This is a genomic window from Streptomyces herbicida (assembly GCF_032656585.1).
GTDB lineage: Bacteria > Actinomycetota > Actinomycetes > Streptomycetales > Streptomycetaceae > Streptomyces > Streptomyces herbicida.
On record NZ_JAUYWJ010000044.1, the window covers coordinates 1 to 50024 of the forward strand.

Below are 50024 nucleotides of genomic sequence, written 5' to 3' on the forward strand. Positions count from 1 at the left end.
GCGCGGCGACCGGGGCGAGCCTCCTGGTGGTGGGACATCACCTTGCCGAGCGGCGGATCGGCCCGCGCACCGGGCCCACCACCCACGCGGCCATCCAGCACGTCTACTGCCCCGTGGCCGTCGTGCCGCACGCATGACGGACCCCGGAGCCCCGTCCGTAGCGACCGGTCGCCGGTCCCGCACGGCCGACGGCGCCGGGCGGGACCCGCGACGGGACCGAGGGCCGGCTCACGCCTCGACGGGACCGGCCAGCTGGACGATGTCGTCGGCGGCCACGTCGTGCAGCCGGATGGCGAGGTCCTCCAGTGCGCGGCTGGCGGCCAGTTCGTCCCCTATCTCCGGCACCGGCCGGTCGACCGGATTCCGCCGCGCCACGCCCCGCCCGGTGACGGTCGACGTGTCGCGGGTGGTCAGCACGGCACGTGCCTGTGTGTCGTCGCCTTCCTCGGTGATGTAGATCTGCACGGTCCACTGCTTCGCTTCCACCGTGATCACCTCCGTGCGCCGATCCCCCCGTTGTCGCCCCTACTCTCCAGGCTGCGCCCCGCCGGGCCGACGGTCCAGAGCGGACCGGTCCGGGAGTTCCAGCGTCAGCGCCCCGTCGGCCGCCACGGCGATGGACACACCCTTGCTGATCCGCTCCAGCGTCTCGCGCAGCCAGTCGCGGTCCTCGTCGGAAGCCGGCTCCAGCCGCATCCGACGGGCCTGCAGCGGCACCATGCGCAGGCCGGTGAAGCGACCGGTGGCCGCCTCGACCGAGACCAGGAACGCCAGCCGGAGGTCGTCGCGGTACGACTCGTAACCCGTGATGCCTTCGTAGTCGTCGACGAAGTCGCCGCAGCCGTGCAGCACGAGCCGCTCGTGGTACACCTCGACGGGACGGGGATGGTGCGAGGAGTGACCGTGGATCACGTCCGCACCGCCGTCGATCAGGGCGTGCGCGAAGCGGACCTGCCGCTCGGGGACGCGGTAGCCCCAGTTCGAGCCCCAGTGCACGGAGACGACGACGATGTCCCCCGGGCGCCTGACCCGGCGTACCTGCTCCACGACCCCGTCCGCCTCGGCCCGCGTGAGCGCGGGGACGTACGCGACGCCCGACCGGTCCGGCCCCGCTGCCCAGTCGGACGGGATGCCGCTGCACGACGCGCCGAGTGCGAACACCAGCACACGAGCGCCGCGGCCCACGGGGACCGCCACCGGCGCGCGCGCCTCCTGCGCGTCCCGTCCGGCGCCCGCCGTACGCAGTCCCGCGCGGGACAGGGCGTCGAGGGTCTCGGCCAGCCCCGCCCGCCCGAAGTCCAGCACATGGTTGTTGGCCAGGACGCAGACATCGGGCCGGGCCACCAGCAGCGCGGGCAGGTTCGCCGGGCTCATGCGGTAGTGGACCCCCTTGCCCGGAACGAACGCGTCGCTGCGGGTGACGGACGTCTCCAGGTTCACGATCCGGACGTCCGGGGACTCCGCCTCCAGCACCCCGAGCGCCTCACCCCACGGCCAGGCCGGGACGACGGGGGCCGGGATCGGGCCGTTCACGGCCTCCGCGCTCCGGACATAGCCGAGGGCGTCGCCGACATATCCCTCCTGCAGGGCCGGATCGCCCGGGTGCGGGAGGATCTGGTCCACACCGCGCCCCAGCATCACGTCGCCGCACAGGAACAGCGTCACCGTGCCGCCGTTCATGTCTCCACGGTAGGACGACCGTGCCTACCCTGGAGGCGTGGCCCGGTCCAATGACGAGGTCGCCGCGCTGCTCCAGGAGTACGCCGACCTGATCTCGATCACCGGCGGAGACGCGTTCAAGGCACGCGTCTACGAGAAGGCTGCCCGCGCGATCGGCGGCCACCACGCCGACGTCCGCAACCTCGACGTCAAGGGCCTGCGGGAGATACCCGGCGTCGGCAAGTCGATCGCCGAGAAGGTCGTCGAGTACTTCCGCACCGGCAGCATCTCCGCCGTGGACGAGCTGCGTGCGCGGATCCCGGCCGGAGTGCGGCAGTTGACCGCCATTGCCACCCTCGGGCCGAGAAAGGCGCTCCTGCTCTACGAGGAGCTGGGCATCTCGTCGGTCGACGAGCTCACCGAGGCCATTCACGCCGAGCGGCTGCGCGATCTCAAGGGCTTCGGACCGAGAACCGAGGAGAACATCCTCCACGGCATAGAGCTGCTGCACTCCACCGGGGACCGTGTCCTGCTCGATGTCGCCATGGACCTCGCCGAGGAGATCACCGGCGCGCTGTCCGGGGTGACCGGCTGTCGGCGCTGCGCCTACGCCGGCTCACTGCGTCGCGTCCGCGAGACCATCGGTGACATCGACATCCTCGCCACGGCCAAGGACTCGGCGCCGCTCATGCGGGCGTTCACCGAGCTGCCGTACGTCACCGAGGTCATCGCGCACGGCGGGACCAAGACGTCGATCCGCACCACCAAGGGCCTCGCCGTCGATCTGCGCGTCGTCCCGCCGGACTCCTGGGGCGCCGCGCTGCAGTACTTCACCGGCTCCAGGGCGCACAACATCCGTACCCGGGAACTGGCCGTGCACCAGGGCCTGAAGCTCTCCGAGTACGGGCTCTTCGACGCCGAGAGCGGGGAGAAGATCGTCTCCGAGACGGAGGAGGACGTCTACGCCCGGCTCGGCCTGCCCTGGATCCCGCCGACGCTGCGCGAGGACCGTGGGGAGATCGAGGCCGGGCTGCGCGGTGAACTGCCCGACCTGGTGAGCGAGGCGGACATCCGGGGCGACCTCCACACGCACACCGACCTCACCGACGGTCTCGCCCCGCTGGAGGAGATGGTCGAGGCGGCCGCCGAGCGCGGCTACGCCTACTACGCGATCACCGATCACGGACCCAACCTGTACATGCAGCGCATGACCGACGAGCGGATGCTGGCGCAGCGCGAACGCGTACGGGAGCTCGACGGCTACGGCGCGCGGGGGCGGCGGGGCGGGATGCGGCTGCTGCACGGTGTGGAGCTGAACATCGACCCCGACGGCGGGGTGGACTGGCCGGAGGAATTCCTGGCGGGCTTCGATCTGTGCGTGGCCTCGGTGCATTCGCACTTCAACCAGGGACGTGAGGCGATGACCCACCGGATCGTACGGGCCTGCGAGAACCCGTACGTCAACATCATCGGCCACCCCACCACCCGTATCGTCGGCAAACGGCCGGGCGTCGACGCCGACCTCGACGAGGTCTTCGCCGCCTGTGCGCGCACCGGCACCGCCCTGGAGATCAACGCCCACCCCCACCGGCTCGACCTGCGGGACGAGGACATCCTGCGGGCCCGGCGGTACGGGGTGAAGTTCGCCGTGGACAGCGACGCCCACGCCGCCCTCCACCTGGCGAACATGCGCTACGGGGTGGGCACGGCACAGCGCGGCTGGCTCACCACGGACGACGTGATCAACACCTGGCCCCGGACACGGCTCAAGCGCTTCCTGAGCAAGGGGCGGGCCAAGCAGCGGGCGGTGGCCTGACCCGGCCGGGGACGAGCGGGTCAGCGACCGTGCGGTGCCCTGTTCAGCCGAGGCACACCACGAGGAGACACAGCTCGGAGGGCGAGGTCGCCGCCGGTGAGGGGCTCGTCTGCGAAGTGCTGGAACCGGTGCCACTGCCCTTCGCGGGTGTCGGCGTGGACGGCTGCCGAGCCGTCGAGCCGGAACCGCCGGTGGCCGCTGGGCCGGTGGCCGGAGAGACGGCTCGCGTCTTCGGAGCCGATGTCGTCGCCGGCCGAGGCGTGGTGGCCGCCTCCGGACGCGTGATCGTCGGCGAGGTGGGGGCCGGGGCGGAGGCGGACTGCTGCCGCGGGGCGTTGGCGTTGAGCGGCTGTGCGGGCGGTGTGGGGTGCGCGGACCGGTGCCTGCCGGGCGGCGGCGTCGACGCGGGGCGGGTCTGCTCCACGCTCGGTTCCTCGGCGGAATCCGTCCGGGTGTTCTCCGGTGCCGTGGCCGCCTGCGCCCGGTCGGCGGAGTGCCGGTCCAGGGAGGCGACGGTCAGGCCGCCGCCGACGATCGCGACGGCCGTGGCGACGGCGGCGCGGCGCTTGTTCTTCTTCCACCGGGCCAGTTGGCGACGCCGTGCGGCCCGGCCCTGCGGCGCGATGGGTGCCTTCTCGGCCGTGTCGGCCGCGATCTCGTCCGCAGGGGCCGCAGCGGCTGCCGTGTCACCGGGACCGAAGTCCGGCCGGCCGTGGGAGGCGGCCGGGTTCTCCCACGACGGCATGGCGGGCCGCACGGTCGAGGGCGGGGCTATGTCCGGCGCATAGGCGCCGCATCCGGGACACACCAGGGCGCCGTTGAGATGCCGACGACACGAGGAGCAGTAGTCCATCTGGTCTTCCTGGTTTGGCTGCGCCGTCGGCCCGCTCGGCCGCGACCTGGTCGTGTTCGCACGTGGAAATCGAGCGGTCGCAACGCTAGCGAGGCATTCGAGAGGCTGTGTGCAGCCTGTGTGACGCTCCTGCGCAGATGTGACCCGGGGCGCGTGTGTGCCGGGTGGGGCCGGGGCATCCTGTCCCGGCCCCGTCCGGTTTACGGGTAGTTGGTCAGGTTGGCCACGTTGGTCGTGGAGTTTTGCCGGTGATGTCGAGGCACTTGCCCGCGAGACCGTGTGATCGTGCCGGTGGCGGCCTGCGCCGGGGAGGCGGTGAGGAGCCCGGCGGAAAGGGTGAGCGCGGCTACGGCGAGAGACGCGGAGACAGCCGGCAGGGGAAGTGGTCCGGCCATGGCGGGGGCGGCCTTGCGTGGGGGTGGAGGCGCCCGGGGATGCGTTCAGTGGCCATGACAACTGGTTAGGATCTTGAAGGTCGAAGCTTTGAAGAGGGGGTCCGGAGTTGAACGGAATCGTGGCAGCGGTCAGCAGCAACGGTGAGTACTCGTTCACAAAGCCGAACCGCGAGAGCATCACCTTGCTCGCCGGGCTCGGTGTGGAAGGAGATGTGCACGCCGGGGTGACCGTCAAGCACCGCTCGCGCGTGGCGGTCGATCCCACACAGCCGAACCTGCGCCAGGTCCACCTCATTCACGAGGAACTCTTCGACGAGGTCGGTGCGGCGGGTTTCCGGGTGGCGCCCGGTGAGCTGGGGGAGAACGTCACCACCCGTGGCATCGACCTGTTGAGCCTGCCGGTGGGCACGCTGCTGTGCATCGGTGCGGAGGCGGTGGTCGAGTTGACCGGTCTGCGCAACCCGTGCGTGCAGATCGACAACTTCCGGCAGGGGCTGCTGAAGCAGGTCGTCGGCCGCGACGACGCCGGCAACGTCGTGCGCAAGGCCGGAGTCATGAGCATCGTGAAACAGGGCGGCGTGGTGCGCCCGGGCGACATGATCGAGGCGAGGTTGCCGGACGAACCGCATCGGCCGCTGGACCGCGTCTGAACGCCGGGCGGGGTCGTGGTCGAGCGACTCTTCGACGAGGTCGGTGCGGAGGCGGTGGTCGAGTTGACCGGCCTGCGCAACCCGTGCGCGCAGATCGACAACCTCCGGCAGGGGCTGCTGAGACAGGTCGTCGCGCATCGGTCACTGGACCGCGTCCGAGCCACGGGGCGGGGGCCCGGAACCGGGCCCCCGAATCCTTCGCCTACTCGGCAGCCATCGCCTCGCGCATCGCCTTGGCGGTGGTCGCCGGGTCGTAGTTCTCCGGGACGCCCGGGACGAGGACGATGTCGCCCTCGATGTGGCGGGAGCGCAGTGGCGCGATCTCCTGGTACGCGGGTGAGTCCCACCACGCCTGCGCCTCGGCCATACCGGGGAAGGTGATCACCACCACGTGCCCCGGCCAGCTGCCCTCCTTCACCTCGTGCTGCGAGGCGTGCACGAGGAAGCGGCCGCCGTACGGCTCGAAGGTCGCGGTGATCCGCTCGATGTACTCGGCGATCTCCGGGTGCGGGGTGGCTTCCTGCAGGTGGGCTATCGCGTAGGCGGGCATGGTGTCCTTCCGCTCGGTCGGTCGGGCTCCGTACACCGAAGATCGTGTCATGGTGTGGCTCGGGGGGCGATTACATGGCAGGTAATCGCCATCACCCCGGTGCCGAACCGCCTGTCGCCACTCCGTCGGTGGGTGAGAGGTGTCCTTACGGCCGACCGGTTCCCGGGACGTCCACTGGAACGCTGAGCACCTGGCCGCTGCCTGCCGCCACCAGCTCCGTCTCGGTCATGCCCTGCCAGCGGGCCGCCGTGATGAACAGCGTCCGCCCGTCCGGACCGCCCAGCACGCAGGCGAACGCTCCCCGGTCCAGCGGCAGCGTCTGCAGGACCGTGCCGCCCTCCGCGACGCGCACGCACCGCCGGTGGGGGACGTCCGCGTACCAGACCGCGTTCTGCACGTCGACGCAGATGCCGTCCGGAGTGCCTTCGCCGAGGTCGGCCCAGGTCCGTCGCCGCGACAGCGCGCCGCCCTCGCCGACGTCGAAGGCCACCAGGCTGTGGCGGTAGGAGTCCGCGACGATCAGCGTGGAGCCGTCGGCGGTCAGCGCCATCCCGTTGGGGAACGCGAAGTCGTCGGCCACTTGGCGCACCGAGCCGTCCGGTGTGGCCAGGTGGACGGAACCGGGTCGGAACTCCTCTCCGGTCATCGGGTTGAAGCCGGCACGGTTGACGTAGGCGTTGCCGCGGCCGTCCGCCACGATGTCGTTCCAGCCGGGCATGCCGAGATCGGCGTGGGTGACCAGGCTGCCGTCGGGTTCCCGGCGCAGAAGCAGTCCGTCCGGGGACGAGACGATCAACAGTGCGCCGTCCGGGAGCCAGGACGTGCACAGCGGCAGGGAGCCCACCCGTGCGACGACCTCGCTGTGACCGGTGAGATCGACCGCGACCACCTCGCCCGCGGACCAGTCGGAGAAGTACAGCCGCTCGCCGTGCCAGCGTGGCGACTCGACCAGACCCCGGCCGGTGATCAGCGTCGATACCTCGGTCATTCCTCTCACAGCCCTTCGCCCGAGCCGGTCCGGTGCCGGCCTCTCACTGTCCGTACGAACGGCGGGCGGCCGGATCGACAGCGAGAGCGGTCACCGGATCGACCATCAGTCTGCGGCCGTGCAGGGCTGCGCGTCGCGGCGGAACAGGGCCGTCCAGAGGAAGGGTTCACCGAAGCGTGGGGAGTCGGAGGGCTCGTCGCGCATACGGCGCAGCTCGACCGCCATCAGATCGGAGAAGATCCAGCGCAGGGACTCCGGTGTGTAGGCGAGGCCGCCCTGCAGGCTGGAGCGGCGGTACAGCTCGGTGTCGGACAGCTCGGACCCCATGGCACCGGCCGCGAAGCAGGTGAGGGCGAACAGGCCGCCGGGTGCGAGGAGCCGGTCCACAAGGGCGAGATAGCTGATGCGGCGGTGCGGCGGCAGGTGGTGGAAGCAACCCGAGTCGTAGATCAGCTCGTACGGGCCGTCGAGCTCGGCGCCCGTCGATGCGAAGGCGTCGCCGCAGTGGAACCGGACGTCGGCACCCGTCTCGCGGGCACGGTCACGGGCCCAGGCGATGGCCGCCGGGGAGAGGTCGACCGCGTCCACCTCGAAGCCCCGCGAGGCGAGATGCAGCGCGTTACGGCCCGGGCCGCACCCCAGGTCCAGGGCGCGGCCCGTGCTGATCAGGCCGCGGTCCAGGTACGAGACCAGGTTCTCGTCCGGCTTCGTCACGAAGAACGGCACCGGCTTGCTCCGGTCCGCGTAGAAGCCGTCCCACCAGGAGGCCGCCCGGGCGGTCCAGCGGTCGGCCTCCGACGCGAACAGGCCGTCCAGGAGTCTGAGTACGTCCTCCACGGTGCGGATGTCCCGGTTCATTCGATCCCCTTTCCGATGCCGGGATCGTAGGGCCGGACGGCGCAAATGCCCAGATCAGACGGCTTGTTCGGACCGTGTGACCGGCCGCGTGACGCTCAGCGGAGGGCACGGCGGCGGTCACCCCCAGGGCGGCCCGTGAAAGCCGCCCGTGCCCCCGCCGGGGCCCGGCACGGGGCCGTTCCGGGCCGCGGCCGGGCCTCCGTTTCGGAGAGGCGCATCCCGATCCTTGACCGCCGCACGGCGCTCCACGATGCTGTGTTGCGACACGTGAGATGTGTGCCGTAATGAGCAACATCCCGACTCGTAACAGCCGAGGAGTGGCCATGACCCACCAGGTTCGTGCCGTTGTCGCGCGGGGCAAGGGCGCCCCTGTCAGCCTGGAGACGATCGTCGTGCCCGACCCGGGTCCCGGCGAGGCGCTGGTCAAGGTCGAGGCCTGCGGCGTCTGCCACACGGATCTGCACTACCGCGAGGGCGGCATCAACGACGACTTCCCCTTTCTTCTGGGGCACGAGGCGGCCGGTGTCGTGGAGTCCGTGGGCGAAGGGGTCACGGAGGTGGCGCCCGGTGACTTCGTGATCCTGAACTGGCGAGCGGTGTGCGGCCAGTGCCGGGCCTGTCTGCGCGGCCGGCCGTGGTACTGCTTCAACACGCACAACGCCAAGCAGAAGATGACGCTGACCGACGGCACGGAACTCTCGCCCGCCCTGGGTATCGGTGCCTTCGCCGAGAAGACTCTGGTCGCGGCCGGGCAGTGCACCAAGGTGGACCGGGCCGCGTCCGCTGCCGCCGCTGGGCTGCTGGGCTGCGGCGTGATGGCGGGCATCGGCGCCGCGATCAACACCGGCAACGTCGGACGCGGTGACAGCGTGGCCGTCATCGGGTGCGGAGGCGTCGGGGACGCCGCAATCGCCGGGGCGCGGCTCGCCGGGGCGGCGAGGATCATCGCGGTGGACATCGACGACCGCAAGCTGGAAACCGCCAGGAAGCTGGGCGCGACCCACACGGTCAACTCCAAGGAGACCGACCCGGTCGAGGCGGTCCGGGAACTGACCGGCGGCTTCGGCGCGGACGTGGTGATCGAAGCGGTGGGGCGGCCTCAGACGTACCGGCAGGCCTTCTACGCCCGCGACTTGGCCGGCACCGTCGTGCTCGTCGGCGTGCCCACCCCGGAGATGAAGCTGGAACTGCCCTTGCTGGACGTCTTCGGCCGGGGCGGGTCGCTGAAGTCGTCCTGGTACGGCGACTGCCTGCCCTCCCGGGACTTCCCGATGCTCATCGACCTCCATCTGCAGGGCCGCCTCGACCTCGACGCGTTCGTGACGGAGACCATCGCCCTGGACGAGGTCGAGAAGGCCTTCGAGCGCATGCACCACGGCGACGTCCTGCGCTCGGTGGTGGTCTTCTGATGGCCGCCGCGCGCATCGAACGCCTCGTCACCTCGGGGACGTTCGCACTGGACGGCGGCACCTGGGACGTCGACAACAACGTGTGGATCGTGGGCGACGACAGCGAGGCGGTCGTCATCGACGCCGCCCATGACGCGGACGCCATCGTCCAGGCCCTCGGCGGGCGTGCCCTGCGCGCGATCCTGTGCACCCACGCCCACAACGACCACATCGACGCCGCACCCGATCTGGCCGCCCGCACCGGCGCCCCGATCCTGCTGCACGCCGACGATCTGCCGTTGTGGAAGCAGACCCACCCCGACCGGGCGCCGGACGGTGAACTGACCGACGGGCAGACCGTCACGGTCGCGGGGGCACGGCTGACCGTGCTGCACACCCCTGGTCACGCTCCCGGAGCCGTGTGTCTGTACGCGTCGGAGCTCGCGGCGCTCTTCAGCGGAGACACGCTCTTCGCGGGCGGGCCGGGTGCGACGGGGCGGTCGTACAGCGACTTCCCCACCATCATCGACTCGATCAGGGAGCGCCTTCTCGCGCTGCCGCACGAGACCGTCGTGCACACGGGCCACGGGGACACCACCACCATCGGCGCCGAGGCGCCGCATCTCCAGGAGTGGATCGACCGCGGCTTCTGACCGCCCGCCGACGGCCTCGCCCCGATGACGGTGTCCGACGGCACCACGGCCTGCGGCGGGGCCGCCGCACCCCCTGTGCGGTGCCCGTTCCGCCTGCTCAGCCTCGTTGTCCGGGGTGCTTCGGCATGCCCGGAAACAGGCCCTCGCAACCGCCTCAACCCGGGCCTTGGACGCCTTGACAAGGGTTCAGCACGGCCCGCAGACTGGCGTTGCGCTAATCGCAATCCGTTTCGCTATACGCACCGAGGTGTCATGATGATTCCCGCGTGCCGACTCGCGGATCTACCGCGAGGCGAGGCCCACCGGCTCGACATCGACCCGCCGGTCTCGGTGTTCCACACCGATGACGGCGAGCTCTTCGCCATCGACGACACCTGCACCCACCAGGACGCCTCGCTCGCCGACGGCTGGCTGGAGGGCTGTGAGGTGGAATGCCCGCTGCACGCCTCGAAGTTCGACCTGAGGACCGGTGCCGTCGATGCCCCGCCGGCCAAGCTCCCGGTCCGCACCCACGAGGTCGTCGTCGAGGACGGCATGATCTATGTGCGGGTGTCCACGGAGGCTCCCAATCTGCCGCCCTGCGTCGCCTCCCGCCTGGCCGGAGGCCCCGCGTGAGGACCGTCGCCGTGGTGGGCGCCTCGCTGGCCGGTCTGTCGGCCGCGCGCTCGCTGCGGAAGCGAGGGTACGACGGACGGCTCGTCGTCATCGGCGACGAGCCGCACCGCCCGTACGACAGGCCGCCCCTGTCCAAGGAGTTCCTTACCGGCGCCATCGGCGAAGCGGAACTGGCGCTGGAGCGGGACGACGAGGACCTGGCGGCCGAGTGGGTGCTCGGTACCCGCGCCACCGGGCTCGACCGCACCGAGCGGGCGATCCGGCTCACCGACGGCAGGGAGATCCGGGCCGACGGCGTGGTCCTCGCGACCGGTGCCGCCGCGCGCACGCTCCCCGGTTCCGCAGGCCTCGCGGGCGTGCACGTCCTGCGCACCCTGGACGACGCCCGCGCCCTGCGGGACGAACTGGCCCGGGGCGGACGCCTGGTGGTGATCGGCGGCGGCTTCATCGGCGCCGAGGTCGCCTCCACCGCGTACGCGCTCGGACTCGACGTCACGGTCGTCGAGGCGGCGCCGACGCCGCTGGCCGGGCCGCTCGGCGAGCTCATGGGCGGCATCGTCTCCGCCCTCCACGCCGACCACGGCGTACGGCTGCTGTGCGGTGTCGGGGTCAAGGGCCTGAGCGGGGAGAGGCGCGTCGACGCCGTGCTGCTCGAGGACGGCCGCAGCGTGCCCGCCGACACGGTCGTCGTCGGGGTGGGCGCGCGCCCCTGTGTCGACTGGCTGGAGGGCTCCGGCGTCGAGCTCGACAACGGAGTGAAGTGCGGGGCCGACGGCCGCACCAGCCTGGCCGGTGTGGTCGCCGTGGGCGACTGCGCCAACTGGTACGACCCGTACACCGGCGCCCACCGTCGCGTGGAGCACTGGACCGGCGCGCTGGAACGCCCCGATGCCGCCGTGGCCACGCTGCTCGCGTACGGCGCGACCGAACCGGGCGTGCCCCGGCCGCCGTACTTCTGGTCCGACCAGTACGGCGTGAAGATCCAGTTCGTCGGCCACGCCGCCGGTGCCGACAGCGTGACGGTCGAGGACGGCGCCACCGACGACCGCAGTTTCCTGGCCGTCTACCGGCGCGCCGGCCGGCCGGTCGCCGCACTCGGGATGAACCAGCCCCGGCTGTTCACCCGCTGGCGCAAGCAGCTCAGTGCCGCCGCGCCCTGACCACACACAACGCTCGATACCCAACGCCGTCCGAAGTCGCTCTTCCCGGCGGGTGAATGACCGATCCACGACGTTTCCCGAGGAGTGCAGCGTGACCTCGACAAACCTGCCGGACAGCCTGATCGCCACCCTCCCCGGCTCCTCGTACACCGATCCGGGCATCTTCGCCCAGGAGCAGGAGCGCATCTTCGAGACGATGTGGTTCTGCGTCGCGCGTGCCTCCGATCTGCCGAAGCCCGGCGCCTTCCGCACCGTCGACGTGGGCCGCGAGAGCATCCTCGTCACTCGGTCCCGGGACCACTCGATCCGCGCCTACTTCAATGTGTGCCGGCACCGCGGAGCCAAGCTCTGCACGGAGGAGACCGGCGAGGTCAAGCGCGCCTTCCAGTGCCCGTACCACGCCTGGACCTACGACCTCGACGGCAAGCTCGTCGCGGCGCCCAACCTCACCAAGATGCCCGACGTCGGCCGCACCGAGTACGGCCTGGTGGGTGTGGCCGTCCGCGAATGGCTCGGCTACGTCTGGGTCTGTCTGGCGGAGAACCCGCCCTCCTTCGAGGAGGACGTCATCGGCGAGGTCGTCGCCCGCCTCGGCGACGTGGAGCCGATCGAGCACTACGACATCGACAACCTCGCGGTGGGCAAGCGGATCGTCTACGACGTCAGGGCGAACTGGAAGCTCATCATCGAGAACTTCATGGAGTGCTACCACTGCGCCACGATCCACCCCGAACTGACCGAGGTGCTCCCGGAGTTCGCCGACGGCTACGCCGCCCAGTACTACGTGGGCCACGGCGCCGAGTTCGGTGCGGAGATCCAGGGCTTCACGGTCGACGGCTCCGCGGGCCTGGACCGCATCCCCGGCGTGTCCGACGACCAGGACCGCCGCTACTACGCGATCACCATCAAGCCGCAGGTCTTCATCAACCTCGTGCCCGACCATGTGATCTTCCACCGGATGTACCCGGTGGCCGTCGACCGCACGATCGTCGAGTGCGACTGGCTCTATCTGCCCGGAGTGGTGGAGAGCGGCAAGGACGTCAGCCGCTCCGTGGAGCTCTTCGACCGGGTCAACCGCCAGGACTTCGACGCCTGCGAGCGCACCCAGCCCGGTATGAGCTCACGGCTGTACGCCAAGGGCGGTGTCCTCGTGCCCAGCGAGCACCACATCGGTGCCTTCCACGACTGGGTGCACGAGCGCCTCGGCACGCGTCAGCCGGAGTGACGCGAGGGCGTGCGCCCGCGGCCTGCGCTCCGGCCCCCAGGTCCGGAGCAGGTGCGGGCCGCTCAGCCCAGGTAGCCCATCCGGTGGCTGATCTCCTCCGCGCCCTTGAGGAGCACCGGAGCGAGCTCGTGCATGCGCTGCTCGGTGAACCGGTACGAGGGCCCGGAGGCGCTGATCGCGGCGATCACCGCGCCGTCCCGGTCACGCACCGGTGCGGCCATGGCGTGCAGCCCGATCTCCAGCTCCTCGAGCGTCCAGGCGTAGCCCCGCTCCCGCGCCTCGGCGAGGTTCTTCTCGAGCTTCGCCTTGGCCGTCAGGGTGTGGGGGGTCATCTTCTTCAGGCCCGACTCCGACAGCAGCGCGGCGCGCTCCTGGGCCGGCAGGTGGGCGAGCAGGATCTTGCCGCTCGACGTGGCGTGCAGCGGGGTCAGCTCACCGACCCAGTTGTGCGCGGCGACCGCCGCCGGACCGCGTACCTGGTAGAGGTTGATCGCGTAGTGCTCCTGCATCACGGCGATGTTCACCGTCTCGCCGAGCTCCTCGGCGAGCCGCTCGCAGACCGGGCGGCCCTGCTGTGTGATGTCGAGGCGTCCCGTGACGGCACCGGCCAGGCGTACGATGCCGAAGCCGAGCCGGTACTTGCCGCGCTCGCCCGCCTGCTCCACCAGACCGCGCGCCTCCAGGGCGCCGAGCAGCCGGAACGCGGTGGACTTGTGAACCTCGATCTCGGCGGCCACTTCACTGACCCCCGCCTCGCCGCGCTGGGCCAGGATCTCGAGGACGCTGATGGCACGGTCGACGGACTGCACCCCGCCGGCCTGCGAACCGTTCGTTTCGGTATCCGGACTGTAGTTGCTCATAGCGAAACTATACGCGTAGTAAACAACGTTCCTGCAAGTAACTGTGAGGAAACACGGAGCCTGCAAGTTGCGTTGTTCGCAACCTGGTGCGTATAGCGATACCCGTATTAGCATGCCTCGCGTATCGACAGCGCGAGCGAGCGAGACGAGGCACCATGGCTCCCCTGCACTACGACTTCGTCATCGTCGGCGGTGGATCAGCCGGCAGCGCACTGGCCAACCGGCTCTCGGCCGACCCGGCGAACCGGGTGCTGGTCCTGGAGGCGGGGCGGTCGGACTACCCCTGGGACGTGTTCATCCACATGCCCGCGGCGCTGACCTACCCCATCGGCAGCCGCTTCTACGACTGGAAGTACGAGTCCGAGCCCGAACCCCACATGGGCGGTCGGCGCGTCTACCATGCCCGCGGCAAGGTGCTGGGCGGCTCCAGCAGCATCAACGGCATGATCTTCCAGCGCGGCAACCCCATGGACTACGAGCGCTGGGCCGCCGACCCCGGCATGGAGACCTGGGACTACGCCCACTGCCTGCCGTACTTCCGGCGCATGGAGAACTGTCTCGCGGCCGACCCCGACGACGAGTTCCGCGGCCACGACGGCCCGCTCGTCCTGGAGCGCGGCCCCGCCACCAACCCCCTCTTCGGTGCGTTCCTCGAGGCCACCGAGGAGGCGGGCTACGCGCCCACGGACGACGTAAACGGCTATCGGCAGGAAGGTTTTGCGAAGTTCGACCGGAATGTCCACCATGGACGGCGTCTCTCGGCCTCCAAGGCGTACCTCAAGCCGGTCCGCAAACGGCCCAACCTCACCGTCAAGACCCGCGCCTTCGTCAACAGGGTCCTCTTCGAGGGCAAGCGCGCCGTCGGCGTCGAGTACCGGCGCGGACGCGGTGCGCCGCAGCAGGTCCGGGCCCGTGAGGTCATCCTGTGCGGCGGCGCCATCAACTCCCCACAACTGCTCCAGCTCTCCGGCGTCGGCAACGCCGCCGAGCTGTCCGCCCTCGGCATCGAGGTCGTGCACGACCTGCCGGGCGTCGGCGAGAACCTGCAGGACCACCTGGAGGTGTACGTCCAGTACGGCTGCAAGCAGCCCGTCTCCATGCAGCCGTACATGGCGAAGTGGCGCGCCCCCTTCATCGGGCTCCAGTGGCTGTTCCGCAAGGGCCCGGCGGCCACCAACCACTTCGAGGCCGGCGGCTTCGCCCGCAGCAACGAGGACGTGGACTACCCCAACCTGATGTTCCACTTCCTCCCCGTCGCGGTCCGCTACGACGGCTCCTCGCCGGCCGGCGGCCATGGCTATCAGGTGCACGTCGGGCCCATGTACTCCGACGCCATCGGCTCAGTGAAGATCAAGAGCAAGGACCCGCGGGAGCACCCGGCGCTGCGCTTCAACTACCTCTCCACCGAGCAGGACCGCCGCGAGTGGGTCGAGGCGATCCGCGTGGCCCGCCGGATCCTCAACCAGCCCGCACTCGCCCCGTACAACGCCGGAGAGGTCTCGCCCGGGCCCTCCGTCGAGACGGACGAGGAGATCCTCGCCTGGGTCGCCAAGGAGGGCGAGACCGCCCTGCACCCCTCGTGCACCTGCAAGATGGGCACCGACGAGATGTCCGTGGTCGACCCGCTGAGCATGCGGGTGCACGGTCTCGAGGGGCTGCGTGTCGTCGACGCCTCGGTCATGCCCTACGTCACCAACGGCAACATCTACGCGCCGGTGATGATGATCGCGGAGAAGGCGGCCGACCTGATCCTCGGCAAGGAGCCGGCGGCGCCCTCCAAGGCCGCGTACTACCGCCACCGCGACGCCCGGAAGCAGGCCGGGTAGGCCTTGGGCGCCGAGGCCCTGCGGGCGCTGCTGGGCCGCGTCCGCTACGAGGTGCTGCCCGCGAAGGCGACCGAGGAGAAGGTCCTCGCCCATGTCCCGCGCGACGTCGTCGTCACCGTCACGGCGTCGCCGGTCAAGGGCCTGGAGCCGACGCTCGGCCTCACCGAGCGGCTCACCGCGCACGGCTACCGGGTCGTCCCGCACCTGCCCGCGCGGCTGCTGCGGGACGACACACACCTGAAGGACGTCGTCGAACGGCTGCGCGCGTTGGGCGTCGACGACGTCTTCGTCCCCGCGGGCGACGCCGACCCGCCGGCCGGTCCGTACGACGGGGCGCTGCCGGTGCTGCGCAGGCTGAGCGAACTGGGCAGCCCCTTCGCCCGGCTGGGGATCACCGGATACCCGGAGAGTCATCCGCTCATCCACGACGACATCACCATCCAGGCGATGTGGGACAAGCGCGCGCACGCTACGTACATCGTCAGCAACCTGTGCTTCGATCCGCGCGTGCTGGGTGACTGGATCGCACGCATACGGCGCCGTGACGTCACGCTGCCCCTGTATGTGGGCGTCGCCGGGCCCGTACAGCGGGCCAAGCTGCTGTCCATGGCGACGAAGATCGGGGTGGGGGAGTCCACACGCTTCCTGACCAGGCACGCGTCGTGGTTCCTGCGGTTCGCGACGCCCGGGGGATATGTGCCCGAGAGACTGCTCGGCCGCAGCGCGGACGCACTGGCCGCGCCGTCGGCGGGGGTTGCGGGCCTGCACGTCTTCACGTTCAACCAGGTCGCGGAGACAGAGAGGTGGCGCCGGGCCCTGCTCGACCGGCTCGGCTGAGTGCCGGCACCCGTATACGAACGCCCGGGCGGGGCTGGAATCCGGTGACTCCAGCCCCGCCCGGTATGCGCACACCGCCGCTCAGCGGAAGACCACGGTGCGGTTCCCGTCGACCATCACGCGGCTCTCCGTGTGCCACTTGACCGCGTGGGCCAGGACCTGTGCCTCCACGTCGCGGCCGACCGTCACGAGGTCGTCCGGGTCGAGGGAATGGTCCACCCGGACCACGTCCTGCTCGATGATCTGGCCCTCGTCCAGCTCCGGCGTCACATAGTGCGCGGTCGCGCCGACCAGCTTCACCCCTCGCTCGTACGCCTGCTGGTAGGGCTTCGCGCCCTTGAAGCTCGGCAGGAAGGAGTGGTGGATGTTGATGGCGCGGCCCTCCAGTTCCTTGCACAGGTCGTCGGAGAGGACCTGCATGTAGCGGGCCAGCACCACGAGGTCGACGTTCACCTCCCGCACCAGCTCCAGCAGGCGTGCCTCCGCCTCGGGCTTGGTCTCCCGGGTCACCGGGATGTGGTGGAAGGGGATGCCGTAGGTCTCCGCCAGGGACTCGAAGTCACGGTGGTTGGAGACGATCGCCGGGATCTCGATGTTGAGGGCGCCGGTGCGGCAGCGGAAGAGCAGGTCGTTCAGGCAGTGGCCGAACCGGGACACCATGATGAGCGTCCTGGTCGGCGTCGCGGCGTCCCGGAGGGTCCAGGAGATCCCGTGGGCCTCGGCGACGGGGCCGAATCGGTACCGCAGGTGTTCCAGACCGGTGTCCGGATCGGACACGTCGAAGTGGACCCGCATGAAGAAGCGGCCCTGGATCCGGTCGTCGAACTGCTGGCTCTCCAGGATGTTTCCCGAGTTCCTGACGAGGAAGCCGCTCACTGCGTGGACCAGTCCGGCCCGGTCCGGACAGGAGAGGGTGAGGAGGTACTCACGGCCGGATTGCGGTCTAGGGGACATGCGCAGGCCTCCGTTGGTGCGTAATACACAACTTGGTGAGCGATACGCAACATAGTTCAGGCTGGGACTGTCGGCGGTCAAGAGAGGGACATTCGGCCCTTGTGAAAACGCCGGGACCCCTTGACGTATCTCGGCGCGTCGGTCAGGGTTCCTCCACAAGCAATTCGATGCACGATGCGCAACGAATTTCGGTCGAAGGGCTCCGCTCGTGGCAGACCTGTATGTGGACGGAGAATGGCGCGAAGCGGTGGCCGGAGGCCACCGGGAGATCCGCTGTCCGGCGGACGGCACGCTGGTGGCGACAGTGTCCGAGGGGACCCGCGCCGACACCGGCGCCGCGATCGCCGCGGCCCGCCGGGCCTTCGACGAGGGCCCCTGGCCGCACACCCCCGAACGCGAGCGCGGCGCACTGCTGTTGCGCACCGCCGACCTCATCGAGCGCGACGCCAAGGAGTTCGCCCGCGCCGAGTCGCTCGACACCGGCAAGCGTCTGGTGGAGAGCGAGTACGACATCGCCGATGTCGTCTCCTGCTTCCGCTACTACGGCGGCATCGCCGGCACCAGCGCCGGCCGGGTGATCGACACCGGCCGCGACGACGCCCTCAGCCGGGTGACCTACGAGCCCGTCGGCGTCTGCGGACTGATCACCCCGTGGAACTACCCGCTGCTGCAGGCCTCCTGGAAGGTCGCCCCCGCCCTCCTCGCGGGCAACACGGTCGTGCTCAAGCCCAGCGAGCTGACGCCCTCCACCTCGATCCTGCTGATGCGGGCCCTGGACGAGGCCGGGCTCCCGGCCGGCGCCGCCAATCTCGTGCTGGGTGCCGGAGCGGAGGCGGGCGCGCCGCTGTCCGAGGACCCGGCCGTGGACATGGTGTCGTTCACCGGAGGCCTCCAGACCGGCCGGCACATCATGGCCACCGCCGCCGCGACGGTGAAGAAGGTCGCGCTGGAGCTCGGCGGCAAGAACCCGAACGTCGTCTTCGCCGACGCGGACTTCGAGACCGCCGTGGACTTCGCGCTCACCGCGGTCTTCCTGCACTCCGGGCAGGTCTGCTCGGCCGGCGCCCGGCTGATCGTCGAGGACTCCCTGCACGACGCCTTCGTCGACGAACTCGTGCGCCGCGCCCGGCAGATCCGCCTCGGCGGGCCGTTCGACGCCGAGGCCGACACGGGTGCGCTGATCTCCGCGCAGCACCGGGAGAAGGTCGAGGCGTACGTCGCGGCCGGCCTCGCCGAGGGCGCCGTACTGCGCTGCGGCGGCGAGCGCCCCGACGACCCCGCGCTGGCGAACGGCTTCTACTACCCACCCACCGTGCTCGACGAGTGCCGGCAGGACATGCGCGTGGTGCACGAGGAGTCCTTCGGCCCCGTGCTCACCGTCGAGCGGTTCAGCGACGAGGACGACGCCGTCCGTATTGCCAACGACACGGAATACGGACTTGCCGGAGCCGTCTGGACGCAGGACGCGGGCAAGGCCCAGCGGGTCGCGCGCCGGCTGCGTCACGGCACGGTGTGGATCAACGACTACCACCCCTACGTGCCGCAGGCGGAATGGGGTGGGTTCGGGCACTCGGGCGTGGGCCGGGAGCTGGGACCGACCGGTCTGGACGAGTACCGAGAGCCCAAGCACGTCTGGCAGAACATCCAACCCCGGCCGCAGCACTGGTTCCGCGGCTGAACGCCGAAAAGAGGTCGATCGTGACCCCAGCACAGACCGAGGTGTCGCAGCGGCGCGACACGTCCCAGGACCCCCAGGACCGCACCCCGGTCATCTCCGTGCGCCGGCTGTGGAAGGTGTTCGGGCCGAAGGCCGACCAGGTGCCGGACTCCGAGGAGTTGTGCGGTCTCACCCGCCGTGAGCTCATGGACCGCACCGGATGCACCGCCGCCGTGCGCGATGTGCACTTCGAGGTGTCGCCCGGTGAGGTCTTCGTCGTGATGGGCCTGTCCGGCTCCGGCAAGTCCACCCTGGTGCGATGTCTCACCCGGCTGATCGAACCCACCGCGGGCGAGATCGTCTTCGAGGGCGAGGACATCCGCGGCGCCGACCCCAAGCGGCTGCGCGATCTGCGGCGCAACAAGTTCTCCATGGTCTTCCAGCACTTCGGTCTGCTGCCCCACCGCAGGGTCGTCGACAACGTGGCCTTCGGCCTGGAGATCCGCGGCATGGGCAAGGCGGAACGCACCAAGCGGGCCATGGAGGTCGTCGAACTGGTCGGCCTGGCCGGCTACGAGAACTCCTACCCGGACCAGCTCTCCGGCGGTATGCAGCAGCGCGTCGGTCTCGCCCGCGCCCTCGCCGGCGACCCGGACGTCCTCTTCTTCGACGAACCGTTCTCCGCGCTCGACCCGCTGATCCGCCGCGACATGCAGAACGAGGTCATCCGGCTGCACCACGAGGTCGGCAAGACCATGGTGTTCATCACCCATGACCTCTCCGAGGCCCTCAAGCTCGGCGACCGCATCCTCATCATGCGCGACGGCAAGATGGTCCAGTGCGGCACCGGCGACGAACTCGTCGGGGCCCCCGCCGACGACTACGTACGGGACTTCGTGCAGGACGTGCCACGCGGCGACGTCCTCACCCTGCGCTGGATCATGCGCCCCGCCGAGCCCGACGACGCCCTCGACGGACCCGAACTGGGCCCGGACGTCGTGGTGCGCGAGGCCACCCGCGCGGTGCTGGCCGCCGAGAAGCCGGTCAAGGTCGTCGAGAACGGCAAACTGCTCGGCATCGTCGGCGACGAGGAGATCCTCTCCGTGGTCGCCGGACAGCAGGGCGGTGCGTGATGGCCGTCGCCGCCGACGCGACCGCGCCGGTCGCGCCCCTGCGCAGAAAGGTCAGCCGGCCCATGGTGCTGGCGGCGATCCTGATCGTCTGGCTGGTGCTGTTCGCCGCGCTGCGCGGCCGACAGACGCTGACCCTCGCCGCCGCCGACCTCACGGCTCTGCACCGCTGGCTGAACGACGTCAACGACACGATCGGCGCCAACCGCAACTCCAACCCGCTCTTCCTCTACTTCTTCAATGAGATCCGCCTGGTCATCGACAACCTGGTGACCTTCATCCAGTCGCTGATCTCCCAGCCTGCCGACGGCCGTCCACTCCCGCAGATCGGCTGGCTCGGCATCGTCGGACTCACCGGCTACGTCTCCTGGGCCGTGGGCAACTGGCGGGTCGCCCTGCTGGCGGTGGCCGGCTTCACCCTCCTCGGGCTGCAGGGCCTGTGGCAGGAGAGCATGGACACGCTGGCGCTGACCCTGTCGGCGGTCTTCGTGGCCCTGCTCATCGGAATCCCGCTCGGCGTGTGGGCAGGCCTCTCCGACCGGTTCAACCGGATCATGACGCCCTTCCTGGACTTCATGCAGACGATGCCGACCTTCGTCTACCTCGCCCCGCTGACCCTGTTCTTCCTCATCGGCGGCGCCTCCGCCACGATCACCACGGTCATCTACGCGGCACCGCCCGCCATTCGCATCACCGCGCACGCCATCCGCTCCGTACCGGAGACCACCGCGGAGGCGGCCGACTCGCTGGGCACCACGCGAACACAGCAGCTGCTCAAGGTCCTGCTGCCGTTGTCCAAGCGCACCGTGGTCATGGGCATCAACCAGACCATCATGGCCGCCCTGGCCATGGTGACCATCGCCGCCCTGATCGACGCTCCCGGACTCGGCAAGACCGTCGTCCAGGCGCTGCAGTCGCTCGACGTCGGCACGGCCTTCAACGCCGGTCTCGCCATCGTCGTCATGGCCATCGTCCTCGACCGGGTCACCACGGCGGCGGCCGCACGCGACGAGGCGGCCCGGCGCTCGGGCGACCGCTTCCTGAAGTGGCGCCGGCCGCTGCTGGCGGCGGGCGGAGTCGCGGCGGCCGTCCTGGTCTATCTCTCGCACACCTACGTCTGGGCGGCCGAGTTCCCTGGCGAGGGCAGCACCGGAAGCCACATCGCGAGCGCGGCCGACACGGCCACGACCTGGATGCAGGACCATCTGTCGGGCATCACCAACGCCTTCCGGGACGCCATCACCAACGGTCTGCTCAACCCGTTCCAGACCCTGCTCACCGACTCCCCGTGGTGGCTGGTCGCAGCGGCCCTGGTCGGCCTCGGCGTGGTGCTCGGCGGCTGGCGCGCCGGGGTGACCGTGGCCGTGTGCGTGGGCCTGCTGGTCGGCACCGGACTGTGGTCGGACAGCATGACGACGCTGGCCTCGACCGTCGTGGCGACCGTGCTGGTCATGGTGCTCGGCGTCGCCTTCGGCGTGTGGATGGGCCGCAGCGCGCTGGTCGACCGGGTCGTCCGGCCCACCCTGGACGCGGCACAGGTCATGCCGCCGTTCGTCTATCTCGTGCCGTTCCTCGCGCTCTTCGGCGCCACCCGGTTCACCGCCATCGTCGCGGCCGTCGTCTACGCCGCGCCCGTCGCGATCAAGATCATCGCCGATGGGGTGCGGAACGTGCCGGAGACCACCGTGGAGGCGGCCTCCTCCGCCGGGTGCAACACCTGGCAGATCATCACCAAGGTTCAACTGCCGATGGCACGCAGCGCCCTGACTCTCGCGACCAACCAGGGTTTGATCTACGTGCTGTCGATGGTTGTTGTGGGCGGCCTGGTAGGGGCCGGCGCCCTCGGCTACGACGTCGTGGCCGGATTCTCGCAGGGCGAGCTGTACGGGAAGGGACTGGCGGCGGGACTCGCCATCGTACTGCTCGGAGTCATGTTCGACCGGATCACTCAGGCTGCGGCGCGACGCACCAGGGCATAAGGAGCAGGACACCATGGCAAGACACTGGCGAGCCGGCGCGGCCGGCCTGGCCGTCCTCGGCCTCACCCTCACGGCCTGCGGAGGGGCGAAGGTCGGCGACAGCTCGTCCGCGGGCGGATCGAAGAGCTCGGGCGGCAAATGCGGCACCTTCAACCTCGCCGTCAACCCGTGGGTGGGCTACGAGGCGGACGCGGCGGTTGTCGCGTACGTCGCGCAGCACGACCTCGGCTGTACGGTCAACAAGAAGGACCTGAAGGAAGAGATCGCCTGGCAGGGCTTCGGGACCGGTGAGGTCGACGCCGTCCTGGAGAACTGGGGCCACGACGATCTGAAGAAGAAGTACATCACCCAGCAGAAGACCGCCGTGGAGGCCGGGCAGACCGGCAACAAGGGCATCATCGGCTGGTACGTGCCGCCGTGGCTGGCCAAGGCCCACCCGGACATCACCGACTGGAAGAACCTCGACAAGTACGCGTCCAACTTCAAGACCTCCGAGTCGGGCGGCAAGGGTCAGCTGCTCGACGGCGACCCGTCGTACGTCACCAACGACGCGGCGCTGGTGAAGAACCTGAAGCTGGACTACAAGGTGGTGTACGCGGGCAGCGAGACCGCGCTCATCCAGGCCTTCCGCACGGCCGAGAAGAACAAGCAGTGGGTGATCGGCTACTTCTACGAGCCGCAGTGGTTCCTGTCCGAAGTGCCGCTGGTGAAAGTCAACCTGCCCGCGTACAAGACGGGCTGCGACGCCGATGCGGCCAAGGTCGCCTGCGACTATCCCGTGTACAAGCTGGACAAGATCGTCAGCACGAAGTTCGCCAACTCCGGCAGCCCGGCGTACGACCTGGTGAAGAAGTTCAACTGGACGAACGACGACCAGAACACCGTGGCCAAGTACATCGCGGTGGACAAGCTGTCCGACGAGGCGGCGGCGAAGAAGTGGGTCGAGGCGAACCGCGACAAGGTGGACGCCTGGCTGAAGTAGGGCCGGGACTTCGGCCGGTGGACGTAGGGGGGCGACCGGGTTTCCCGGCCCCGCCGCCCCTACCCACCCCCTCCTCCGGGGCTCCGCCCCTTCACCCCCGCACCCTCCGGGGACTTGGTCCCCTGCATCCCCGGAGGGGCTCGGCCTGCGGCCGCTGGTGGGGGCTGGTCGTGTACGTCTGACGGGATTTCGCCCGCGTACTACGCCGGGTGTCCGCCTGCGGCTCCCGGCGGGCAGCACGTCTCGTGCACTCTTCGCGGGGATTCGCCTCCGTACCCTGCTGGGCTCGGCCTGCGGCCGCTGGTGGAGGTCGGCTTCCCCTGTACCTCGTGGCGGGTTCCGCCGTTGCACCCTGCTGGGTGTCCGCGTGCGGATCCTGGCGAGGACTGTGCCCGCTGCACTCCTGGCGGGGCTTGGCCTGCGTGCCTTGGCGGGGCTCGGCCTGCGGCCGTTGGTGGAGGTCGGCTTCCCCTGTACCTCGTGGCGGGTTCCGCCGTTGCACCCTGCTGGGTGTCCGCGTGCGGATCCTGGCGAGGACTGTGCCCGCTGCACTCCTGGCGGGGCTTGGCCTGCGTGCCTTGGCGGGGCTTGGCCTGCGGCCGTTGGTGAGGACTGGGCCGCCTGTACCTGTGGCGGGGTTTCGCCTGCGTCCTGTGCCGGGGTGCAGCCTGTGGTCCCCGGTGGGGCTGCGCCGTCTGTATCCCTGGCGGGGCTCCGCCTCCGGGCCGTGCCGGGTCTGCGCCTGCGGCTTCCGGCGGGGATTACGTCTCGTGCACCCTTCGCGGGGCTTCGCCCCCGTACCCTTCCGGGGCTCGGCCCGCGGCCTTCGGCGGGAGTTGTGTCCGCTTGGCCCTGCGCGGGGTTTCGCCTGCGCACCTTGCCGGGGCTCGGCCCGCGGTCCCCGGCTCGGGGGTGCGCCGCCTGCAACCCTGGCGGGGATTGCGCCCCCTGCACCCTTCGCGAGGCTGAAACCTCGCACCCTGCCGGGCTGGGCCCGCGGCTCCCGGTGGGGATTGCGTCCGCTGGAACGGTCTTTGCGGGGCTTCGCCCTAGTAACCCGCCGAGGCGCTGCCTGGGGACCAAGGCGGGGCTGGCTTCCCCTGTGTGCCCCACGCCCTGCCAGGGCTTCCCGGCGGCCCCCTGAACCCGCGCGTTCGAGGACAAGGCCGTTCAGGCCCAGGCGGGGGTCTGGGGGCGGCAGCCCCCAGGGACGGGACGGGCAGGGGCAGCGCGGGCGAAGACCACGCCCGCGGCAACCACGCACGTTCCGACGAGGCCCGGCACGCTGTCGACACAGCCTGCCGGGCCCCGTCGCGTCCGGCCCCGCTCCCGCCCCCGTTTCCGGGCTGTTCACCGACGTACTGCACCCCCTTGACACCCCTCCTCGGGGACAGGCACATTGAGTTGCGCAACCTGAATCAAGTTGCGCAGACAGCAACTGGACTGTTTCAAGTTCGGAGGTTGGGCGATGGCGGGACCCCGAGTGGTCATCATCGGAGCGGGCGTCGTGGGAGCGGCCCTCGCCGACGAGATCTCCGCACGAGGCTGGACCGAAGTGACCGTGGTCGACCAGGGCCCCCTTCCGGCAACCGGGGGTTCCACCTCGCACGCGCCGGGCCTGGTCTTCCAGACGAACCCCTCCAAGACCATGACGGAGCTGGCCCGCTACACCGTTGAGAAGTTCTGCTCCCTCGACGTCGACGGCAAGCCCTGCTTCCTGCAGGTCGGCGGCCTGGAGGTGGCGACCACCCCCGAGCGCCTCGCCGAGCTGCACCGCCGCCACGGCTGGATCACCGCCTGGGGCATCGAGGCCCGCCTGCTCACCACCGAGGAGTGCGTGGAGCAGCACCCGCTCGTCAACCGCGACAGGGTCCTCGGCGGCCTCCTGGTCCCCACCGACGGCCTCGCCAAGGCGGTCCTCGCGGTAGAGGCGCAGATCCGCCGCGCCACCGAGCGAGGCGTCCGCTTCCTCGCCCGTCACGAGGTCCTCGACGTGCGGCAGAGCGAGGGCCGCGTCACCGGCGTACTGACCGACCAGGGCGAGATCCCCGCCGACATCGTCGTGTGCTGCGCCGGCATCTGGGGACCGAAGATCGCCCGCATGGTCGGGATGAACCTCCCGCTCACCCCGCTCGCCCACCAACTCGCCTGGACCGGCCCGGTTCCGGCCCTCGCCGGCCAGACCGAGGAGGCGGTGCGCCCGATCCTGCGCCACCAGGACGCCGACCTCTACTACCGCGACCGCTTCGACGGCATCGGCATCGGCTACTACGGCCACCGCCCGATGCCCGTCTCCGCGGACGACATCCTCTCCGTGGACGAGGCCGACCAGATGCCCTCGGTCCTGAAGTTCACCGAGGAGGACTTCGAGGACGCCTGGACCGAGACCCAGTCCCTCCTGCCCTCGACGAAGGAGGCCAAGGTGGAGGAGGGCATCAACGGCCTGTTCTCCTTCACCACCGACGGCTACCCGCTGCTCGGCGAGTCACCGGAGGTCAAGGGCTTCTGGGTCGCGGAGGCCGTGTGGGTCACCCACTCCGCCGGCGTCGGACGTGCCGTCGCCGAGTGGCTGGTCGACGGCTACTGCTCGTCCTTCGACCTGCACGAGTGCGACGTCAACCGCTTCGAGCCGCACCAGCTCTCCCCGGAGTACGTACTGGCCCGCGACTGCCAGAACTTCGTCGAGGTCTACGACATCCTGCACCCGCTCCAGCCCTCCGGAAAGCCGCGCCCGATCCGCACCAGTCCCTTCCACGCCCGTCAGCAGGAACACGGCGCGTTCTTCCTGGAGGCGAACGGCTGGGAGCGCCCGCAGTGGTACGAGGCCAACGCGGGGCTGGTCGAAGGCCGCTCCATCCCCACCCCGAACGACTGGGCCGCACGGTACTGGTCGCCCATCGTCGGCGCCGAGGCCCAGACCACCCGTGAGACCGTGGCGATGTACGACATGACGGCCCTCAAGCGCCTCGAAGTGAGCGGCCCCGGCGCCGCCGCCTTCCTGGAGCGGCTGGCCACCGGCAAGGTCGACAAGTCCGTCGGCTCCGTGACGTACACCCTGCTCCTGGACCACGACGGCGGGATCCGCAGCGACGTCACCGTCGCCCGGCTGGCCCGCGACCTCTTCCAGGTCGGCGCCAACGGCAATCTCGACCTCGACTGGTTCACCCGCCACCTCCCTGCCGACGGATCCGTCGCGGTCCGCGACATCACCCCCGGCACCTGCTGCATCGGCCTGTGGGGCCCGCTCGCCCGCAAGGTCCTGCAGCCGCTCGCCGACTCCGATTTCTCGGGCGACGGCCTGAAGTACTTCCGCGCCAAGCGCGCTCACATCGGCAGCGTCCCCGTCACCGCGATGCGGCTGTCGTACGTCGGTGAACTCGGGTGGGAGCTGTACACCACCGCCGACCTGGGCCAGAAGCTCTGGGACACCCTCTGGGCCGCGGCCGAGCCGCTCGGCGGCGTCATCGCGGGCCGCGGTGCCTTCAACAGCCTTCGCCTGGAGAAGGGTTACCGCTCCTTCGGCACCGACATGACCTACGAGCACGACCCCTACGAGGCCGGCGTCGGCTTCGCCGTCAAGCTCGACAAGGACGACTTCATCGGCAAGGCCGCACTCGAACGCCGCAAGGCCGACGTCCGCCGCAAGCTGACCTGCCTCACCATCGACGACCCCCGGTCCGTCGTCATGGGCAAGGAGCCGGTGTACGACGGCGACCGCGCCGTCGGCTACGTCACCAGCGCCGCCTACGGCTACACGATCGGCAAGGGCATCGCCTACGCCTGGCTCCCGGCCGAACTCGGCACACCCGGCACCACGGTGCACATCGGTTACTTCGACCGGCGCTTCGAGGCGGTCGTCGCCGAGGAGCCCCTGTTCGACCCGACCATGTCCCGCCTGCGCGGCTGATACACCGCGAGAGCTTCGAGGGAAGGAACACCGCCGGTGACCGCACAGAAGCTCGACGGCAAGGCCACCGCCGCCGAGATCCGCCGTGAACTCGCCGAGCGCGTCGCCAAGCTGACCGCCACCGACGGACGGCCGCCGGGCCTCGGCACCGTCCTGGTCGGCGACGACCCCGGCAGCCGCGCCTACGTCGCAGGAAAGCACCGCGACTGCGCGCAGGTCGGCATCGCCTCCATCCGCCGCGAACTGCCCGCCGACGCGACGCAGCGACAGGTCGAGGACGTCATCGAGGAACTCAACGCCGACCCGGCCTGCACCGGCTACATCGTCCAACTGCCCCTCCCGCGCCATCTGGACGCGGGCGCCGTCCTGGAACGCATGGACCCCGCCAAGGACGCCGACGGCCTGCACCCCGTCAGCCTCGGCCGGCTCACCCTGGGCGTCGAGGCCCCGCTGCCCTGCACCCCGCGCGGCATCGTGGAACTGCTGCGCCGCCACGAGGTGCCGATCGCCGGGGCCCGTGTGTGCGTGATAGGCCGGGGCATCACGGTCGGCCGTCCCCTCGGTCTCCTGCTGACCCGCCGCTCCGAGAACGCCACCGTCACCCTCTGCCACACCGGAACCAAGGGCCTGGCCTGGCACGTCCGCGAGGCGGACATCGTCGTCGCGGCCGCCGGCTCGCCCGGACTGATCACCAAGGACATGCTGCGCCCCGGCGCTGCGGTCCTGGACGTCGGCATCACCCGCACCGACCAGGGGCTGGTCGGCGATGTGCACCCGGACGCCGTCCAGGTCGCCGGATGGCTCGCGCCGATGCCCGGGGGCGTGGGCCCCATGACCCGGGCGATGCTGCTCGCCAACGTCGTCGAGGCCGCCGAGAGGAACGCGAACCCCGTATGAACGCGCTGAACACCCCGCTGGCGGAGCTGGACCCCGAGGTCCACGCCGCGCTCCGCGCCGAGCTGCACCGCCAGCAGTCCACCCTCGAGATGATCGCCTCCGAGAACTTCGCGCCCTCCGCGGTGATGGAGGCCCAGGGCTCGGTCCTGACCAACAAGTACGCCGAGGGCTACCCCGGCCGTCGCTACTACGGCGGCTGCGAACACGTCGACGTCACCGAGCGCCTGGCCATCCAGCGCATCAAGGACCTGTTCGGCGCGGGATACGCCAATGTGCAGCCGCACTCGGGCGCCCAGGCCAATACCGCCGTATTCTTCGCGCTGCTCAGCCCCGGCGACACGATCCTTGGCCTCGATCTCGCCCACGGTGGACATCTCACCCACGGCATGCGCATCAACTACAGCGGCAAGATGCTCAACGTCGTGCCGTACCACGTCACCGAGACGGACCACCTGGTCGACCTGGACGAGGTGGAGCGCCTCGCCAAGGAACACCGCCCCAAGATGATCATTGCGGGCTGGTCGGCGTATCCGAGGCAGCTCGACTTCGCGGCGTTCCGGCGCATCGCCGACGAGGTCGGCGCCCTGCTCATGGTCGACATGGCGCACTTCGCGGGCCTGGTCGCCGCCGGACTCCACCCCAGCCCGGTCCCGCACGCGCACGTGGTCACCACCACCACGCACAAGACCCTCGGCGGCCCGCGCGGCGGAGTCGTCCTCACCAATGACGCCGACCTCGCCAAGAAGATCAACTCGGCCGTGTTCCCCGGCATGCAGGGCGGCCCGCTGGAGCACGTCATCGCCGCGAAGGCGGTCTCCTTCAAGGTTGCCGCGTCCGCCGAGTTCGCCGAACGCCAGGCCCGTACGCTGGCGGGCGCCCGTATCCTCGCCGACCGCCTCACCCGCCCGGACACCGCCGCCGCCGGAGTGCAGGTGCTCACCGGCGGTACGGACGTCCATCTGGTCCTGGTCGACCTGCGCCACTCCGAACTCGACGGCCGGCAGGCCGAAGACCTGCTCCACGAGATCGGCATCACCGTCAACCGCAACGCCGTCCCGTTCGACCCGCGCCCGCCCATGGTCACCTCGGGCCTGCGCATCGGCACCCCCGCCCTGGCCACCCGCGGCTTCACCGAGGAGGACTTCGCCGAGGTCGCCGACGTCATCGCACTCGCCCTCCAGCCCGGACCCGACGTGCCCGCGCTGCGCGCCCGCACCGAGGCACTGGCGGCCAAGCACCCGCTCTACCCGCACCTTTCGGAAGACGGAGACGTCCGATGAGCCCCAGCACCCCCGGCGCCGACCTTCCCGACCACCCGGACTGGCTCTGGCGCACACCCGAGCCGAAGCGGTCGTACGACGTGGTGATCGTGGGCGGCGGCGGACACGGCCTCGCCACCGCCCACTACCTGGCGAAGAACCACGGCATCACCAATGTCGCCGTGCTGGAGAAGGGCTGGCTCGCGGGCGGCAACATGGCCCGCAACACCACCATCATCCGCTCCAACTACCTGTGGGACGAGAGCGCCGGCATCTACGAGCACGCCCTCAAACTGTGGGAGGGACTGGAGGAGGAGCTCGACTACCCGATCCTCTTCTCCCAGCGCGGTGTGCTGAACCTCGCCCACAGCCTGCAGGACGTCCGCGACAGCGTGCGCCGCGTCGAGGCCAACCGGCTCAACGGTGTGGACGCCGAATGGCTCGACGCCGAGCAGGTCAAAGAGGTCTGCCCGATCGTCAACGTCTCACCCGACGTGCGCTACCCGGTCCTCGGCGGCACCTACCAGCCGCGCGCCGGCATCGCCAAGCACGACTACGTGGCCTGGGGCTTCGCCCGCTCCGCCGACGCCGCCGGGATCGACATCATCCAGAACTGCGAGGTCACCGGCCTGGACGTGGTCGACGGCCGGGTGGTCGGGGTCCGGACCACGCTCGGCCCGATCGCGGCCGGCAAGGTGGCCCTCTGCTCGGCCGGCCACACCTCGGTCCTTGCCGCCATGGCGGGCATCGAACTCCCGCTGCAGAGCCATCCCTTGCAGGCACTGGTCTCCGAACTCCTGGAGCCGGTGCACCCGACGGTCGTCATGTCCAACGCGGTCCATGTCTACGTCAGCCAGGCCCACAAGGGTGAACTGGTCATGGGCGCGGGCATCGACGCGTACAACTCCTACACCCAGCGCGGCGCGTTCCACATCATCGAACACCAGATGTCCGCCGCACTGGAACTCTTCCCGGTCTTCGCCCGCGCCCATGTACTGCGCACCTGGGGCGGCATCGTCGACGTCAGCCCGGACGCCTCGCCGATCGTCGGCCTCACCCCGGTCGACAACCTCTATCTCAACTGCGGCTGGGGAACGGGCGGCTTCAAGGCCACCCCGGGCGTCGGCTGGGTCTACGCCCACACCATCGCCCACGACACCCCGCACGCCCTCAACGCCCCCTTCTCGCTCGACCGTTTCACCACCGGCGCGCTCGTCGACGAGCACGGCGCGGCCGCGGTGGCCCACTAGGGATCCTCAAGGGAGCCGAACGACATGCTGCTCATCCCCTGCCCGTGGTGCGGGCCCCGCGACGAGGTCGAGTTCCACTACGGCGGCCAGGCACATGTGCCCTATCCCGAGGACCCCTCGGCCCTCAGCGACGAGGAGTGGGCGCGGTACCTGTTCTTCCGCGACAACCCGAAGGGCCCCTTCGCCGAGCGGTGGAGCCACGCTGCGGGCTGCCGCCGCTGGTTCAACGCGGTGCGGGACACGGCGACGAACGAGCTCCTGGCGGTGTACCGGGCGGGGGAGGAACGTCCGGACACGGTCCAGTCGTCATCGGCCGAGCCGCGACCGATCACTCTTGAGCCACGTCCGGCATCTGCGTCCCGTCCGGCGATCGAGGAGGAGCCCGTTCACGGCGATGTGGCGCCGGAGGAGCAGCCCCCGGCCGGCACCCAGCCCTTCCGTCTGGCCACCGGCGGCCGGATCGACCGGAACCGCACGCTGACCTTCACCTTCGACGGCACCGAATACCAGGGCCACCGAGGCGACACCCTAGCCTCCGCGCTGCTCGCCAACGGCGTCATCGCGGCGGCGACCAGCATCAGACTCGGCCGCCCCCGCGGCATCTTCTCCGCGGGCGTCGAGGAACCCAACGCGGTCGTCCAGATCGAGGAACCCTTCCCGGAGCCGATGCTCCCGGCAACGACCGTCGAGCTCCACGACGGCCTCGTCGCGACCAGCCTCCCCGGCCAGGGCCGTCTCGCCACGACCGCCGACCCCGCCCGCTACGACGCCGTGCACGCCCACTGCGACCTGCTGATCGTCGGCGCGGGCCCGGCCGGCCTCGCGGCGGCGGCCGCGGCGGCGCACAGCGGCGCGCGCGTCATCCTCGCCGACGATCAGCCGGAGCCCGGCGGCAGCCTGCTCGGCACGGGCGAACACCTCGACTGGGTGACGGCGACCACCGCCCGCCTGGACGCCGCCCCCGAGGTGCGCGTCCTGCGTCGTACCACCGTGTTCGGCCACTACGACGACAACCACCTCCTCGCCGTCGAGCGGCGCACCAACCACCTGGGCGACCAGGCCCGGGACAACGTCTCCCGCGAGCGCGTCTGGCGCATCCGCGCACGCCGCGTGGTCCTGGCCACCGGCGCCCACGAGCGCTCGCTGGCCTTCGCGGACAACGACCGCCCCGGAGTGATGCTGGCCGCCTCGGCCCGCACCTACGTCAACCGGTACGGCGTCCTGCCCGGCCGCCGCGCGGTCGTCCTCACCACGAACGACAGCGCGTACGCCGCCGCGCTGGACGCGGCCGCGGCAGGCATCCAGGTCGCCGCCGTCGTGGACACCCGGTCCGAGCCGGGGGAGTGGGCGAACCGCGCCCGAGAGGCCGGGATCGAGGTGCTGGCCGGCCATGCCGTGACCGGTACGGACGGCGGGGCACGGCTCACCGCCGTACGGGTCGCGCCGTACGGCGAGTCCGCGGGACGGCGGGAGTTCGCCGTCGACCTTCTCCTGGTCTCGGGCGGCTGGAACCCCGTGGCACACCTGTTCAGCCAGGCGGGCGGCAAGCTCCGCCACGACGAGGCGCTCGGCAGTTTCGTCCCCGACACCTGCCGCCAGGCGGTCGAGGTCGCGGGGAGCGCGAACGGTGAGCCGGAACTGGCCGCCGTGCTCGCCCAGGGCGCGGCCGCGGGCGCCCGCGCGATCGAGGCCGAGGGCTACACCGCCGAGGCGCCCGCCCTGCCCGCCGTCGCCGAGCGGCCGCACACCCCGCCCATGCAGGTGTTCACCCTGCCCGCCCCCGCCGGCGCCCCCCGCTTCGTCGACCTCCAGCGCGACGTGACCGTCGACGACCTGGCCCGCGCGACCGGAGCCGGTCTGCGCTCGGTGGAGCACACCAAGCGCTACACCACGGCCGGCACCGCCAACGACCAGGGCAAGACCGCGGGAGTCCTGGCCAGCGGGGTCGTCGCGGAACTCCTCGGCGTGGACATCTCCGCGCTGGGCCTGCCGACGTTCCGCCCGCCCTACACCCCCGTCTCCTTCGCCACCCTGGCCGGCCGCGACCGCGGCGCGCTGCACGACCCGGTCCGGGTGACCGCCCTGCACGAGTGGCATGCCGCGCACGGCGCGCTGTTCGAGAACGTCGGTCAGTGGAAGCGTCCGTGGTACTACCCGCAGGACGGCGAGGACATGGAGGCCGCGGTGCTGCGCGAATGCCGCGCCGCCCGGGAGGGCGTGGCGTTCATGGACGCCTCCACCCTCGGCAAGATCGACGTGCAGGGCCCCGACGCCGCGGCCTTCCTCGACCTGCTCTACACCAACATGATGAGCACCCTGAAGGTCGGCATGATCCGCTACGGCGTGATGTGCCGCCCGGACGGCATGGTCTTCGATGACGGCACCGTCATCCGACTCGCCCAGGACCGCTTCCTGGTCACCACCACGACCGGCAACGCGGCCACCGTCCTGGACTGGATGGAGGAGTGGCTGCAGACCGAGTGGCCCGGGCTGCGCGTCCACTGCACCTCGGTCACCGAGCAGTGGGCCACCGTCGCCCTGGTCGGCCCCCGCTCCCGCGAGGTCCTCGGCGCACTCGCGCCCCGACTGGCCGTGTCCAACGAGGACTTCCCGTTCATGGCGTGGCGGGAGACAACCGTGGCGGAAATCGAGGCCAGGGTGTGCCGGATCAGCTTCTCCGGCGAACTCGCCTACGAGATCAATGTGTCGCCGTGGCACGCCCTCGCCCTGTGGGAGGCGCTGTACGAGGCCGGTGCCCCGTACGGCATCACCCCGTACGGCACCGAGACCATGCACGTCCTGCGCGCCGAGAAGGGCTACCCGATCATCGGCCAGGACACCGACGGCACGGTCACCCCGCAGGACCTGGGCATGAGCTGGGCGGTGTCGAAGAAGAAGCCCGACTTCATCGGCAAGCGCTCCTACTCCCGCCCCGACACCGTCCGCCCCGACCGCAAGCACCTGGTCGGCCTGCTCCCCGAGGACCCGGCCGAGTTCCTCCCCGAGGGCACCCAGCTGGTCGCCGACAGCGAACTGCCCGCCCCGCCCGTCCCGATGCTCGGCCATGTCACCTCCAGCTACCGCAGCGCGGCACTGGGCCGGACCTTCGCCCTCGCCCTGATCAAGGGCGGCCGGGAGCGCATCGGCGAACGTCTCTACGCACCCGTGGGCGACCGGCTGCTCCCGGTGACCGTCGCCAGCCCCGTCCTCTACGACCCCGAGGGAGCCCGCCGCGATGGCTGACACCGCCCCGACCGCACAGCAGCGCAGCCCCCTGGCCTCCGCCGCCCACCGGCTGGCGGCCGTGACCCGGTCCTCCGGGGGCGCGATCCGGCTGGCCGAACTCCCCTTCCTGGCGCAGGTGAACGTCCGCCTCGACGCCAAGGGACCGGCCGCGGACGCGGTGGGACTCGCCCTGGGGCTCCAACTGCCCCTGGAACCCAACACCGTCGTACGCACCGGGGAGCTGACCGTGCTCTGGCTCGGCCCCGACGAGTGGCTGGTGGTGGGCCGGCCGGGCACCCGGCGGGACCTGGAGGGCCGGATCCGTTCGGCGGCCGGGGACGAACCCGTGTCCGTCTCCGACGTCTCCGCCCAGCGCACCACACTGCTCGTCACGGGCCCCCGCGCCCGCGACCTGCTCTCCCACGGCTGCGCGCTGGACCTGCACCCGCGCGCCTTCGGCCCCGGCCGCTGCGCCCAGACGACACTGGCACGCAGCCAGGTCGTCCTGGTCGCACGCGACGAGGCCAGGGCCGGATTCTGGGTACTGGTGCGCGCCTCCTTCGCCACCTACCTGTCGGACTGGCTGCTGGACGCGGCGACGGAATACGCCTGACGGGGGCCGTACGGGTCCCGAACGGGGTGTGCGGTGCTGAGCGGGCAGGGTGGTGTCACAACAGTGGGCTGATATGTCCCTACGTAATGTGACAAACCCTGCCAGACTCGGGCTCTCGAACTTGACTTGTTCGTTTTCTTGAACTCTTCGTGTTTATGCGGGTAGGTTGGCGGCCATGACCGCATCCCAGACCCCGACCACCGCCGAGGAGCTCCGCGGTGCCGGCCTGCGGGTGACGGCCGCCCGCGTTGCGCTGCTCGAGACCGTCCGGGACGGTGATCACCTCGGTGTCGAGGCGATCGCCTCCGGTGTACGTGACCGCGTGGGCCATATTTCCCTGCAAGCCGTGTATGAAGCCCTCCATGCGCTCACCGCTGCGGGTCTCATACGCCGCATCGAACCGGCCGGCAGTCCGGCGCGGTTCGAGGGACGAGTCGGGGACAACCACCACCATGTCGTGTGCCGGTCGTGCGGTGTCGTGGCTGACGTCGACTGCGCGGTCGGTGAGGCCCCTTGCCTGACGGCGTCCGACGACCACGGCTTCTCGGTCGTCGAGGCGGAAGTCACCTACTGGGGTCTGTGCCCCGACTGTTCCACCGCCCGCAGTTCCTGAGCAATGTGATCCGCCCAGTTCGGAAGGATTCCCATGTCTGAGAACCATGATGCAATCGTCGCAGACGCGAAGACGGAGGGCGCGGGCGGCTGCCCCGTCGCGCACGGGCGCGCTCTGCACCCGACGCAGGGCGGCGGAAACCGCCAGTGGTGGCCGGAGCGGCTCAATCTGAAGATCCTTGCGAAGAACCCGGCTGTCGCGAACCCCCTCGGCGAGGAGTTCGACTACGCCGAGGCGTTCCAGAGCCTCGACCTCCCGGCCGTGAAACGGGATATCGCCGAGGTGCTGACGGATTCCAAGGACTGGTGGCCGGCCGACTTCGGCAACTACGGCCCCCTCATGATCCGTATGGCCTGGCACAGCGCGGGCACCTACCGCATCAGCGACGGCCGCGGCGGCGCCGGTGCCGGTCAGCAGCGCTTCGCCCCGCTCAACAGCTGGCCCGACAACGGCAACCTCGACAAGGCCCGCCGTCTGCTGTGGCCGGTCAAGAAGAAGTACGGCAAGAGCCTGTCGTGGGCCGACCTCATGATCCTCGCCGGCAATGTCGCCCTGGAGTCGATGGGCTTCAAGACCTTCGGCTTCGGCGGTGGCCGTGAGGACGTCTGGGAGTCGGAGGAGGACGTCTACTGGGGTCCCGAGACCACCTGGCTCGACGACCAGCGCTACACCGGCGACCGTGAGCTGGAGAGCCCGCTCGGCGCGGTCCAGATGGGCCTCATCTACGTCAACCCGGAGGGCCCGAACGGCAACCCGGACCCGATCGCCGCGGCCCGCGACATCCGCGAGACCTTCCGCCGCATGGCGATGAACGACGAGGAGACGGTCGCCCTGATCGCGGGCGGTCACACCTTCGGCAAGACCCATGGCGCGGGCCCGGCCGACCACGTCGGCGCCGACCCCGAGGCCGCCCCGATCGAGGCTCAGGGCCTCGGCTGGAAGAGCACGTACGGCACCGGCAAGGGCGGCGACGCGATCACCAGTGGCCTCGAGGTCACCTGGACCGGCACGCCGACCCGGTGGAGCAACGGCTTCTTCAAGAACCTGTTCGAGTACGAGTACGAGCTGGAGCAGAGCCCGGCCGGCGCCAACCAGTGGGTCGCCAAGGACGGGGCCGGCGCGGGCACCATCCCGGACGCCCACGACCCGTCGAAGAGCCAGGCTCCGCGGATGCTGACGACGGACCTCTCGCTCCGGTTCGACCCGGTCTACGAGCCCATCTCGCGGCGCTTCTACGAGAACCCCGAGGAGTTCGCGGACGCCTTCGCCCGCGCCTGGTACAAGCTGACCCACCGCGACATGGGCCCCAAGGCGCTGTACCTCGGCCCGGAGGTCCCGCAGGAGACCCTGCTGTGGCAGGACCCGCTGCCGGAGGCCGAGGGCGAGGCCATCGACGCGGCCGACGTCGCGGCCCTCAAGGCCAAGCTGCTCGACTCGGGCCTGACCGTCGCGCAGCTGGTGTCCACCGCGTGGGCCTCGGCCTCCACCTTCCGCACCAGTGACAAGCGCGGCGGCGCCAACGGCGGTCGCATCCGCCTGCAGCCGCAGGCCGGCTGGGAGGTCAACGAGCCCGACGAGCTGGCCCAGGTGCTGCGTGTCCTCGAGGGCATCCAGGCGGAGTTCAACTCCGGCGCCAAGAAGGTCTCCGTCGCCGACCTGATCGTCCTCGGTGGCGCCGCCGGCGTGGAGAAGGCCGCAAAGGACGCCGGTTACGACATCGAGGTGCCCTTCGCGCCGGGCCGCGTGGACGCCACGGAGGAGCACACCGACGCGGAGTCCTTCGCCGCGCTGGAGCCCACCGCCGACGGCTTCCGCAACTACCAGGGCAAGAGCAACCGGCTGCCGGCCGAGTACCTGCTGCTCGACAAGGCGAACCTGCTGGGCCTGAGCGCGCCCGAGATGACCGTCCTGGTCGGCGGCCTGCGCGTGCTGGGCGCCAACCACCAGCAGACGTCGCTCGGTGTCCTCACCGAGACCCCGGGCAAGCTGACGAACGACTTCTTCGTCAACCTGCTCGACCTGGGCACGACGTGGTCGGCGACCTCGGAGGACCAGAACACCTTCGAGGGCCGCGACGACGCCACCGGCGAGGTCAAGTGGACCGGCACCCGTGCCGACCTCGTCTTCGGCTCGAACTCCGAGCTGCGGGCCCTCGCGGAGGTGTACGCGAGCGACGACGCGAAGGAGAAGTTCGTGAACGACTTCGTCGCGGCGTGGGTCAAGGTCTCGAACCTCGACCGGTTCGACCTCGTCTGACCATGGCGTCCGGGCCGGCCCGTGCGGGCCGGCCCGGACGCCACTCGGATGCCGTGCTGGTCGGCCGGCCTGCCGACCACGAACCGGAGGGGCGGTGCGGAGCCGGGCCGGTGCTGAAGTTGCCCCGGTCCGACGGTACTTCCGGCTTTCGGTGCCCGATCTCATCCCTTCGTCGCGATGCCGTAGACCGTCGACGGACAGCGGGGCGAACGTTCGCTCGGCAGAGTGGGCGCATGGAGAACACGAAGGGGATCAACAGGGCACAGTTCCTGGCCGGGATGGCCTCCGCCGGGCTCGCGGGGGCGCTGCTGCCCGCAGGGCCGGCACGGGCGACGGAGCCTCGGCGCGGGCTGTGTCACCGAGGCGTCGTCTACACCGTGGGCAACGGCGACACACCTGGTACGGCCTTCAGCGCCGCCCGGATGCGCAGGGACATCCGGGTCATCCGCGACGAGCTGCACGCCGACACCGTGGACGTGACCGGCAACGGCGTCGAACGTCTCACGGCCACCGCGGCCGAGGCCGCGGAACGCGGCCTGCACATCTGGCTCCAGCCGACCCTCGGCGACGTCCCGGAACGGGACATCCTGGAGCACCTGGCGGAGACCGGCCGGTTCGCCGAGCGGCTGCGCCGGCAGGGCGCGAGCGTCGACTTCAGCGTGGGCTGCGAGTTCTGGCTGTACGTGCCCGGGATCGTGCCGGGGGCGACCATCATGGAACGCGTACGGAACCTGCTGGAGGGACACGTCGACCACGCCAGGATGCAGCGCCGGCTGGACCGCTTCACCACGAAGGCGGCGGCGGTCGGCCGCTCCGTCTTCCGGGGCCGCCTGAGCTACGCCGCCGCCCAGGAGGACAAGGTCGACTGGCGCCTCTTCGACATCGTGGCCCTCGACTACTACTCGTACTTCCGCGACCGCGCCGACCACACCGCGGAGCTGCGCCGCTATCTGCGCTGGGGCAAGCCCCTGGCGATCACCGAGTTCGGCACCTGCGCATACGTCGGTGCCCCCGAGGCGGGCGGTATGGCCTGGAACGTCGTCGACGACGACAAGGACCCCGACGAGATCAAGGGCCACCTGGTGCGCAGCGAACGCACGCAGGCCGACCATGTGGTGAACATGGTGGACGTCTTCTCGTCGATGAACCTGTACGCGGCGATGGCGTTCGAGTTCGTCACGCCGGACGCCCCGCACCGTCCGGACGACCCGCGCCACGACCTCGACCTCGCCAGCTACTCCCTCACCAAGACCATCAAGGACCGCCCCGACGACCCCCGCTCCGACTGGCACTGGGAACCCAAGGAGGCGTTCCACGCACTGGCCCGCCGGTACGCGGGGGAGTGCCGGACAAGTCCTTCCTAGCCCGCCGCAGGCCGTCCTCGACGCCGGGAACCGGCCGGCGAGCCGGTCCCGCGCCTGGGCCGGTTCGGCAGCCCCTCGTGGCCTTGCCCGTCCCTGGCATCGGTGCGGCCGCGGAGCGGCGGTGGGTGACCCTCGGTGCAACAATGGGCTCCGTGGGGGCCCGGCCCCGGAATGGTGCGAAAGTATGGGCGTCATCGGTGCGCTCGGCAGTGCAGATCCGGCCGATCCGTTCGACATCGGGTCCGCGGCCGTAGTGATCACCGATGCCAGGAAGCAGATCGCCTACTGGAGCCCGGGCGCCGAGAGCCTGCTCGGCCACCCGTCCCGCGACGCGGTGGGGCACCCCGTGGAATCCGTCCTGGCAGACCGGAACCTGGTTGCCGCCGTGTCCCGGCTGCGCCGGACCGGCCACGGCTGGAACGGCGTGCTCGCCGCCCGGCACCGTGCCGGTCACATCGTCGACGTCGCGGTCCGGGTGTGCCCCCTCGCCGCCGTCGGCGGCCACCGTGCCTGGCTCGTCGTCGCGTGTGACGCGCGGGAACAGGCGGAGTACGAGTTCCACGACTCGGTCGCGCGTTCCCTGCTGGAGCGGTCGCCCATCGGAATCGCCGTACTGGACACGGAGCTGCACCGGAAATGGGCGAACCGTGCACTGGCCGACATGGAGGCCTACGAGTCGGCCGGGGACGGCGAGTGCGGAGCCGGAGCGGGCACCGCGGCGCCGTCGTCCCTGGTGAGCCGCTATGCCAAGCGGGCGCTCGTCACCGGACGGCCGCAGGTGACCCTGGAGCACCCGCCGCCGCACCACCACATGCCCCGCAGCCGGGCCCGGAGGCGCGTCGAGCTGCGTTCCTTCTTTCCCGTGCGGAACCCCGCGGGCGAAACGCTGGGCATCTGCCTCGTCGCCCTCCACGCCACCGGCCAGGACTCGGCGCGTGATCGCCTCGCCCTGCTGAACGAGGCTAGCGAACACATCGGCACCACCCTGGACCTCGGCCGGACCGTGGGCGAACTGGCGGAGGTCATGGTGCCGCGGGTCGCGGACTTCGTCGCTATCGACCTCCTGGACGCGGTACGGGCGACGGCGGACCAGTCCACGGACTCGACGCACGGTGGTGAGGAGACACTGCGCCGCGCCGCTCACCTGTCGATCCAGGAGGACCACCCCGAGGTGGTCGTCGAGATCGGCGCACCCACGCACTATCCGCCCCGGTCTCCTCAGGAACGGAGCCTGACCACGGGCAAGCCCATCTGCGAAGTCGTGGACCCTGCGACCTCGTGGGTCATCGACGACCCCGTGCGCTGGAACAGGCTCATCCGCCTGGGCGTGCATACGCACCTGGTGGTTCCGTTGCGGGCACGCGGCATCACGATGGGCATGGTGACCCTGCTGCGCTGGAAGAATCCCGACCCCTTCGACGAGGACGATCTGCTCCTCGTCGAGGAGCTGGTGGCGCGAGCCGCGGTGTGCGTCGACAACGCCAGACGTTTCGCCCGGGAGCGCCAGGCGGCGCTGACCCTGCAGACGAGCCTGCTGCCGCCCGACCTGCCCGAGCTCAACGCGGTCGAGGTCGCCTTCCGCTATCTGCCGGCCGACATCGAGTCCGGGGTGGGCGGTGACTGGTTCGACGTCATCCCGCTCTCGGGTGCCAGGGTCGCGCTCGTCGTGGGTGACGTGGTGGGCCATGGGCTCCACGCCGCGGCGAGCATGGGGCGGCTGCGGGCCGCCGTCCAGACGCTGGCCGATCTGGATCTTCCCCCGGACGAGTTGCTGACCCACGTCGACGACCTGGTCGTACGCCTGTCGGACGAGGCCGAGGCGGCCGTGGAGGGGCCCACGGTGGTCGGGGCGACCTGCGTGTACGCGATCTACGACCCGGTCGCCCGCACCATAGTCGTGGCCCGCGCAGGGCACCCCAGCCCCGCGATCGCCCATCTGACCGAGCCGGTCGAGTTCCCCGACATCCCCGCCGGACCGCCGCTGGGGCTGGGTGGCCTGCCCTTCGAGTCGGCCGAGATCGCGGTGGAGGAGGGGAGCATCATCGCCCTCTACACCGACGGGTTGATCGAGGCGTCGGACCGGGACGTCGACGTCGGCATGGAACGCCTGTGCTTCACCCTCGCGCACCCGGACCGGCCGCTCGAGGAGATCTGCGACATCATGGTCCGCACCCTGCTGCCGGACCGCCCGCGTGACGACGTGGCCTTCCTGATCGCGCGGACGCACGCGCTGAGTCCCGACCGGGTGGCTTACTGGGACGTCCCCGCCGACCCTTCGGCCGTTCATGTGGTGCGCAACGACGTCGAGCGGCAGCTGGCCGTGTGGGGTCTCGACGATTTGGCCTTCACCACGGAGCTGATCGTGAGCGAGCTCGTCACCAACGCGATCAAGCACGCGTTCGGCCCGATCAGCCTGCGGCTGATTCACGAGCGGGCTCTGATCTGCGAGGTCTCGGACGCCAGCAACACCTCCCCGCACCTCAGGCGGGCCGCGAGCACGGACGAGGGAGGGCGAGGCCTCTTCCTGGTCGCGCAGCTCGCGCAGCGCTGGGGCACCCGGCGCAGCGCCGCCGGCAAGACGATCTGGACGGAGCAGCAGCTTCCGGGCGGTGCGTGACGGCGCGAAGGGCTTCGTAAGCTCCGCGCCTATTGAATATGTATGCGAACTATGTAATATTTTTTCTACGCGAGTCCCCTACCCCCGGAGCCCGCAGCATGTTCCACGGAGCCCACCCCCATGCTCCCGCCCTGCTCGTCAACATCACCCTCGCCCGTGACTGCGACACCTGCCGCGGCTGGGGAAGCGTTGTCAACGACGGCCGGTTCGAGCTCTGCCCCGACTGCCAGTGCCCGGCAGGGCAGCGGCGGGACGCGAGCGACCTGGGCGGCTGAGTCAGGCGGTGGCGTCCTGGTACTGACCGAGCCAGCGGAAGCGTCCCGCGGAGGCCCGGAAGAGATACAGGCCGTCCGTGTTGTAGTACGTGCTCGATGACGTGTAGTGCAGCCGCTTGGTGATTCCGCGATAGTCGGTGACGCGCAACCGGTTCACGATCGCACCTCGTTCCGCGTGGGATGCGCCCAGCGAGGCCATGACGCGGGCCACGAAGAGCGTCGCCTCATAGGCCTCGGCGGAGTACCAAGGGGGAGAGGCGCCGTCGAAACGTCGACGGTAGGACGTCACGAAGGACTTCGCGGCGGCCACCCGGGTCGGATCGAGAAATGCGGCGGAGAAGACCCAGCCCTCGGCGGCGGCGTCGGCCGCGGTGAGGAATCGGGAATCGAGAGCGCGCTGGGTGGCCAGCCGCGCACCGGAGTAGCCCGCGGTTCGCAGCGCGCGGGCCAGCTTCGCGGCGCGCGCGAATCCTCCGCCGAACACCACCGCGTCCGCCCCGGACTCGGTCACTTTCTCCGCCAGGGCACGGAAGTCGGCGGCCGAATCGGCCCCCGCGGCGAGCGTGCGCCGGGTGGTGGTGTGCGGCCCGGAACGCATGGCCTCGCTGACGCGCGTGCAGATCTCCCAGCTGAAGTCGCCCTCGGCCGCGTCGTCGATCAGCACCGTCTTGCGGGCCCGGACGGAGCGCGCGAGGTAGGCGACGACGGGCGCCGCCAGGAGCCCGTCGGTGGGACGGGTTGCCGCGTAGCCCCGGTAGACGGAGGCGTCGACGCCGTCGAGTCCGACCGACACCGAGACCATGGGAAGCAGCGCCTGCCGGTAGCGGTCGAGGACCGCCTTCGCACACGCGTCGGTCGTCGGCCCGATCACCGCGCGGACCCGGTCGTCGTCCGCCAGTTGCCGTGCGAGCCGCGTCGCCCGGGCCGTGCTGCCCGCGTCGTCGTGGACCTGCAGGGTCAGGTCGAAGGGGCGGCCGGTGCGGGAGTTGTGGTGTTCGACGGCGAGGCGGACGCCGTTCTGCTGGGCGCGGCCCGCCACCCGGTTGCTTCCGCTGAGGTCGGCCTGCAGCGCGATGACCAGCCGCTCAAGTCGGCCGCGCGTGCGCTGCGTCGAGGCACGGCCGGGACGATGCGCCGCCGTCCACCAGGCCGCCGTACCGCCCGCCGCCAGGACCCCGGCGGCCGAACCCAGCACCAGGAAGCGCCGCCGCGCCGAGCCCTTGGGAGCTTCCGTCGGGGCTTGCTCCGTGGCGGGGGACGGCTTGTCGACGGGCGGTACCCCGGCCACCTCGGTCGCCTCGACGGCGGGCAGGGCGAGTACGGCGGTCGAGCGGCGCGCGATCAGACGGGTGAGCGGGTCCGGCAACCAGCCCTCGCCCCCGAGGTGTTCGCCGTGCGGCAGCGCTCCGGCCAGGGTCCGCCGCACCTCCGTCACGGTGGGACGGGAGCGCGGGTCCTTCGCCAGGCAGTCCCGCAGCAGGGGCAGCAACCGAGCCGGGACGCCGTCGAGATCCGGCTCCTCGTAGACCGTACGCACCAGCACGTCGGCCGCTGAGCCCCGCCCGAAAGGGCGTTCCCCCGTCGCGGCGAACGCCAGCAGACAGCCGAGCGAGAAGACGTCGCTGGCCGGCCCGATCTCCCTGCCCCTTCCCTGGGCCTGCTCGGGGGAGAGGAAGCCGGGGGAGCCGACCACCGCTCCGCTGGCGGTGAGGGCGGTGTCCTCCGGCGTCCGGGCGATACCGAAGTCGATCACGCGCGGGCCGTCGAGTGCGAGCAGCACATTGCCCGGCTTGACGTCCCGGTGCACCAGACCGGCCGCGTGCACGGCGTCCAGCGCCTCGGCGAGGCGGGCTCCCAGATACCGGACCGAGTCCCGCGGCAGCGGGCCGCACGCCTCGACCGCCTCCGCCAGCGAGGGACCCGGCACGAACGCCGTGGCGAGCCACGGCGACTCGGCGTCCGGGTCCGCGTCGAGCAGCGGCACCACCCAGGGACTGGTGACCCGGCCCGCGGTCTGCACCTCACGGCGGAAACGGGCACGGAAGCCCGCGTCGTCCGCGTGCGATGCGCGGATGACCTTCAGCGCGGCCGGCGCGCCTGCGCCGGACCGCGCCAGGTAGACCACGCCCATACCGCCCGCGCCCAGCCGGCGCAGCAGGCGGTAGCCCGCGATCATGGCCGGGTCGGAGCCGCGCAACGGCTCCATCAACGCCCCATCAGGAGGACACCTGGTACGGCGCCGGGCCCTGGTACCGGAACCGGCCGCCGATCACCTTCCACAGGTAGACCCCGCCGCCGTCGACGACCAGGGCCCCGGTCTTCTGCTGGAACGCGAAGTTCTTCGTGATGCCCTTGTACTTCGCCGAGCGCAGCGCGGTCGTCAGGTTCTCGCGGGTGACGCCCTTGGCGTGCAGGCCGCTCAGCGTCTTCACGGCCAGGCCCGCCACGTCGTAGGCCTCGACGGCGTACGGCTCCGGCCGGGCACCGAAGCGCCTGCGGTACGCGGCCGCGAACACCTTGGCCCGGGGAGCCACGGAGGCGTCCATGACCGGGGCGACGAGCACCCAGCCCTCGGCCGCGTCGCCGGCAGCGGACAGGAAGCGGGAGTCGAGCACGCCCTGTGCGGCGGTCCGGGCTCCCCGGAAGCCACGGTCCTTCAGCTCCCGGGCCAGCAGCGCGGCACGGTCGTGGTAACCGGCGAAGACCAGGGAGTCCGCACCGCCCTTCAGGAGCGCGTCGAGGGTCGGCCCGAAGTCGGTCCGCAACGCGCTGACCACCTTCGGCACGGCGGGCTGTCGTGCCTCGCGCAGGATGTTGCTGAGTGTGCTGCTGATCTCCCACGCGTAGGCGTCGGCCGCCCGGTCGTCGACGATGCCGATCGTGCGGGACTTCGCGGTGCCGCGCAGATACGCGCTGAGGTAGAACGGCAGGATCGTGTCGGTGGGGCGGGCCTGGAGGAAGGTCCGGCTGCCCAGCAGCTGCAGCACCGTGGCACCCGGCGACACCGCTATGACGGGCAGCAACCCGGTGTCGTACGTGGCGAGCGAGGCCCGGGCGGTGGCGTCCGTGGTGGGCCCGATCACGGCCAGGACGCTGCGGTCGGCGACCAGGCGCCCGGCAGCGGCGGCCGACTTGGTGGGATCGCCGCCGTCGTCCGCGGTCTTCACGGCGAGCGTGAAGGGCCTGTCCGCAAGGGAGTTGAACTCCTCCGCAGCCAGCCGAAGCCCCCGCTCCTGAGCCCGGCCCACCGCCTTGTGATCACCGCTCAGGTCGGCGTGCAGCCCGATGGTGTGTACGGGACGGGACCCCGCCGCGGCCGAGCCGGAACCCTTCCCGGCTCCGGAGAACGCCGCCCAGGCAGCCACGCCGCCCCCCGCCGTGACAGCCGCCGCGCCACCGGCGAGCACGAGGAATCTGCGTCGGCCGACGCCACGGCTCCGCGCCGGTGCGGCCGCGTCGACCGTGGCGGCAGAGACGTCCCCTGCCGCGTCCACCTCGGTGTCGTCGATGCCGGGCAACGCGAGCCCCGCGGCCGAGCGTTCGGCGATCAACCGGACCAACGGCTCGGGCAGCCAGGTGGTTTCATCACCGGTGATTTCACCAGCGGGCATCGCAGGCCGCGCATCGGAGACCTCCGGGGACCGCGGGCGCGCCCGCAGGATCTCTCGTGGGTCGGGAGGTGAAGTGCCGGCCTCGATGGCCCGCGACAGCGCCTCCGCCGTGGGCCGCAGCTGTGGGTCCTTCTCCAGGCAGCGGCTCACCAACTCGGCCAGCTCGTCCGGAACCCCTTCCAGGTCCGGTGCGTCGTGCACGGTGCGGAACAAAAGCGCGTCGAGTGTGCCGGTGCCGAACGGAGGGCGGCCGGTGGCCGCGTAGGCCAGTACACAGCCGAGCGAGAAGATGTCGCCGGCCGGACCCAGGTCCCGTCCGCCCTGGGCCTGTTCCGGTGACAGGAAGCCGGGACTGCCGACCACGATGCCGGTCGACGTGAGCGCGGTGTCCTCCGGATCACGCGCCACACCGAAGTCGATCAGCCGTGGACCGTCGAGCGCCAGCAGCACATTGTCCGGCTTGACGTCCCGGTGCACCAGACCGACCGCGTGGATCTCCCGCAGTGCCTCGGCGAGTCGGGCTCCCAGTACCCGGAGGGTCCCCGTGGGCAACGGCCCGTGCGCCGCGACGGCCTCGCCCAGCGAGGGCCCCGGTACGAAGGCGGTGGCCAGCCAAGGCGCCGCCGCCTCCGTGTCCGCGTCCACGAGCGCGGCCACCCACGGGCTGGTGACCCGGCGCGCCGTGTCCGCCTCCCGCCGGAACCGCTCCCGGAAGTCGGCGTCCTCGGCGAACTCGGCCTGGATCACCTTCAGCGCCAGCAGCGCGCCCTCGGCCGAACGGGCCAGGTACACCACACCCATGCCACCGGCGCCGAGCCGACCGAGCAGCCGATGGTCCGCCAGCCTGGCCGGGTCGGACGTACGGAGCGGTTCCATCACTTCCCCTTCAGCCGCTGCTGGACGCGCAGCAGCAGCTGCGCCAGGGCGTTGTCACCCAGTTGACTCAGCTCCTGCTGGGTGTGTCCCTTTCCGCCGGTCACGGAGACGGCCACGACGACCGTGCCGAGGCGGGCGACCATCCACCGGTACGGCTGGGTCTCTCCGCTGCGCGCGACGAACTTTCCGTCCTCAAGAACGGAGTCGTCGGCGTACTGCTGCTGGGACACGCTGAGCGACCTCAGTCCCATGATCTTCTCGTCGCTGCGCGGCTGCTGTTCGGGGCAGCGCAGCACCTCCTCCAGGGTGGTGCTCAGCTGGTCGTCGGCACTGAGAACCGAGGCGTGCACGGTGGCGGCGGCCGTAACCTTGACCGGACCCTTGTCCTTGTCACCGGGCAGTCGGCTGTACCGGGACACACTGGCCAGCACCCCGTGCGGGAGCTTCTCCCGCTCCCAGCGGCACCGGCCGTCCAGCACGGCCCAGGTCCCCGGAGCGCTGGAGGCCGGGCTCTGCGCGACGAAGCCCCGGCCCCAGTCGCCCGGGGCGAGCACGACGGAGTCGGCGAGCCTCTGCCCGTCCGCCGAGGTCCTGGGGACGAGAGCCGCGTCGGGTGTGAAGACGGAAGCGGTGCCCGAGCCGCTCGAAGAGCTCGCTCCGGTTCCCGGCGAGCCGCCGTGCGAGGGCGACCCGGCCGACCGGGAGGGAGAGTTGTCCGCCCCCTTGCCCGCGCCCGCCGAGCCGCCCGCACAACCGGTGAGCAGACTCCCCACCACCAGGAGGGTCACCCAACTCCCTTGCCCACCACCGGTCCTGTGCTTCACTCGGTCCCCTCGCCACGGCTCACGTCGTCCGACTCCCCGAACGTAGACGTGTGGCCCGCGGGGCGGCCTCGGTGGAAACACGTAACCGGCTACGTATTCCTGGGCGACGCGAGCGTTCCTGGGCGACGCGAGCGTTCCGCCGCCGAACGCTCAGGACGTGGCTCCCAGCCCCGCGCGTGTCATGAGACCGGCCAGTGCCGAACGGGACGACACGGAGGCCTTGCGGTAGACCGAGGACAAGTGGGTCTCGACCGTGCGTCGACTGAGATGGAGCCGGGCGGCGATGTCCTGGTTGCTCAGGCCCTGCGCCACCAGTCCCGCCACCTCGAGCTCACGTGCCGTCAGTTCGGCCAGCTGCGCCGGCACGGCCGGTGTCTCCGCCATCACCTCAGGGCGTATCAACTCGGCGAAGTCGACGAGCAGACGCGCGCCGCCGCCTACGGCGATCCGGTGGGCCCGCTGCCACATCGCGGCCGCGCGCGATCCCTGTCCGGTGCGCCGTGCCAGGGGCGCCGTGCGCAGCAGGGAGTACGCCTCCCACAGGGTCTGTCCGCACTCGGCGTACTCCTGTACGGCCGTGTCGAGGAGGCGCACGGCCTTGGCGATGTCACCGCGGTGCTCGGCCAGCGCCGCCTCGGCCCGCAGCGCGGCCGCGCGCTGCCCGCCGAGACCGAGGTGGCCTGCCTCCCGCGCCGCCTGGGAGGCCCAGCGAGCGGCCCGGTCGACGTCACCGGCGGTGAGCGCGGCGTTGGCCAGGGTGTCCAGCTGGCCAGGACGGATCGAGGGTTGCAGCAGGGGCAGTTCAGGGCCGCCGCCCGCCGTCGTGATCGCCTCCTGGGCGCGGTGTGGGTCGCCGCTCGCGTACGCCGCGTGCCCGAGCATGCACCAGGCCAGGGCGGACCACCAGCCCTTGGTGCCGCTGGCCAGGGCGACGGCCTCCTCACCGGTGGACAGGGCCTCCGGATCCCCCAGGGGGCGGGTCAGCAGCAGCGCCAGCGTCTTGATGGCGAGGGTGAAGGCCAGGAGGTCACCGCTGCCCGCTGCCCGCGCGATGGACTCCGCTTCCTCGGCAGCCTCCAGCGCGGACGGCAGGCGACAGGTGCCGATGTGCACGAAGGCCCTGCTCGTCAGCAGGTGCGGAAGGACATGGAGCTGACCTCCCCGGCGGGCGATGTCGAGCCCTCTGGTGATGTGCCGTTCGGCATCGGTGTAACGCTCCAGCAGGGCTTCCGCCCAGGACAGCCAGACCAACGGCTCGCACAGGTCCGTGAGATCGGGATCCGTCAGCGCGTCCGTGATGTGACGGGCGGCGTCGGCGAACCGGGCGGCCGCTGCCGTCTCGCCCTCGTACGCCTCTCCCAGGGCCGCCAGCGCCAGGGCCGCCGCCTCACTCGTGGGGTCGTCGTCGGAGCGCGCGATGTCCACGGCTTCCGCGACCTCCGCGCGTACCTGCGGATAGGACGTCGTGAGCAGGGCGGACATGCCGAGGGCCAGCCTGAGGGAGACCGCCTGGGCGGGGGACGGGCCCGGATGGCGGGACAGCTCGCGGCGCAACAGTGCGGTGGCCTCGGGGGAGTGGCCCAGGTGCCGCTCCATGACGGCGCACTGGGCCACGGCCTCCGTGCGCAGTTCGGGATGGTCCTTGCCCGACGTCCTTATCACGGAGTGCAGCAGGTTGCGGCTCTCCCGGAGGTTGCCGCTGACACCCAAAGCCCGGGCGCGTGCCAGCACGATCTCGCCACGCTGCCGCACCAGGTCGGGTGTGTCGGGCATCCGGCCGAGCACGATGCCCAGCAGATGGGCGGCGGTGCCCGGCGCGGTCGACGCGAACTGTGCCGCGGCCTCGGTCAGTACGGCCGCCGCTCTGGAGTCCCAGCCCGTCATCGCCCGTGCGACATGGTGGGCCCGCTCGGTGACGGACGCCCCGGCTTCGGCCAGTTCCTGCGCGGCGCGGCGATGCACCTCGGCACGCCGCCCCGGCGCGATGTTCTCGTAGACCAGTGCCCGCACCACCGGGTGACGCAGCGCCCACCGGCCGCCCGCCCCGGGACGCAGCACGTCCCGCACCGCCATCGCCCCTGTCTGCTCCTCGACCTCCTGGACCGCGAGCCCGGTCGCCACGGACAGCATGGTGGTCGTGGCATGGTCGCCGAGCGTGGCCACCGCGTCGACGACACACCGCTGTGTCTCCGTCAGCGTGGTCAGCTCGTCGAGGAGCAGTGCGGCGAGCCCGCCGGGCACGCCGACGGTGCTCGTCGCGTCGGCGGGGGCGGTGACACCGGGCAGCGGAGCACCGGTGCGGTAGGCGTGCAGCAGTGAGAGCAGATAGAGAGGGTTGCCCTCACTGGCCGCGTACATTTCCCTGGCCCGGTCGTCGGGTACGTCGGGGGCCAGTTCCCGGATGCACTCCTGCTCGGGAAGCGGCTCCAGGGCGAGATGGAGCACGGCTCCGCTGTCGGCACCGCGGGTCAGCGCCGCCGTCAGGGACGTCGGCGTCTGCCGGGCCCGCCGTGCCACGACGAGGAGGACCCGGCCCTGCGCGGGGTGCCGGATCAGATGGTCCACGAGTTCCCGCGACGCGGGATCGGCCCAGTGCAGATCGTCGATGGCCAGCACCAGGCCGTGCTCGCCCAGCCGAGTCAGAAACGCCGTGATCGTGCGGTGCAGCCCGAAGCGGGCGGCGGCGCCTGCGCCGGACGCATCGGGCGGTGTGTGCCGGAGGCCGTGCAGCACCGAGTCCGCCTCGGCGAGGTCTGGGCCGGCATCGGCGAGCGCGTCGGTGAACGCCTGGAAGGGAACGTGCTGTTCGTACTCCGTGGCCCGGCCGCGCAGCACGGTGAAACCGGCCGACCGGGCCCGCGCGCACATCTCGCCGAGCAACCGGCTCTTCCCGATCCCGGGCTCACCGGCGAGGTCGACGACCGCCGGCACCCCGGACTGCCCCAGCCCGCAGAGCAGGCCGTCCAGCCGTGCGAGTTCCGATGATCTGCCCACCAGTTGTGTCACGCTCGCCCACCCCCACAGGCACCATGCGCGCCCCCGTCGATCAATTTTCCCCGGTCAACACTGAAGTCGGGCACTGACCCACAGGTGCCGCGGGGGCACCGAAAGCCCCCCAGACCCGTACGAGTCCCCAACCCCGGCGGTCGGTCGCGTACCGCCATTACGTAGTTTCCCCGATGCGCGCGGCTCCGGCCTCGGGGAGCATCGTCCTTCGCCATTTTCCGCACGGTCGTCGCCCGGTAGGGCGCCGAGTCTGCGGCAGGGCGCAGAGGAAGGACATCCCAATCGTGATGTCAAGCCGCTCTTGTGACGGGAGGTGAACCTTGATAGCACTCTCCGTCACGGATCATCGCCCACAGGACGTTCAGCCTGCGGCGGGCGAGCGCGAGCAGGGCCTGC

At 71.0% G+C, this 50024-nt stretch carries 36 protein-coding genes; 24 read left to right on the forward strand and 12 right to left on the reverse strand.

Features of this window, described 5'->3' with window-relative positions; genetic code table 11:
* Positions 1 to 228: 228 nt before the first annotated feature.
* Together Q8A52_RS46830 and Q8A52_RS46835 are read right to left on the reverse strand one after the other, a co-directional pair.
* Positions 229 to 495: a DUF1876 domain-containing protein gene (locus Q8A52_RS46830; protein WP_316764463.1), complete on the reverse strand. Its 267-nt coding sequence runs from the start codon at positions 493 to 495 to the stop codon at positions 229 to 231.
* A 30-nt stretch (positions 496 to 525) separates the two neighbouring features.
* Positions 526 to 1680, reverse strand: a complete 1155-nt coding sequence (locus Q8A52_RS46835) for a CapA family protein (RefSeq protein WP_316764466.1) — start codon at positions 1678 to 1680, stop codon at positions 526 to 528.
* Between the two features lie 37 nt (positions 1681 to 1717).
* On the opposite strand from Q8A52_RS46835, the gene polX reads away from it, so the two are divergent.
* Positions 1718 to 3475, forward strand: coding sequence for a DNA polymerase/3'-5' exonuclease PolX (polX, locus tag Q8A52_RS46840; RefSeq protein WP_316764469.1), 1758 nt, complete (start codon positions 1718 to 1720; stop codon positions 3473 to 3475).
* Between the two features lie 43 nt (positions 3476 to 3518).
* Here the strand turns inward: polX and Q8A52_RS46845 are convergent, their stop codons facing one another.
* Positions 3519 to 4328 (reverse strand): SCO2400 family protein, encoded by an 810-nt coding sequence (locus Q8A52_RS46845; RefSeq protein ID WP_316764472.1) that lies wholly within the window; start codon positions 4326 to 4328, stop codon positions 3519 to 3521.
* Between the two features lie 502 nt (positions 4329 to 4830).
* Here Q8A52_RS46845 and Q8A52_RS46850 point away from each other — a divergent pair.
* Positions 4831 to 5373 (forward strand): MOSC domain-containing protein, encoded by a 543-nt coding sequence (locus Q8A52_RS46850; protein WP_408649385.1) that lies wholly within the window; start codon positions 4831 to 4833, stop codon positions 5371 to 5373.
* Positions 5374 to 5575: 202 nt separating this feature from the next.
* Here the strand turns inward: Q8A52_RS46850 and Q8A52_RS46860 are convergent, their stop codons facing one another.
* From Q8A52_RS46860 to Q8A52_RS46870, 3 genes are all read right to left on the reverse strand, one after another.
* Positions 5576 to 5923 carry a DUF1330 domain-containing protein gene (locus tag Q8A52_RS46860; RefSeq protein ID WP_316764474.1) on the reverse strand — a complete coding sequence of 116 codons (348 nt, stop codon included), beginning with the start codon at positions 5921 to 5923 and terminating at the stop codon, positions 5576 to 5578.
* Between the two features lie 145 nt (positions 5924 to 6068).
* Positions 6069 to 6911: an SMP-30/gluconolactonase/LRE family protein gene (locus Q8A52_RS46865; RefSeq protein ID WP_316764477.1), complete on the reverse strand. Its 843-nt coding sequence runs from the start codon at positions 6909 to 6911 to the stop codon at positions 6069 to 6071.
* A gap of 105 nt (positions 6912 to 7016) precedes the next feature.
* Entirely contained in the window at positions 7017 to 7769 is a 753-nt protein-coding gene (locus tag Q8A52_RS46870; RefSeq protein ID WP_316764479.1) for a class I SAM-dependent methyltransferase, read from the reverse strand.
* A gap of 323 nt (positions 7770 to 8092) precedes the next feature.
* Here Q8A52_RS46870 and Q8A52_RS46875 point away from each other — a divergent pair, with 323 nt between their 5' ends.
* From Q8A52_RS46875 to Q8A52_RS46895, 5 genes are all read left to right on the forward strand, one after another.
* Positions 8093 to 9178: an S-(hydroxymethyl)mycothiol dehydrogenase gene (locus tag Q8A52_RS46875; RefSeq protein ID WP_316764482.1), complete on the forward strand. Its 1086-nt coding sequence runs from the start codon at positions 8093 to 8095 to the stop codon at positions 9176 to 9178.
* On the forward strand, positions 9178 to 9810 hold the full coding sequence (locus Q8A52_RS46880; RefSeq protein ID WP_316764485.1) for an MBL fold metallo-hydrolase: 633 nt from the start codon (positions 9178 to 9180) through the stop codon (positions 9808 to 9810). The genes Q8A52_RS46875 and Q8A52_RS46880 overlap by 1 nt, the downstream gene beginning before the upstream one ends.
* A 252-nt stretch (positions 9811 to 10062) precedes the next feature.
* Positions 10063 to 10425, forward strand: coding sequence for a bifunctional 3-phenylpropionate/cinnamic acid dioxygenase ferredoxin subunit (locus Q8A52_RS46885; protein ID WP_316764487.1), 363 nt, complete (start codon positions 10063 to 10065; stop codon positions 10423 to 10425).
* Positions 10422 to 11585 (forward strand): NAD(P)/FAD-dependent oxidoreductase, encoded by a 1164-nt coding sequence (locus Q8A52_RS46890; RefSeq protein ID WP_316764489.1) that lies wholly within the window; start codon positions 10422 to 10424, stop codon positions 11583 to 11585. Before Q8A52_RS46885 ends, Q8A52_RS46890 begins: the two co-directional genes overlap by 4 nt.
* A 91-nt stretch (positions 11586 to 11676) precedes the next feature.
* Positions 11677 to 12810, forward strand: a complete 1134-nt coding sequence (locus Q8A52_RS46895) for an aromatic ring-hydroxylating oxygenase subunit alpha (protein WP_316764492.1) — start codon at positions 11677 to 11679, stop codon at positions 12808 to 12810.
* Positions 12811 to 12872: 62 nt separating this feature from the next.
* On the opposite strand, the gene Q8A52_RS46900 is transcribed toward Q8A52_RS46895, so the two are convergent.
* Complete coding sequence (locus tag Q8A52_RS46900) at positions 12873 to 13670, reverse strand: IclR family transcriptional regulator (RefSeq protein ID WP_316764494.1); 798 nt, start codon at positions 13668 to 13670, stop codon at positions 12873 to 12875.
* 155 nt (positions 13671 to 13825) lie between these two features.
* On the opposite strand from Q8A52_RS46900, the gene betA reads away from it, so the two are divergent.
* Entirely contained in the window at positions 13826 to 15496 is a 1671-nt protein-coding gene (gene betA / locus Q8A52_RS46905) for a choline dehydrogenase (RefSeq protein ID WP_316764496.1), read from the forward strand.
* A gap of 3 nt (positions 15497 to 15499) precedes the next feature.
* On the forward strand, positions 15500 to 16333 hold the full coding sequence (locus tag Q8A52_RS46910; protein ID WP_316764497.1) for a methylenetetrahydrofolate reductase: 834 nt from the start codon (positions 15500 to 15502) through the stop codon (positions 16331 to 16333).
* Positions 16334 to 16414: 81 nt separating this feature from the next.
* On the opposite strand, the gene purU is transcribed toward Q8A52_RS46910, so the two are convergent.
* The gene (gene purU, locus Q8A52_RS46915; protein ID WP_316764500.1) at positions 16415 to 17287 is read right to left on the reverse strand and encodes a formyltetrahydrofolate deformylase; all 873 of its coding nucleotides are present in this window, start codon (positions 17285 to 17287) and stop codon (positions 16415 to 16417) included.
* A gap of 208 nt (positions 17288 to 17495) precedes the next feature.
* On the opposite strand from purU, the gene Q8A52_RS46920 reads away from it, so the two are divergent.
* The 15 genes from Q8A52_RS46920 (at position 17496) to Q8A52_RS46990 (ending at position 41311) form a co-directional block, all read left to right on the forward strand.
* Positions 17496 to 18965, forward strand: coding sequence for an aldehyde dehydrogenase family protein (locus Q8A52_RS46920; protein ID WP_316764503.1), 1470 nt, complete (start codon positions 17496 to 17498; stop codon positions 18963 to 18965).
* Between the two features lie 20 nt (positions 18966 to 18985).
* Positions 18986 to 20077 carry a quaternary amine ABC transporter ATP-binding protein gene (locus Q8A52_RS46925; protein ID WP_316764505.1) on the forward strand — a complete coding sequence of 364 codons (1092 nt, stop codon included), beginning with the start codon at positions 18986 to 18988 and terminating at the stop codon, positions 20075 to 20077.
* Positions 20077 to 22053: an ABC transporter permease gene (locus Q8A52_RS46930; RefSeq protein ID WP_316764508.1), complete on the forward strand. Its 1977-nt coding sequence runs from the start codon at positions 20077 to 20079 to the stop codon at positions 22051 to 22053. The genes Q8A52_RS46925 and Q8A52_RS46930 overlap by 1 nt, the downstream gene beginning before the upstream one ends.
* A gap of 13 nt (positions 22054 to 22066) precedes the next feature.
* Positions 22067 to 23035 (forward strand): ABC transporter substrate-binding protein, encoded by a 969-nt coding sequence (locus tag Q8A52_RS46935; protein ID WP_316764510.1) that lies wholly within the window; start codon positions 22067 to 22069, stop codon positions 23033 to 23035.
* 1468 nt (positions 23036 to 24503) lie between these two features.
* Positions 24504 to 26942 carry a GcvT family protein gene (locus tag Q8A52_RS46940; RefSeq protein ID WP_316764513.1) on the forward strand — a complete coding sequence of 813 codons (2439 nt, stop codon included), beginning with the start codon at positions 24504 to 24506 and terminating at the stop codon, positions 26940 to 26942.
* Positions 26943 to 26978: 36 nt separating this feature from the next.
* Positions 26979 to 27839, forward strand: coding sequence for a bifunctional methylenetetrahydrofolate dehydrogenase/methenyltetrahydrofolate cyclohydrolase (locus Q8A52_RS46945; RefSeq protein ID WP_316764516.1), 861 nt, complete (start codon positions 26979 to 26981; stop codon positions 27837 to 27839).
* On the forward strand, positions 27836 to 29119 hold the full coding sequence (glyA, locus tag Q8A52_RS46950) for a serine hydroxymethyltransferase (RefSeq protein ID WP_316764519.1): 1284 nt from the start codon (positions 27836 to 27838) through the stop codon (positions 29117 to 29119). The genes Q8A52_RS46945 and glyA overlap by 4 nt, the downstream gene beginning before the upstream one ends.
* On the forward strand, positions 29116 to 30348 hold the full coding sequence (locus Q8A52_RS46955) for a sarcosine oxidase subunit beta family protein (protein ID WP_316764521.1): 1233 nt from the start codon (positions 29116 to 29118) through the stop codon (positions 30346 to 30348). Before glyA ends, Q8A52_RS46955 begins: the two co-directional genes overlap by 4 nt.
* A gap of 24 nt (positions 30349 to 30372) precedes the next feature.
* A complete protein-coding gene (locus tag Q8A52_RS46960; protein WP_316764524.1) occupies positions 30373 to 33591 on the forward strand; it encodes a sarcosine oxidase subunit alpha family protein in 3219 nt (1072 codons plus the stop codon).
* Positions 33584 to 34186 carry a sarcosine oxidase subunit gamma gene (locus tag Q8A52_RS46965; RefSeq protein ID WP_316764527.1) on the forward strand — a complete coding sequence of 201 codons (603 nt, stop codon included), beginning with the start codon at positions 33584 to 33586 and terminating at the stop codon, positions 34184 to 34186. Before Q8A52_RS46960 ends, Q8A52_RS46965 begins: the two co-directional genes overlap by 8 nt.
* Positions 34187 to 34361: 175 nt before the next feature.
* Entirely contained in the window at positions 34362 to 34799 is a 438-nt protein-coding gene (locus Q8A52_RS46970) for a Fur family transcriptional regulator (RefSeq protein ID WP_316764532.1), read from the forward strand.
* A gap of 33 nt (positions 34800 to 34832) precedes the next feature.
* Positions 34833 to 37055: a catalase/peroxidase HPI gene (katG, locus tag Q8A52_RS46975; RefSeq protein WP_316764533.1), complete on the forward strand. Its 2223-nt coding sequence runs from the start codon at positions 34833 to 34835 to the stop codon at positions 37053 to 37055.
* A gap of 233 nt (positions 37056 to 37288) precedes the next feature.
* On the forward strand, positions 37289 to 38419 hold the full coding sequence (locus tag Q8A52_RS46980; protein WP_316764534.1) for an abortive phage infection protein: 1131 nt from the start codon (positions 37289 to 37291) through the stop codon (positions 38417 to 38419).
* Between the two features lie 184 nt (positions 38420 to 38603).
* Entirely contained in the window at positions 38604 to 41036 is a 2433-nt protein-coding gene (locus tag Q8A52_RS46985) for a SpoIIE family protein phosphatase (RefSeq protein WP_316764536.1), read from the forward strand.
* Between the two features lie 98 nt (positions 41037 to 41134).
* A complete protein-coding gene (locus tag Q8A52_RS46990; RefSeq protein ID WP_316764539.1) occupies positions 41135 to 41311 on the forward strand; it encodes a hypothetical protein in 177 nt (58 codons plus the stop codon).
* A gap of 1 nt (position 41312) precedes the next feature.
* Here the strand turns inward: Q8A52_RS46990 and Q8A52_RS46995 are convergent, their stop codons facing one another.
* From Q8A52_RS46995 to Q8A52_RS47010, 4 genes are all read right to left on the reverse strand, one after another.
* The gene (locus tag Q8A52_RS46995) at positions 41313 to 43517 is read right to left on the reverse strand and encodes a bifunctional serine/threonine-protein kinase/ABC transporter substrate-binding protein (protein WP_316764541.1); all 2205 of its coding nucleotides are present in this window, start codon (positions 43515 to 43517) and stop codon (positions 41313 to 41315) included.
* Between the two features lie 10 nt (positions 43518 to 43527).
* A complete protein-coding gene (locus Q8A52_RS47000) occupies positions 43528 to 45798 on the reverse strand; it encodes a bifunctional serine/threonine-protein kinase/ABC transporter substrate-binding protein (protein ID WP_316764543.1) in 2271 nt (756 codons plus the stop codon).
* Positions 45798 to 46586, reverse strand: a complete 789-nt coding sequence (locus Q8A52_RS47005; RefSeq protein WP_316764546.1) for a hypothetical protein — start codon at positions 46584 to 46586, stop codon at positions 45798 to 45800. Before Q8A52_RS47005 ends, Q8A52_RS47000 begins: the two co-directional genes overlap by 1 nt.
* Positions 46587 to 46772: 186 nt before the next feature.
* On the reverse strand, positions 46773 to 49628 hold the full coding sequence (locus Q8A52_RS47010; RefSeq protein WP_316764548.1) for a helix-turn-helix transcriptional regulator: 2856 nt from the start codon (positions 49626 to 49628) through the stop codon (positions 46773 to 46775).
* Between the last annotated feature and the right edge of the window lie 396 nt (positions 49629 to 50024).

Excerpts from the sequence above, each read along its gene's own strand:
- Q8A52_RS46835 (WP_316764466.1), bottom strand. The coding sequence starts at position 1,680 with ATGAACGGCGGCACGGTGACGCTGTTCCTGTGCGGCGACGTGATGCTG.
- Q8A52_RS46845 (WP_316764472.1), bottom strand. The coding sequence starts at position 4,328 with ATGGACTACTGCTCCTCGTGTCGTCGGCATCTCAACGGCGCCCTGGTG.
- Q8A52_RS46860 (WP_316764474.1), bottom strand. The coding sequence starts at position 5,923 with ATGCCCGCCTACGCGATAGCCCACCTGCAGGAAGCCACCCCGCACCCG.
- Q8A52_RS46865 (WP_316764477.1), bottom strand. The coding sequence starts at position 6,911 with ATGACCGAGGTATCGACGCTGATCACCGGCCGGGGTCTGGTCGAGTCG.
- Q8A52_RS46870 (WP_316764479.1), bottom strand. The coding sequence starts at position 7,769 with ATGAACCGGGACATCCGCACCGTGGAGGACGTACTCAGACTCCTGGAC.
- Q8A52_RS46875 (WP_316764482.1), top strand. The coding sequence starts at position 8,093 with ATGACCCACCAGGTTCGTGCCGTTGTCGCGCGGGGCAAGGGCGCCCCT.
- Q8A52_RS46880 (WP_316764485.1), top strand. The coding sequence starts at position 9,178 with ATGGCCGCCGCGCGCATCGAACGCCTCGTCACCTCGGGGACGTTCGCA.
- Q8A52_RS46885 (WP_316764487.1), top strand. The coding sequence starts at position 10,063 with ATGATGATTCCCGCGTGCCGACTCGCGGATCTACCGCGAGGCGAGGCC.
- Q8A52_RS46900 (WP_316764494.1), bottom strand. The coding sequence starts at position 13,670 with ATGAGCAACTACAGTCCGGATACCGAAACGAACGGTTCGCAGGCCGGC.
- betA (WP_316764496.1), top strand. The coding sequence starts at position 13,826 with ATGGCTCCCCTGCACTACGACTTCGTCATCGTCGGCGGTGGATCAGCC.
- purU (WP_316764500.1), bottom strand. The coding sequence starts at position 17,287 with ATGTCCCCTAGACCGCAATCCGGCCGTGAGTACCTCCTCACCCTCTCC.
- Q8A52_RS46930 (WP_316764508.1), top strand. The coding sequence starts at position 20,077 with ATGGCCGTCGCCGCCGACGCGACCGCGCCGGTCGCGCCCCTGCGCAGA.
- Q8A52_RS46935 (WP_316764510.1), top strand. The coding sequence starts at position 22,067 with ATGGCAAGACACTGGCGAGCCGGCGCGGCCGGCCTGGCCGTCCTCGGC.
- Q8A52_RS46940 (WP_316764513.1), top strand. The coding sequence starts at position 24,504 with ATGGCGGGACCCCGAGTGGTCATCATCGGAGCGGGCGTCGTGGGAGCG.
- glyA (WP_316764519.1), top strand. The coding sequence starts at position 27,836 with ATGAACGCGCTGAACACCCCGCTGGCGGAGCTGGACCCCGAGGTCCAC.
- Q8A52_RS46955 (WP_316764521.1), top strand. The coding sequence starts at position 29,116 with ATGAGCCCCAGCACCCCCGGCGCCGACCTTCCCGACCACCCGGACTGG.
- Q8A52_RS46960 (WP_316764524.1), top strand. The coding sequence starts at position 30,373 with ATGCTGCTCATCCCCTGCCCGTGGTGCGGGCCCCGCGACGAGGTCGAG.
- Q8A52_RS46965 (WP_316764527.1), top strand. The coding sequence starts at position 33,584 with ATGGCTGACACCGCCCCGACCGCACAGCAGCGCAGCCCCCTGGCCTCC.
- Q8A52_RS46970 (WP_316764532.1), top strand. The coding sequence starts at position 34,362 with ATGACCGCATCCCAGACCCCGACCACCGCCGAGGAGCTCCGCGGTGCC.
- katG (WP_316764533.1), top strand. The coding sequence starts at position 34,833 with ATGTCTGAGAACCATGATGCAATCGTCGCAGACGCGAAGACGGAGGGC.
- Q8A52_RS46980 (WP_316764534.1), top strand. The coding sequence starts at position 37,289 with ATGGAGAACACGAAGGGGATCAACAGGGCACAGTTCCTGGCCGGGATG.
- Q8A52_RS46985 (WP_316764536.1), top strand. The coding sequence starts at position 38,604 with ATGGGCGTCATCGGTGCGCTCGGCAGTGCAGATCCGGCCGATCCGTTC.
- Q8A52_RS46990 (WP_316764539.1), top strand. The coding sequence starts at position 41,135 with ATGTTCCACGGAGCCCACCCCCATGCTCCCGCCCTGCTCGTCAACATC.
- Q8A52_RS46995 (WP_316764541.1), bottom strand. The coding sequence starts at position 43,517 with ATGGAGCCGTTGCGCGGCTCCGACCCGGCCATGATCGCGGGCTACCGC.
- Q8A52_RS47000 (WP_316764543.1), bottom strand. The coding sequence starts at position 45,798 with ATGGAACCGCTCCGTACGTCCGACCCGGCCAGGCTGGCGGACCATCGG.